The sequence below is a fragment of the Neorhizobium sp. 05N33 genome (genome assembly GCF_056397445.1).
On the sequence record NZ_JBFTNK010000003.1, the window covers coordinates 668,964 to 723,041 of the forward strand.

Here is a 54,078-nt window from a genome sequence, read left to right on the forward strand (position 1 = left end):
TCTGCCGCAGGTCGCCCACGGTACCAAGAGGCAGCGAGGCGGCAGCGGCGATATGCTCGGCCCGGAACTCGTCCGGCTCGCGTACGTCGATCAGGATCGCATCGCCCGCGGCAAGCCACTCGGCGGCCTGCGTTGCGGATACGGTCCTCGTGGTTTCGGTGCTCATCTTATTTTCCCTTGCAGAAATGCCGGTAGAGGACGCCCATCAGTTCGCTGACGGCCGGATGGACTATGAAATAGAAAAGCGTGCGGTGTTCCCGCCGGAAGTCGACGATGCCTTCTTCCTTCAGCTTGGCCAGATGCTGCGACATCGAGGTTGGCGCGATGCCGGTCGCCTCGATCAGCTGAGCGACATTGCGCTCGCCCTCCGCCAGCGCACAGAGCACCAGCAGCCGGTGGGAATTGGCCAGGCCCTTGAGGAAGTTCGCCACCTCCTCGGCCTTCACGGGCATTTCGTCAGTCAGGTCCATGGGTGGCCTTTACAGTTCATGTTTTTCTTATATCATAAAAATATGAATTGTAAAGATTGCAGGAGACCTGAATGACGAAAGACTATCGCCAGATCACCAGGGACATATCCGCTTACGCCGCCGAGATGCGGAAGCTGACGCCCGACGCGATGCAAGGGTTTTACGCTTTGTCGAAGGGGGCCGGCGCTGATGGCGCGCTGGACAGGAAGACGAAGGAACTGATTGCGCTCGCGATCGGTATCACCCAGCGGTGCGATGGCTGTATCGGCTTCCATACCAAGGCGTTACACGGACTCGGTGCTACGCGGCAGGAGATTGCCGAGGTGGCGGCGATGGGCGCCTATATGGGCGGCAGGCCCGCGCTGATGTATGCAGCCGACACGTTGCGCGCCTGGGATCAGTTTTCAGAAGTGGCGTAAAAGGGAAGGCGGCCGGGCCGCCCTCCTGTCTCCCTGCCATTTTACTCCGCGGCCTGCCTTGCCATCGGGTTGTTGGGATGCTGCGTCCAGTTGGCGTAAGTCGGATCGACCACCTTGCCGGTGCGCTTGTCGAGATCGCCGGCGGGCAGGGCTTCCATGGTGATGCAGTTCTCGACGGGACAGACGTTGACGCAGAGATTGCAGCCGACGCATTCCTCTTCCATCACCTCGAAATGGCGCACGCCGTCGACCATGCTGGTGATCGCCTGGTGGGAGGTGTCCTCGCAGGCGATGTGGCAGCGGCCGCACTTGATGCAGGCGTCCTGGTCGATATGCGCCTTGGCGATGTAGTTGAGGTTGAGATACTGCCAGTCGGTGACGTTGGGGACCGCGCGACAGATGATGTCGTCAAGCGACTGGTGGCCCTTCTCGTCCATCCAGTCGGAAAGGCCGGTGATCATTTCCTCGACGATCTTGAAGCCGTAGGTCATCGCCGCGGTGCAGACCTGCACATTGCCGGCCCCGAGCGCCAGAAACTCCGCCGCGTCCCGCCAGGTGGTGATGCCGCCGATGCCGGAGATCGGCAGGCCGTAGGTCTCCGGATCGCGGGCGATTTCGGCGACCATGTTGAGCGCGATCGGCTTGACCGCCGGGCCGCAATAACCGCCATGGCTGCCCTTGCCGCCGACCGACGGGTTGGGCGAGAAGGTGTCGAGATCGACGGAGATGATCGACGAGATCGTGTTGATCAGCGACACCGCGTCCGTGCCGCCGCGCTTGGCGGCGCGGGCAGGGTGGCGGATATCGCTGATATTGGGCGTCAACTTGGTGATGACTGGCATGCGGGTATACTGCTTGCACCAGCGCACTACCATTTCGATATATTCCGGCACCTGGCCGACCGCGGAGCCCATGCCGCGCTCGGACATGCCGTGCGGACAGCCGAAATTGAGCTCGATGCCGTCCACTTCAGTCTCTTCCACCAGCGGCAGGATCGCCTTCCAGGCCTGTTCCTCGCAAGGAACCATGATCGAGGCGACAATCGCCCGGTCCGGCCAGTTCTTCTTCACTTCCTTCATTTCACGAAGGTTGGTGTAGAGGTCGCGGTCGGTGATCAGTTCGATATTGTTCAGGCCGAGCAGGCGGCGATCGGCGCCCCAGATGGCACCATAGCGCGGGCCGTTGACGTTGACGACCGGCGGACCTTCCTCGCCGAGCGTCTTCCACACCACGCCGCCCCAACCTGCCTTGAAGGCGCGCTCGACATTGTAGGCTTTGTCGGTCGGCGGCGCGGACGCCAGCCAGAACGGGTTGGGGGATTTGATGCCGACGAAATTGTTGCGGATATCAGCCATTGTAGTTCTCCCTCAAGCCACTGCGGTTGCCGGCTGCGCTGCGGCAGCCAGGGCTTTTGCGATGCTTTCTGCGGCGTCGCGCCCCTGCGCGACCGCCGAGACGGTCAGGTCCTCGCCGGTGCCGATGCAATCGCCGCCGGCCCAGACGCCCTCGATCGAGGTGCGGCCTTCCGGATCGACGACGATCTTGCCCTTTTCGAACTGCAGCGCGCCGAGGCCCGAGGCGGAGAAGGTCTGGCCGATCGCCTTGAAAATCTGGTCGGCGGCGATGACGCCGGTCTCGCCGGTGCCGATCAGCTTGCCGTCGCGCATCGCGGTATATTCCACCTCGATGCCGGCAACCTTGCCGTCCTTGCCGATGATCGATTTTGGTGCCAGCCAATGGCGGATGATGACGCCGTTGGCGGTCGCAAGATCCTGTTCGTAAGGGGAGGCGTTCATATTGTCCTTGCCGCGGCGATAGCAGATCGTCACCTCTTCGGCGCCGAGCAGCTTCGACTGGATGGCGGCGTCGATGGCGGTCATGCCGCCGCCGAGGACGACGACGCGCCGGCCGATCGGCAGCACGCTCTTGTCCTTTGCCTGGCGAAGCGCGGCGATGAAATCGACCGCGTCCTCGACGCCCGCGAGCGCCTCGCCCTCGATACCGAGGCCGTTGACGCCGGCAAGGCCCATGCCGAGGAAGACTGCGTCATATTTGGCGGAGAGGTCGGACAGCGAGAAATCCCGGCCGAGCGCTTGGCCATTGACAATCTCAATGCCGCCGATCGCAGTGACGTAATCGACTTCGCGGGCGGCGAAATCATCGACAGCCTTATAGGTGGCGATGCCGTATTCGTTGAGACCGCCGGCCTTTTCGCGGGCTTCGAGAATGGTGACGGAATGGCCGTGCATGGCCAGGCGATGTGCGGCGGCGAGCCCTGCCGGACCGGCGCCGACGACCGCGATCGTCTTGCCGGTCGGAGCCTTGCGGCTATAGAACTGTCGGCCCTGTTCCATGGCGATGTCGGTGGAATAACGCTGCAGCTTGCCGATCTCGACCGGCTTGTCCTCGGCCGTGTTGCGCACGCAGGCCTGCTCGCAGAGCGTTTCGGTGGGACAGACGCGGGCGCACATGCCGCCCAGAATATTCTGGTCGAAGATGGTCTTGGCCGAACCGATCGGATTGCCTGTCTGTATCTGCCTGATGAACAGCGGGATATCGATGGAGGTGGGACAGGCCGTCATGCACGGCGCGTCGTAGCAGAAATAACAGCGATCGGATTCGACCAGCGCCTCGTGCCTGTCGAGACGCGGGTGGAGATCGGCGAAATTCGCCTCATAGTCGGCAGCGGCGAGGCGGCCAGCCTCGATTCCGGCCTTCGGACCGTTTCCCAGTCGTTCCATCCTAAGTTCCCTCTTTTATGGATTCATGGACAACTATTGGGCAAAAGGTACCACAGCGTAAAAATTTATCAAACGGTAAATTTTTGAAATGGCGGGCCCATATCAGGGCGCCCGATATATCATGATAAAAAGAGTCCACTCTAATCTTTACTCTGAAAATCAACTTTAATATGGTGCCGGCCATCGAGGAACTGCGGTTCAGCAGAATCGGCGGCGAGGGGCATATGGCCAAGAAGCAGAAGCACAGACACGGCAATTCCGGCGCGGCACCGAAAGGCGCCGAAACGCGGGGGCCGGCTGTCGCCGACGTCCGCAGCTTTCTCTATGTCGGCGGCCGTGATTGTCAGGTGGCGCACCTGCGGGAGATCGCCAGCAACTTCGGCGCGGAACTGATCCACCACGACGGCGGTTTGCGTGAGGCGGTTTCCCGCATCGACACCGTGCTGCCCTCGGTCGACTGCGTCTTCTGCCCCATCGACTGTATCAGCCACGATGCGTGTCTGAGGGTGAAGACCGGCTGCAAGAAATTCGGTGTCGCCTTCGTGCCGCTTCGCAACGGCTCCAAATCCAGTCTGGAGCGGGCGCTCCAGACCATGAAGGAACGCAATGATGAACGAAGAACCTCGTGACGCCAGCCTTTTCATCGGCCTCCACAAGCTCGCCGAACAGAACGGCGACGGGCTGGTGCCGGAACTTTACGCGCTGCTGACGAGGCGAGCCGAAGCGGCTGCGGACATGACCAATGTGGTGGTGCTGCCGAAAGTCGATCGGACGCGCTCAGTGGATATTGTCGAGATCGAGGGCGCAAAGGTCCTGACGTTTAAGCGGTAGGCTCAATTGGCGTTCCACCTCTTTTCTTCTCTCTGTGGAGAAGAGACCGAGAAACCTTAAACCTCCCGCACCCTGAAAAACGCCCCGGCCGCCACGATCAGCCAGCCCAACATCATCCCCGATCCGCCCACTGGCGCGGCCATCGGAAACAGCCGGTCGCCGAGGTAGTGCCGCGAGACGAGGTCGCCCGCAAATATGATCGTGCCGAGACCGAGCACCAGCGCGCCGAGCGTTGCTGTGCGAAAATGCCGGTGGCCGAGATAGAGCCCGAGCAGGACCGGCGCATGCGCCAGACACATGGTCGAGGCGGAGCCGAGGAAAGCCGTGTCGCCGCCGTGGCTTGCGGCTGCCGCCAGCGCCACGCCGGCCGCGCCCATCAGGCCGCTCACAAACAGAATCAACGGCCTGATATTGTCGAGTCTTTGCAACGGCCTATTCCTTGTTCTGCATATGGAAGGCAAGCCGCTCGATCGGAGGCCAGATGATCTCGCGCAGTTTCGGATTTTCGATCGTCTCGTCCATGGCGCGGCGGAAGCAGATCATCCATTCATCGCGTTCGAGAGGCCCGATCGCTGCGCCGAAATGGCGCGAGCGCAGCCGCGGGTGGCCGTGTTTTTCCACATAGACCGGCGGGCCGCCGAGATAGCCGGTCAGATAATCGTAAAGTTTCGCTTCGCTGCCTTCGAGGCTCGGCGGATGAACGGCTCGGCAATGGGCGGCCTCCGGCAGCGTGTCCATCAGTTCGTAGAAGCGCTTCACCAGCGCCCGCACCGTCGCGTCGCCGCCGATCGCGTCATAAAGTGTGATGGTTTCGTCCGCCATGCCCGCTCGGCTCGCTCGCTCTGATCGTCTCAAGCGGTGTTAGCGATCCGTACCGCAGCGGGCAAGCGCCAAGGCGTCGCAGAACAGGGTGTCTCGGGATCCAGCGGGGTGCGCAGCGGCGCGATCTGCCTGAAAATGCAGCCGGTCACTCCGACCCGGTATCCACCTCTTTCGAGTTGGGCTCAGGCAGCGAGCCGGTACCGGGCGTCTTCTCCCTGTCGATCAGGTGTTCCTTGTCATGCGGCCTGGCCGGCGGATGTTTGGCTGTCTTCGCCGGCCTTTCTCTATGTTCGATAATTTCCTGTGCAGTGCGCTCTTCTGCCATTTTTGATCCTCCGACGTTGGGGTTTCAAAAGCCAACGTTAGGGGAGGAGAGGAGTTCCAGGGGAGAGGGCTGTCGACTGCCTGCCGATCGATGCGACGCGATCTGTTTTTGAAGGAGATAAGGCGGAACCGGGAGAGAGCCCGGTTCCGCCTCTGCGCCACCCTTGATCAGCGGCGGGCTTCAAAGGGCAGGCGCAATTCCGCCTGGCAGTCACACCACCTTCATGGCGCCGGGGCCGGGCGTGGCGCCGGGCGGCACCTTGCCGAGGATGATCATCCCGAGCACCTCGTCCTTGGTGACGTCCCCGGTGCGGGCATGGCCGACCACCTTGCCGTTCTTCATCACGAAGACGCGGTCGGCGAGGTCGAAGACATCATGGATGTCGTGGCTGATCAGGAAGATGCCGATGCCTTCCCGCTTCAGCTGCTTGATGAGGTCGCCCACCTGCGCGGTCTCCTGGGGTCCGAGCGCTGCAGTCGGCTCGTCCATGATCAGGATGCGGGCGTCGAACAGGATCGCGCGGGCGATCGCCACCGATTGCCGTTGGCCGCCGGAAAGCGCCTTCACAGGCTCCTTGAACCGCTTGAAATTGGGGTTGAGGCGGCCCATCACCTCGCGGGCGCTGGCCTCCATGGCGACGTCGTCGAGCGTGCCCCATTTTGTCTGCAGCTCGCGGCCGAGATAGAGGTTGGCGGCGGCATCGACATTGTCGGCGACGGCGAGCGTCTGGTAGATCGTCTCGATGCCGTATTTCTTGGCGTCGCGCGGGTTGCGGATGTCAACGGTCTCGCCGTTGATCATGATGTCGCCGTTGTCGCGCTTGTAGGCGCCCGACAGGATCTTGATCAGCGTCGACTTGCCGGCGCCGTTATGGCCGAGCAGGGCCACGACCTCGCCGGGGAAAAGATCGACCGAGGCATTCTCGACTGCATGGATCCCGCCGAAGGAGATGGAAATGTTCTTCATTTCCACGAGCGGAGTGGTTTGTTCCGTCACGATGAAAACTCCTGTTATTTGGCGCGAGAGCGATAGACGGTGTCGAGCCAGACGGCGGTGACGAGCACCATGCCGACGACGATGCGCTGGAACGGCGAGTCGATACCGAGCAGCACCATGCCGGATTGAAGCGACTGCATGACGAGCGCGCCGAGCATGGCGCCGGCGATCGAGCCCATGCCACCGGCAAGCGAGGTGCCGCCGATCACGGCTGCGGCGATCGTGTAGAGCTCGTCGAGTTCCCCTTGCGCATTGGTTGCGGCGTTGAGGCGGGCGGTGGAGATCGCCGCGGCGATGGCGCAGAGCACACCCATCAGTGCGAAGATCTTGACCGTCACCCAGCGGGTCTTGATGCCCGCGAGTTCCGCGGCTTCGGGATTGCCGCCGATCGCGAAGACATAGCGGCCGAAGCGCAGGCGGGTGGCGATGAAGGTCATGACGATGCCGACCGCGATTGCCATCAGAACCGGGATGGCGATCCCTTGGGAGATCAGCAGGCCGCCTTCCGGCCAGGCAATGTTGTTTGCCTCGGCGTAACGGCGGGCGATGGCGATCGGCCAGTAATAATCATTGGCGATCGAGACTGCGCCGAGCACGACGATGCAGCCGAGCCCGACCAGCACGTATTCGGCCCAGATCGGCCGGCGCGGGAAGGAGAAGCGCTTGCGCTGGCGGCGGGCGTTGATGATCGCCGCGATGATGGCGAGACAGGCAATGATGCCGACGATCCAGCTCCAGGTGGCGCCGATCGAGCCTTCCGTGCCGCCGCCCATCAGGCGGAAGTTGACGTCCATCGGCGCAACGGTCTGGCCGCTCGTCACGAACCAGGTGGCGCCACGCCAGATGAGCAGGCCGCCGAGCGTCACGATGAACGAGGGCACGCCGAGAAAGGCGATGATGGAGCCCTGCAGCGTACCGATCAGCGCTCCGATGGCGATGCCGCCGGCCAGGGTGATGATCCAGATCGCCGGGTGGTTGAAGCCGAACAGCTCCGGCAGAAGCCTTGCCTGCAGCACCCCCATGACCATGCCGGTGAAACCGAGGATCGAGCCGACCGAAAGGTCGATGTTGCGGGTGACGATGACAAGCACCATGCCGGTCGCCATGACGGCGACCGAGGCGGTCTGCACCGAGAGGTTCCAGAGATTGCGCGGCGTCAGGAAAAGGCCGCCCGTCAGGATGTGGAACCCGACCCAGATGATCAGCAGCGCGCCAATCATGCCGAGCATGCGTGTGTCGATCTCGGTCGCGCGGAAGAAGCGGGCAACGAAACTGCCTTCCGCCTGTCCTGCCGCTCCCGATGTCTTGGAATTCGTTGTGGACTGTATCGTCTCGGCCATTTTTTGCCGTTCCCCACTTTTGCGAGGCGCTGCGGTTCGAAAAAATCGAGCCGGACCGCGCCTGCGCGACGTTCAGCCGCCGGGTAATCCTTCGTGCGGCCGCGCCATCTTACGCCGAAAACCGACGCCGCGGCAGAAGTGCTGCGGCGTCGGTGAGTTTATCGTCTGCGGACAGCCATGCGTTACTTGCAGGCAGCCACTGCGCCGGCCTTGACGCCCTGGCAGGCTTCAGCCTTGCTGATCCAGCCTGCTTCGATGACGACGTTGAGGTTGTCCTTGGTGATAGCCTGCGGCTTCAGGAAGACCGACTGCATCTTCACCTTCTTCGGACCGCCTTCGAAGGTCTGGACGCCCTTGATCTCGGTCAGCTTCTTGCCACCGGCAAGCGCCAGAGCGATTTCAGCGGCGTTCTTGCCGAGTTCTCGGCTGTCCTTCCAGACGGATACCGTCTGGGTGCCGAGAGCCACGCGGTTCAGAGCCGCCTTGTCGGCGTCCTGGCCGGAAACCGGAACCGAACCTGCCAAGCCCTGGGCGTCGAGCGCCGCGATCGCACCGCCGGCAGTGCCGTCGTTGGATGCGACGACCGCGTCGACCTTGTTGTTGTTCTTGGTCAGGAACTGTTCCATGTTCTTCTGGGCGTTTTCGGGCTTCCAGCCGTCGGTATAGGCTTCGCCGACATTCTTGATCTTGCCGCCGTCGACTGCAGCCTTCAGCACTTCCATCTGGCCGGCGAACAGGAAGTCGGCGTTCGGATCGGAAGAGGAGCCCTTGATGAAGACGTAGTTGCCTTCAGGCTTTGCCTTGAAGACGCCCTGCGCCTGCAGGCGGCCGACTTCCTTGTTGTCGAAGGTGATGTAGAACGCGGCCGGATTTTCGATCAGGCGGTCGTAACCGACGACCGGAATGCCTTCGGCTGCAGCCTTTTCGACGGCAGGGCCGATGGCGCTCGAATCCTGCGCCAGAACGATCAGGGCATTGGCACCCTGGGAGATCAGCGATTCAACGTCGGTAAGCTGCTTTGCGGCAGACGACTGGGCGTCGGCCGAGATGTATTTTGCGCCGGCGGCTTCAAGAGCCTTCTTGATCGCGGCTTCGTCGGTCTTCCAGCGTTCTTCCTGGAAGTTCGACCAAGAAACGCCGACGACGAGATTGGCCGCCATGGTGGCGGAATGCATGGAAACGAGGATGGCCGCGCCGGCCATCAGCTTTACGAATGATCTCATAATGTCCTCCCGAGTGACGGCGGATGGGCGCTAGCCTCCGTGCTCTCCCCCCGCCAGATAATCTGCCGGAGAAAGCGTCCAAGCTTTTTTCTCGACAGTCGAGAAATTAGATGTCAGAGATTCCGTGGGCTGTCAATCGGCACTTGTGGAGGGCGAGGCACTGCCGTATCGACAGATGGAGTGAGGGAGGCGGCAGGCGGAATGCTGGCGAAATCGAGCACGGAACTGGTCCGGCAGCAGAACAGCGCGCTCGTGCTGTCTGCGCTGCGTCGCCACGGCCGGCTCGCGCACACGGAAATCTCGGATGCCACCGGGCTGGCGTCGGCGACGATCTCCTCGATCACCGCCGATCTGGAACGCGCCCGCATCATCGAAAAGAGCGAGCAGCAGGCGACTGTCGGCCGTGGGCGGCCGCGCGTGCTGTTCAGCCAGCGGCGCAATTGCGGCTATCTCATCACCGTCATCATCTCGTCGGACATGATCCAGTATTCGCTGGTCGATTATGCCGGAACGTTGCTCGACCGGTTCAGCGAACCGCGCGGGGAGGGCGGCACGGCGGCCTTTCTCGCGGCCATCTCGGCGGGGCTCGAACGGGCCGTCGAACGCTCCCGCATCGATCGCGGCAGCGTTCTGCTCGTTTCGGTCAGCAGCAAGGGACTGGCGCATCCGAGCGATCCGGTGCTTGTCTGGTCGCCCGTCTTCGGTTCCCAGCCCGTCGATTTTGCTGCGGCGCTCAAAGACGGTTGGCAGGCCAAGGTCATTCTCAACAACGAGACGCTGCTGGTGGCGAGTGCACTGCTCGAACGCCAGGTGAAGACGCAAGGCGGCGGTGAGCCGGTTCTCGCGGCGCTTTCGCTCGGGCACAGCATCGGGCTCGGGATCGCACGCCGCGTCGCCGGCGGGGTTCCGGAAATCTCGGCGCCCAATTTCGGGCACATGCTGCACATGCCGAACGGCGGGCTTTGTCGCTGCGGTGCGCGCGGCTGCGTCGAGGCCTATGCCGGTTTCTACGCCATCCTGCGCGCCGCCTTCGAGGTGCCGGTGGATACGATCCCTGCGAAATTCGTGCCCGTCAGCGAAATCGACAAGATCGCCGTCCGCGCCCGGCAAGGCAATCGCATGGCGCAGCTCGCCTTCCGCAATGCGGGTGCCGCGTTGGGCTACGGTCTCTCGCGGCTGCTCAGCCTGCATGGCCATATGCCGGTCTTCATCACCGGTCCGGGCACCCGCTACCAGGATCTGCTGCAGGCGGGCATAGAGGAGGGACTGGCGCAGACGCATGTGGTGCGGCTCGGCGGCATGCCGGGCCTGACCATCGTGCCGGACGAACCCTCGCTGGTGTTCGAGGGGCATCTCAATCTTGCATTTTCGATCGTCGACCAGGATATCATCGGTTCGCGCCAGAGCATGCAGGCCGCCGGGGAATGACCGATTGCGAGTGACTGGTGGCAAAACGACTGGCCGGGAGTGAAGACCATGATCGATCCGAACCATCCCTTTTACGAGCCGCTTTGGCGCCGGGTATTGATCCCGGCGGTCTGTGCCGCCTGGGCGATTTTCGAACTGGTCGCCGGAGAACCCTTCTGGGCGATCATCGTCGGCGCCATGGGCGCTTACGCCGGCTACAAGCTGTTCATCGAAAAGAGAAAGCCGCCGGTCGAGAAACCCGCCGACGACCCGCAGGACTAAGCTTTTTTCCTAGCGCCAGAAGAGCCCCTTGATCGCGGTGTCGATCAGGAAGTTGGCGGTCTTCATGCGGGTATTGGCATTCTCCCGGAATTCCGGGGCGACGGCATCTGGATGGTTGGCCTTGGCGAAATGCCGCCGTTTCTCGGCAAGCGTCGCCTCGGTATCGGCAGCCGTGATGGCAAGCTCCGCAGCGATCTCCTCGGTCGTCAGCCGCAGCAGATGGGCGGGAATGATCGGCGGCGCCGGCTGCTCTTGCGGTTCATCTTCCGCCCGCATCGATTCGATTTCGATCTCGGCGACATCGGGAAGGAAGGCGAAATAGGCTTCGGTCCCGGTTGCTGTCGCCACTGGACCGTCATCCGTCGGCGCGACGAAACCCATGCCGAGCCCCTTGATGCGGAAGCCCGTGCCTGCCTCTTCGCTGTCGTCTTCGCCGTGCTCCTGCTTCAGCCGCGTCAGCACCGACTGGAAGACCGATTGCCCAAACAGCATGCGCCACCTCTTTTATGGGGCGGGACTAGACCATGCGGAGATGGCGTCGAGCTTGCGGCCATATTGATGTGTGATGGGATGAGCCCCGTCGGGGCTCATCGAGCCGGAAGGGTCGCTCAGCGCACGACGGGTTCGCCGTGATATCTGCGCTTCGAGGGTTTCGATACGCCGAACCCGACTTCCATCATGAGCCGAGGGTGATATTTTGCGACCGTCCCCATGTGGAAGCCGAAGGGATCTTCGACGAACCCGTAGCCCGCCTTGCCGGTCAGGGTGACGGCGCTCTCCTCTCCGTAAAATTCGAGCACTTCTTCCGCCGGATGTCCAACGAGCAGGGTCAACTGATGCTTGAGACGCCGCTTGTTGTGGCTGCCGCGCATATAGACATGCGGTCCCGCATCCTCATCGACATTCGACAGATAGAAAAAGAATTTCAGCATCCGCCAGTCGTCGAGATCGAAATGAAACTTGAACGACGCACGGCTGAGGTCGGCCTCCGAAGCGGATTGAGTGGGAAAGCTCCACCACGTCCGCGTGGTGATCAGCTTGGCTTCACCGCCCAGGTAGTGCCGTGCAATATCCAGAAGAAGAGGGTCCTGCTGCACCGCGACCGCCGCCTCGCAACTGGCGATCCTTTCGAAATGGTGGCCGCTCAGGATCGCTCGACCGAATCGGCGTTCCGCTTCCGCGTGTTCGTCCGCCCGGAATTCGAGTTTCCGCTCGAAGTTGCCGAAGCAAGGGGTTTCGGATGCAAAACGGGCGATCTCCTGCCGAATCGGATCGGGAAGGATGAGGCCGGTGAAGATCCCGTTCCGTCTGAGTTCGTCCGCAACCTTATCGGCTTCGATATCGCCGAACATCGATGTTGCCACCGGCGCAGATTTCGAGACGCGCCGGGCCGTTAGCCAATGGGCTCGCCTGAACGGAATTGTCCGGGCCAAAAGGAACATGGGAAGCCAAGCCGGGTTTTCCCGCAGGTCGGTGAAATAGGTGGGCAGGCGTGCGGCCATTCGCCGGAAAGTACCGCCATGGCGCGCGATGGATTCGAGATCCTGCGGCTTGGTTTTGGACGTCTCAAGCATCTGGTATCCTCATTCAGGCATGGCATTGCCATGCGTTTCGGTAACCCGCAGCCCCGCGCAATGTAGGCATCAATAGTCCATGCCGCAATGCAGCATAGATTGCCGCCTTCCGGATCTTCAACCCTTGAACTGCTTGTGAAATCGGGAACGCCGTCCACGGTTAACAAACCGTTGTGCCGCAGGACGGGCTGAATCGATGATCTTACGGCCTGCCGAGAACGCCTGCCATACCGGACGGCGTCCTCGGCTTGGCGCGTTTGTCACTCCTGGGACTGCGTCTGGCCCTGCTGGCTTTGGCTTTGCGCCACCGTCAGCGAAACCTTGAGGTTTTCGCTGGCCGGACCGAGGCGCATGCCGGAGACAGGTGCGCAGTCGCGGTAGCAGAGGCCGGAGGCGACCCGCACGTAGCTGTCGTTCGGGCAGATCTTGTTCGACGTGTCGAAACCGACCCAGCCGAGGCCCGGCAGATGCACTTCCGCCCACGCATGGGTAGCGGCCTGTTCGGTCTCGCCTTCCATCAGCAGGTAGCCGGAAATGTAGCGCGCCGGGATATCCAGCAGCCGGGCGGCAGCGATGAATATATGAGTGTGGTCCTGGCAGACGCCGGTCCTTGCCTCCAGAGCCTGTTCGGCGGTCGTCTCGGTGCCGGTCGCGCCCGGAACATAGGCAACGGTCTCGTGGATCTTCTCCATCAGCGTGTGCATCCTGGCAAGCTCGCTGTCGCCCTCGAGGCTTTTGGTAAGCTCGTGGATGAGCTTGCCAGGTTTGGTCAGCGCCGTCTCGCGCAGGAACAGCCAGAGCGGACAGAAACCCTGGTGCGGACCGAAGACGCCGGCGCGGTCCTGAGTCTCCACCTCGCCGGACGCGGTGATGCGGATCGTGTGCTCGGTGCCTTCGGTGGAGACCAGTTCGACGCGGTTGCCGAACTGGTCGGCATAACCAGCCTCGATCTTGGCGCCGTCGACTGTGATCGACCAGTTGATGACTTTCTGGCCGGGGCCGTCGGTTGGGGTCAGCCTGAGCCGCTGCAGCGAATAGGGTACCGGCTCGTCGTAGAGATATTCGGTCGTATGGGAAATCTTCAGCCGCATGTGCGGTAAATCCTGTGCCTGTTGGCTTTACTGGTAAAAGCGGTAGCCGTCGGAGATTTCGGCGCTGAGCTGGTTGTTGCGGCTGACGAAATCCTCCAGGAATTCGTGCAGGCCCTGGTCCATGATGTCGGAAATGGAGCCGCGCTTCAGCGTCGAGCGGATCGCCGCCGCGGTCTCATGCGCCTTCAGTCGTTCATCGTAGGTTTGCGCCAGATAATCGAGATTGTTGGTGATCTTCTCGTAGCAGTAAGCCAGCGAGCGCGGCATCTGGACTTTCAGGATCAGGAAATCGGCGATGTTGGCAGATTGATATTCGCCGTCATAGACCCAGCCGTAGGAACGGTGGGCCGAGACCGAGCGCAGTATCGATTCCCATTGGTAGTTGTCGAGCTTCGAGCCGACCTGGCTGATCGCCGGCAGCAGCACGTAATATTTCACGTCGAGGATGCGGCTGGTGTTGTCGGCGCGTTCGATGAAGGTGCCGATGCGCGAGAAATTGTAGAGGTCGTTTCTCAGCATCGAACCGTGGAAGGCGCCGCGGATCAGGCCGCAGCGGTGCTTGATGACATCGATCAGTTCGGGCAGGTCGGTCGCCTTCTGCTTGCGGGCGAGCCGGGCTTTGAGGTCGATCCAGCATTCGTTGGTCGCCTCCCAGGTCTCGCGGGTCAGCGCCGTGCGCACCATGCGGGCATTGTTGCGTCCGAATTCGATGCAGGACATGACGCTCGACGGGTTGGCCTGGTCGCGCAGCAGGTAATCGATGGCGTCGGCCGCCGTCAGTTCGGTGTGCACTTCCGAATAGGCTTCGCGCACGCCCGCACTTTCGAGCACGCCGTGCCAGTCCTCGTCGGAGGAGCCGGCGCGGGTCAGCGACACGCGCAGGCCGGCATCGACGAGGCGGGCGATATTTTCTGCCCGCTCGATGTAACGGAACATCCAGTAAAGGCCGTTTGCAGTTCTTCCGAGCATGTCTCTACGACCTCAATCTTCCAGTACCCAGGTGTCCTTGGTGCCGCCGCCCTGGCTGGAATTGACCACCAGCGACCCCTGTTTCAGGGCCACGCGGGTCAAGCCGCCGGGGATGATCTTCACCTTGTCGGAAACGAGCACATAGGGACGCAGGTCGACGTGGCGGGGAGCAATCCCCTTGTTGACGAAGATCGGCACGGTGGACAGCGCCAGCGTCGGCTGGGCGATGTAGTTATCGGGCCTGGCCGCCAGCTTCTCTGCAAAGTCGGTGCGCTCCTTCTTGCTTGCCGTCGGGCCGACGAGCATGCCGTATCCGCCGGACCCGTGCACCTCCTTGATGACCAGTTCCTCGATGTGCTCCAGCACGTATCTGAGGCTGTCGGGCTCGGAACAGCGCCAGGTCGGCACGTTTTCGAGCAGCGCCTTGCGGCCCGTATAGAATTCGACGATCTCGGGCATGTAGGAATAGATCGCCTTGTCGTCGCAGATGCCGGTGCCGGGGGCGTTGGCGATGGTGATGTTGCCGGCGCGATAGACGTCCATGATGCCGGGAATGCCGAGCGCCGAATCGGCGCGGAAGGTCATCGGATCGAGGAAGTCGTCGTCGACGCGGCGGTAGAGCACGTCGATTGCCTCGTAACCCCTTGTCGTGCGCATCTTGACGCGGCCGTCGATGACGCGCAGGTCGCCGCCCTCGACGAGTTCGACGCCCATCTGGTCGGCAAGGAACGAGTGTTCGTAATAGGCCGAGTTGAAGATGCCGGGCGTCAGTACCGCGACGCGGGGCCGGCCGTTGCAGCCGGGAGGGGCAAGCGAGGCGAGCGACTGGCGCAGCAGCCGCGGATAGTCCTCGACCCGCTGCACCTTGTTCAGCGCAAACAGTTCAGGGAACATCTGCATCATGGTTTCCCGGTTTTCCAGCATGTAGGAAACCCCGGACGGCGTGCGGGCATTGTCCTCCAACACGTAGAACTGGTCCTCGCCGGTACGCACGATATCGGTGCCGACGATGTGGGTGTAGACGCCGCCGGGCGGCTTGAAGCCGATCATTTCGGGGAGGAAGGTGACGTTCCTCTCGATCAGCGCGCGGGGAATGCGGCCGGCCTTGATGATCTCCTGCTTGTGGTAGATGTCGTCGAGGAAGGCGTTGAGCGCCAGAACCCGCTGCTCGATGCCCTGAGCCAGCTTGCGCCATTCACGGGCGGAGATGATGCGGGGAATGATGTCGAAGGGGATGAGCTTTTCGGAACTGTCCGCGTGTCCGTAGACCGCGAATGTGATGCCCGTCCTCCTGAATATGTTTTCCGCATCCTGGGTCTTGCGGATCAGGTGTGCAGCATCCTGACTGGCATACCATTCGTGATAGGTCTTGTATGGCGGTCGCGGAAGGTTTTCCGCAGTCAACATTTCATCAAATGCCAAAGGCGCATTCCCCTTTTTTGGCCATAAGAATACAACGGTGAGGGCAATGCAAGAACTGTGCGCAATTGGCGGGAAAAGAATTCCGCGCATCAGAAAAATACAGTTTCGATGCTCCCCGACCAGTAAATGCGCTGATTCCGGTGCTCGGCAAGCTCCCTACTTTAGAAGGAGGTGAATAAATCTCCTGCCTTGAAAAACATCAGCTGCCTAAGCGCTGATCAAATGCTGTCCAGCTTGCGTCGATTGAGCTCAAGTTTGCGAGTGATCGCGAGGTCGGTTTCCCCCAATTCTGCCGGTTGACAGAGTTTCGGCCATTTCGCATAAGGAAGCCGGACGTGCAAAAGTCACGGCCCGGTCGGTAGTCCGGGTGACGCTTTGCGTTCGTATAAGGGTTCGCTCATGGGGAGCGGGCACATCCTGTACGTCCTTTTCCGATCACGGAAGAGGAGCGTCCTATGTCTAAGCTTAAAGTTATTATTGCCGGTGCCGGTCTCGGCGGGCTTTGCCTTGCGCAAATACTGCGTCGCGCCGATGTCGAGGTGGAAATCTTCGAAAGCGATTCTGGGCCCTGGGATCGCCCTCAGGGCTATCGCCTGCATATCGACCGGGATGGGGTAAACGCCCTCAGGGAAGTCCTGCCTGCAAATCTGTATCGGCTTTTCGAAGCGACCGCGATGCGGCCACTGCCGTACACCACGATTGTCGATACGACCCTCAAGGAATTGCGGCGGATACCGAGCGGCGGGCACGACAGGACGCCGCGGCATTGGCTTGCTGATGGCGGTCCGCAGCATATCAACGTCAATCGCGCCACCTTGCGGCATATCCTTCTGACCGGCCTGCAGGATTTCTGCCGATTCGGCGCCCGAATGCTGCGCTATGAAACGGATGCCGAAGGGGTAACCGCGGTGTTTGCCGACGGCAGCACCGCACGAGGCGACATTCTGGTCGGTGCCGACGGGATCCGCTCCGCGGTGCGCCGGCAGCGACTGCCCGAGGCGCGCATTATGGATACCGGAGTGCGCGCCATCTACGGCCGTATTCCGATCGAAAAGGCTCGCCACCACCTGCCCGAACACGTTCTTGCCGACGTCTTCACCGTCGCCTCCGACGACCGGCGGGTGTTCCTCGGACTGGGACCGGTGATTTTTCCGACCCGTCCGGACGCCGCTTCCGACAGGATCGCGCCGGAGGCAGGGCTTTTCGGCCAGGACGACTATGTCGTCTGCATCGTCGGCGGCCGCCGTGAATATTTCCCCGGCGAGGATGCGATGCTGCGACAGGCCGGCGGCCCGGCGCTTCAGGCCCTTGCGATCAGGATGCTGGAGGAGTGGCCGGCGGCTGCCGGGGCCATTCCGGCTCAGGGAGACCCTTCCTCCTTTTTCTCGATCGAGATGCATACGAGCGTTCCCTGCGATCTCGGAGAGACTTTTCGGGTGACGCTTCTCGGCGACGCCATCCATGCGATGACGCCGACGCTCGGACGTGGGGCCAACGTCGCGATGCGCGATGCGGCGCTGCTCGGACACGCAATTATTGCCGTGGAACGCGGCGAGGTCGGCCTTGCCCTGGCGCTTACTGCCTACGAGCGGGAGATGGCCAGTTACGGTTTCGGCGTGGTGCGAGAGTCGGCCTTCATCGGGCATGGGCTGATGGGGCAGGATCCGCTTGCCGCGTGAGGATCTCCCTTCTCTCAATCGGCGTTCATCGCAATCATCAGTTTTTCTGCTTTGACGATGAAACGAGGTGGGAATAAGCAGGCGGTTTCCATGAAAGCGGCCGCAGCCGAAATTTCCGCCGGACATCCCCATCATGCTCGACCGCCTGGCTCCGGCCCTTTTTGTCCTTCTCTGGTCCACGGGCTGGATCGTCGCGAAATACGCGGCGAAACATGCCGATCCCCTGACGTTTCTGGCCGGACGACACGCGCTCGCCGCCGCGGCGTTTTTCGTGGTCTGCCTGGTCACCAAGGCAAAATGGCCGAAGAGCCGCGCCCAGGTCGGCCATGCGATGTTCTCGGGCGTCTTCCTGCATGGACTTTATCTTGCGGGTGTCTGGTACGCGATCGGGCAGGGCGTGCCGGCCGGTCTTTCGGGTATTATCGCCGGGCTGCAGCCGCTGCTGACCGCGCTCGTCGCGCCGCTCTTCCTCGGAGAGCGCCTCAAGCCCTTGCAGAAGGTCGGCCTGGCGCTTGGTTTTGCCGGCATTCTGATCGCGATCTCGCCGCAGCTTCTCGACCTCTTCGAGCGCGGGCTGGCGGGACTCGCGGTTCCGGTGCTGATCAACCTCGTCGCCATGGCGTCGGTCACCTACGGCACGCTCTACCAGAAGCGGCACCTGCAGGAGGGCGACCTGTTCTCGATCGCCACGCTGCAATTCGTCGGCGCGCTGATCGTCACCATCCCGTTGGCGCTCAGCCTTGAAAGCCTGCGCTTCGATTGGACGCATGAGGCGATCTTCGCAATGGCCTGGTCTGTCCTCGGCCTGTCCATGGGCGCGGTCGGCTTGCTGCTCTATCTTATCCGCCGCGGCCAGGTGTCGCGCGCCGCCTCGCTCATCTATCTGATGCCGCCGGTCGTGGCGATCGAGGCGGCGATCCTGTTCGGCGAGCCCCTGACCCTGCCGATGATTGTCGGTACGGTGATCGTGGTTGCGGGTGTCTATATGGTGAACCGCAAGGCCTGATGGAGTTTTTCATTCGGTCAGGAATCGGGTGTCGACGCGAAACGGGCAGCCTTAGACAGCGGATGTAACCAACAGGAGGTACATCATGCTAACCGACAAAGTTGCCATCGTCACCGGCGCATCAAGCGGCATCGGCCGGGCCGCTGCCCTTCTCTTCGCCCGGGAAGGGGCTGCCGTTGTTGCCAACGCGCGAGGCGAGGCGGAATTGCAAAAACTCATTTCCGAGATCGAGGCGGCCGGCGGCCGTGCGGTTGCCGTGGCAGGCGATGTCGCGGAGGAGGAGACCCACCGGGCATTGCTCGAAGTAGCGCTTGGCCGATTCGGCGGTCTCGACATCGCCTTGAACAACGCCGGCACGGTCGGACCTTACAAGCCGCTCGGCGAGGTGATGCTGGAGGAATGGCAGCATACCCTGGCCATGAACCTCACGAGCGCCTTCCTCGGCGCCCGCTCGCAAATCCCGGCGATGCTCGAACGCGGCGGCGGATCGATCATCTTCACCTCCACCTTCGTCGGCACCAGCGTCGGCATCCCCGGCATGGGGGCCTATGGCGCATCCAAGGCCGGGATCATGGGTCTGGTGAAAGGGATTACCGCCGATTACGGAGCGCGCGGCATTCGCGCCAATGCGCTGCTGCCGGGCGGCACGGACACTCCTATGGCCGGCGACGCGGCGCAAAAGGAATGGGCGGCAGGCCTGCATGCCCTCAAGCGGATCGCCCAGCCCGAGGAAATCGCCCGGGCCGCACTTTTCCTGGCGAGCCCGATGGCGAGCTTCGTGGCAGGGTCTGCGCTTTATGCGGACGGCGGGAACGCTGCGGTCAAATGACAAAAAAAGAGGCCGCGTGAGCGGCCTCTTGGCTTTGTTTTCTTACGCAGGGCGTCCTTACGCCGGGCGGCGTGTACGGCCCTGCTGGCCGGAGCGGTTGTCGTTGCCGAACTTGACCGGACCTGCGTTGCCGCCAGCGGCGGGCCGGGCGGCTTCGACGCGCGGGCCGCGGTTGTTGCGCTGGGCAGCGGGTTCATGGGCGCCGTGTGCAGCATGCGGGTTCGGAGCCCCGTTGCCGCCCTTGCGGTGTTCCTTGCGGGGCTCGGTGCGCGCCGGACGGCCTTCGCCGTTCTTCATCCCATCCTGGGGACCGAACTGCTTTTTGGCCGGGCGGAAATCCGACGTGGTCGAGAGGTCGTTGTCGACGTCCGGGCGCGGAGTGTTCTCGCCGCGACGCTGGCCGCGGAAATCGTCGTTGCGACGATTGTCGCGCTGTGGGCGGTCACCATGGGGACGATCGCCATTGGCGCGGGCCGGACGCTGGGGACGATCACCGCCCTCGGCGCCTTCCGCTGCGAAGAACGGCTTGCGGGCCGGACGTTCGCGGCGCTCGGGACGGCCTTCGCCGTTGCCGCGTGCCTGGCCGTTGCCGTTGCCGCCACGGCCGCGATTGGCAGCGCCGCCACGGTTGTTGTTGCCGGCACCGCCGCGTGGCTGGCGGCCGCCTTCGGGGCGTTCGCCGGATGCGGTGGTGATTTCGATGTTCATCAGGCGCTCGATGTCGCGCAGCAGGCGGGCTTCATCGGGGGCGCAGAAGGCGATCGCAATGCCGTCGCGGCCGGCACGCGCGGTGCGGCCGATGCGGTGAACGTAGGCGTCCGGTACTTCCGGCAGGTCGTAGTTGAAGACGTGGGTGACGCCAGGGATGTCGATGCCGCGGGCAGCAACGTCGGTGGCGACCAGAACACGGATCTCGTTGTCACGGAAGGCCTTGAGGGCGCGTTCGCGCTGGCCCTGGCTCTTGTTGCCGTGGATCGAAGCGACCTTGAAGCCGATATGCTCGAGATGCTTGGAGAGCTTCTCGGCGCCGTGCTTGGTGCGCAGGAAAACCATGGCGCGGCCGGTCGGGTTTTCTTCGAGCGACTTCTTGAGAAGGTCCGTCTTGTCGTTCTTGCCGACCACGAAGTGGACGAACTGTTCGACCTTGTCGGCGGCCTTGCCCGGAGGCGTGACCGAAACCTGGACCGGATCCTTGAGGAAGTCGGAGGCAAGATCGGCGATCGCCTTCGGCATGGTGGCCGAGAAGAGCAGGGTCTGACGCCTGTTCGGCACCATTTTGGAAATCTTGCGCAGATCGTGGATGAAGCCGAGATCGAGCATCTGGTCGGCTTCGTCGAGAACGAGGTAGCGAACTGCGGTCAGGCCGATGGCACGGCGGGCGATCAGGTCGAGCAGGCGGCCCGGGGTCGCGACGAGAATGTCGGTGCCCTTCTCGAGCTGCAGCTGCTGCTTGTTGATCGAGGCGCCGCCGACAACGGCGTTGATCTTCATCGGGGTACCGCGCACGTAGCTCTTCAGGCTGGCCGCAATCTGGTTGACCAGTTCGCGGGTCGGAGCGAGGATGAGCGTACGGGTGGTGCGGTTGTCAGGACGCTTCGGGTCCTTGGCAAGCATTTCGATGATCGGAAGACCGAATGCAGCGGTCTTGCCGGTGCCGGTCTGGGCAAGGCCGATCATGTCGCGGCCTTCGAGAAGCTGGGGGATCGCCTGAGCCTGGATCGGGGTCGGCGTTTCGTAACCGAGCGCAAAAAGAGTGGCTACGGTCTGCTTGGACAGACCAAGCTCGTGGAAATTCGTCAAGTCGAATACCTTTTCGGGGCGCCAAAAGCGTATCGCCGGACTGGCACCATGCCGTCCGGTCTGCCTTTGGCGTCAAGAACCCCGCGTGAAGTGGGAACTTGCAAGTTGGAAATTGCTCTCCAGCGCTTAAACCCTCCGGGATCGAGGGCGATCTATCTTTGCGCCTTGTTCCTTCTTCGCGGTGTCTTTAATGACGCGGGGCCAACTCACGCGGCGGCCGGAAGGTGAAAGCTGAAGCGCATTTGGTGGTTTTCCGGGCAAAAGTCAAGCAGATGTTTCGCACTCGCGAAATGGCGTGGCTTCCCAGCGGTGTCCATAACGGCGCTCGGTGCGTCTGCAGGACAGCAAAAAGCCTGCATCCGCCGGCGGCGGAAACAGGCTCCTCAATGCGATTGCTCTGCCGATCAGCGCGAGCAGACTTCGACGCGATAGGGCTCGCCATAGCGGTTGCGGCGCCATTCGAGTTCGCAGACCGGTGGGTAATCGCGATAATAGGCGCGGCGGTAATAGACAGGCGGCGGGGGCGGGGGAGCGTAGTCGTATTCCGGCTCCACATATTCGGGCTCGGCATAAGCCGGCCGCTGCGATCCTGCGATGATTGCGCCGCCGATGATGCCGCCGGCAAGGCCTGCGGCCACGCCCGGCCAGACATTGCGATGGCGGTCGCGGGCTTCTGCCGCCGGAGCCGTCGCCGTCAGGGCGCCCGCTACGGACAGTGCGGCGAGGCCGAGTGAGATCGTCTTTTTCAGTGCCGACATGTTCTTTTCCTTTCCCTTTTTGTCCTCAAGGGGTGAAGAAATGGTCGCGCCCAAAGGCGGCGGATTGATGAAGACGATTCCTCGATAGTCTGAACGGACGTTCAGCTTCATGCCGCCTGCGGTTGATTTTTATCAAGCCTCAGCAATTGCCAATGTCGATTGTGGCCGGATCGTGGCTATAACATGGAGAAGATTTGGCGGCGGAAATTGGGCCTTCTCCGGGTTGCTTTCGGATTAGCTCGGATCACTTACGCCATGCGGTTGGATGTCTGCGGATGTCGATGCCCGTCACGATCAATCACAGGCTGTATTGGCGCCCATATATAGGCGCTTCCGGTTGACAAATGCCAGAAATGATAAGTCGTACTGTTTCAACAACACGATGTTAACACTCGCTATGGTGTTATCAGTCGATTGGGAGACAAACGAATCGAGCCGGATATCGGCCGGCACGAGGAGCGGGGAAGGTGGACACGGAAAGCGAACTCTTGAAAACGGCGTGCGAGCGGATCAACGATCTTGCCGAACCCGCGTTCATCAAGGACAGCGCCCTTAGCTACGTGGCGGTGAATGCTGCCTATGCACGCCTTTTCGGCATGCATCCGAGCGAATTCGCCGGCAATACCAGCCGTGGCCTTGCAGGCGCGCTGGACGATGCCGACCGCAAGGAAAAGGAATGCCGGGCGATCGTTTTCGGTACCGACGAGACGGCGCTCTGTTTCGACCGCTCCGGCGTCGTCTGCCATGAAATTCATATCGAGCGTTTCCTGACGGAAGACGACCATACCTATCTGTTCGGCACGTTTGCGGCGGTACCGGGCGTTGCCGCCATTTCAGAGCCGAACAACGTTGCCCCGCTTGCCGTTGCATCACGCGCCGTCGTCCCGCCCCCCGGTGCCCCGGCCAGTGGTGCTACGGCCAACGCTGCAAAGCCGATCGCGCCGTTTTCGCCTTTCAACAACGCGCTTCTCGACGATGCCCTCGACATGCTCGAAATGGGTATCGGCATCTATGACAAGCACAACGTTCTGCTCTACTGCAATTCACAGCTCATCAATCATTTTTCATCGATCTCGATCGATATCCAGCCGGGGATCACGCTCAACGATATTCTCGGATTTGCCTATGATCGCCGTCAGCGCGTGTCGCCGGCGAGCTTTGGTTCCGATGTGCCGAACAAGGACGCTTGGATAGCCGAGCGGATGAAACCGTTCGATCTTCCCTATTCCGAAAGCATCGACCAGCTTTCCGACGGACGCTGGCTGCGGAGCATCAACAAGCGTCTCGAAAACGGCCTGCTGATCGCCATCCGTCACGACGTGACCGATTTCAAGGAGCAGGAAATGCTCCTGCGCACCCATGTCTCGGAGACGGACCTGTTCCGCGCCGTCCTCGAAGACCTGCCGGTGCCCGTGTTCGTGCGCAACAGCGACCGCCAGCTCACCTATGCCAATGCCGCCTACGAGGCGATGCTCGGCAAGCCGAGAAGCCATTTCCTCGGCAAGACCGAAACGGAAATGTTCCCTGACGCGGCCGATCGCTTCCGGATTGAAAACGACCAGGTAATGACAGGCGAGGACATCGAGAAATCGGAGGATATTACCTTTCCCGACGGATCGGTTGTCCCGGTCATCACGCATCTGCGCCGGGTGACTACCAATGACGGCGCGCACAACCTCGTCGGTTCGCGCATGGACGTCTCCCGCATCAAGGAGGCGCAGAACAAGGCGGAGAAGATGGGCAAGGATCTGCAGACGATCCTGCACACCATGCCCGTCGGCGTGGCGATCCTCGACGAGCAGTTCCTGTTCGAATACGCCAACCCGGCCTTCTATTCCTTCTGGGATGCCGGTGAGCAGTTCGATCTGCCTGGGCGTTCCTATCGGGATTTCCTCAAGGTCAATTTCGACCACGGCATCTATAGCGGCTCGCCGCAAAGCTTCGAGGAGATCTACCGGGAGCGCATTGCCGCCTTGACCGACGGTCAGGAGCGGCCGCCGATCGAGGTGAAAAGCCGCAGCGGCCTGGTGATCGTCATTTCCGGCACTCAGCTTTCCGGCGGCAAGATCCTGCTGAGCTACATGGACATCACGGCTGTCCGCAAGCGCGAGCAGGAGATCCAGGAGGCCCGTGCGGCGCTCGAAACCCACGGCGCGCTGATGCGCGACGCGACGAGCGCCATGTCGCAAGGGCTGCTCATCCTGCATGACGGCGAGATCATCTTCTCCAATGATGCGCTGCCAGCCATGCTCGACATGCCGGCCGAGATGGTGGGCGCCGGAGGCCTGTGGCGCGATCTCTTCCGCTATTGCGTCGAGCGCGGCGATCTCGGCACGTCCGAGGAAGCGGCGGCGACGCTCCAGGCCTGGGAAGACAATGTCGCAGCCGGCAAGCCGGTGTTTGCCGCCTTCCGCGTCGAGGGCCGCAAGTGGATCCAGGTCGAGGCAAAGCTGACCGGCAGCGACCATTGGCTGGCCGTCTTCACAGACGTCACGGAGATGAAGAGCCGCGAGGAGGAACTGACCCGCCTCCTGCAGCGCGCCGAGGCCGCCGACCGGGCGAAGTCGGAATTCCTCGCCAATATGAGCCACGAGATCCGCACGCCGATGAACGGCGTGCTCGGCATGGCCGAACTGCTGGCCAAGTCCAATCTCGACACCCGCCAGAAGACCTTCATCGACATCATCGTCAAATCGGGCAATGCGCTTCTGACGATCATCAACGACATCCTCGACTTTTCCAAGATCGATGCCGGGCAGATGACGCTGCGCAAGGCGCCGTTCGACCCGGTCGAGGCGATCGAGGACGTGGCGACGCTTTTGTCCTCGTCCGCTGCCGAGAAGGATATCGAACTCATCGTGCGCGGCGACGTCTCGATCCGCGAGACGGTGATGGGCGACGCGGGGCGTTTCCGCCAGATCATCACCAATCTCGTCGGCAACGCGGTAAAATTCACCGAAAAGGGGCATGTCTTCATCGACCTGAGGTCGGAGGCAAAAGGCCCCGGCGAGATGATGCTGTCGATCCGCATCGAGGATACCGGGCTCGGCATTCCCGAAGAGAAACTGAAATCGGTGTTCGAGAAATTCTCGCAGGTCGACACGTCCTCGACGCGCCGCCACGAAGGCACCGGCCTGGGGTTGGCGATTACCGCCGGCCTCACCGAACTGTTCGGCGGCTATATCGACGTGACGAGCGAAGTCGGTCGCGGCTCCGTCTTCACCGTGCATCTGCCGTTCCAGGTGGTCAGCGAGCGCAACGTCCTGACGACCTTGCCGATCAACACCAGCGGCGCACGCATCCTCGTTGTCGACGACAATGCCGTCAACCGCCGCATCCTCACCGAACAGCTCACCATGTGGGGGTTCGACACGGTTGCAGCCGACGGCGGCGCCGAGGGTCTGGCGATCCTCAGCGAGGCCGCCCGTATCGGCGTCACTGTCGATGCTATCGTGCTCGACTACCACATGCCGGAGATGAACGGCCTGGATTTCGCCAAGCAGCTCCGGCGTGATCCGCGCTTCGACGGAACCGGCGTGGTTTTCCTGACCTCGATGGACATGGCCGGCGACGACAGCATGTTCGCGGCTCTCAACATCCAGGCGCATCTGATGAAGCCGGCGCGCGCCAACCTGCTGCGCAGCACGATCATCGATGTCGTCCGCTCGATCCGCACCAAGCGCAGGGCAGTCGAAGCGGAGCAAGCGGCCGGTCGCCCTCAGACGACCGTGCGGCCCCTGGCGCCGGTTGCCGCACCCAAGCTGGTTGCTTCGACGCCCGCGATTGCCGAACAGCCGGTGGTCCCGGTCTCCACCCCGCCCATGCAGGCGGCGCCGACGCTCGACGTGCTGGTCGCCGAGGACAACGAGGTCAACCAGATCGTCTTTACCCAGATCCTGCAGACCACCGGCTGGCTGTTCCAGATCGTCAAGAACGGTGCGGAAGCGGTCGAAGCGTGGAAAAAGCACGATCCGGCGGTCATCATCATGGACGTTTCGATGCCGGTCATGAACGGCCATCAGGCGACCCAGAAAATCCGCGAGCTCGAACAGGAGACCGGCACCCATACGCCGATCATCGGCGTCACGGCGCATGCGCTCGAAAGCGACCGCGAACTCTGCTTCCAGGTCGGCATGGACGATTACCTCTCCAAGCCGATCAGTCCGGAGGCATTGGAAACCAAAGTCCGCAACTGGCTTGGCGGTGCGATCGTGAGCTCGGTGTCGAACTGAGCCGGCGTTTCCGGCTCTCAACGCTCTCACCTCGGCAATGTCGGCGCACATCCCTGCTCCGAAGAACTGGCAATACTGCTGACGCGGCGGCAGAACGTAGCGGGCGGTCAGTATCGCGCTGCCCTGGCGGTTGCGTCGGCGATGCGGGAAGTTGACGGAGCGGGCACCGTGGCCGCAGTGATCCGCATCTGTACGCTGCCTGTCGTCGGGTGAAACGCGATCCAGCGCGCCAGGTCATCGCCGAGGCTGGAATCGACAAGCTTGATGCCTTCCGCCTGAAGGAAGCGCCTGGCGAACGCGGCGTTCAGCAATCCGGGATCGTAGCCGCTGCATTTGCGCGTGCGGCCGCCAAACAGCTTGGCCCGAAGGTTCCGGCGTTCCGCGCCGAGCCTGCACAGGTCATCGACAAGCGCACGCATGGCCAGATCGCCGTAGCGTTCCGGGTGCTGGGTGATCTCCAGTCCGCCGCTCGCAGGCAGGATGAAATGGTTCATCCCCCCGATGTTGGTGGTGGTGTCGTAGATGCAGGCCGAGACGCAGGATCCGAGAACGGTCATCAGCACGGTATCGGGATCGGCCGACACCGCATATTGGCCGCCAATGATATGGATATGGTGGGAGCCCGTGAAGTTCATCTGATGCTCTGATCCCGTGTATGTGAAAATTATTTTCCCGCAAAAGTATGAAAGCGGGACGCGCGCGGGAGGGACCAACAATGAGTGGCGAGAAATACGGTCTTATACGGTTTTCGTAATTTCGGCAGGGTGCGAGCGACAGGTTTTCCGTTCAGGGACCGTTAAGCTCGGCACCGGCATTGTCCGGCAATACCCGAGCCCCTTTTGCCGCTTTCAGGCGCAGCTCGGTGGAAACGGAGACGCTTGTGATGAAGAAGATGATTGTCTCGGCGCTGATTCTGGCCGCTACCTGCACCAGCGTCCTGTTGCCGGCTGGTGAAGCCTCGGCCCAGCAGTGGGACAGACACTACGACCGATACGATCGATATGATCGATACGATCGCCGTGACCCGCCGCGCAGGCATCATAACAACGATGGCGCGCTGATTGCCGGAGGTTTGGCCGCGGGCGTCATCGGCGGCCTGATCGGCGGGGCTCTCGCCAGTGACAGCGGGCCGCGTTACATCGATCCGCCACCGCCGCCGCGGCCGCGCTGCTGGTTCGAGGACCGCCGCGTCCGCAACGCCTATGACGGCGGATGGCACATGGAAAGCCTGCGCGTCTGCCAGTAGGTGGCATGCGATGTGATGGATGGCAGCCGGTCTCAGGGCCGGCTGTTTTATGTTGGGCGGTCTTGGGGCGACCTTGGGTCAGGGCGCCGGTTTGATGCCGCACAACATCTCGCGTTTGCCCGCAAATCCCGGCCGCCGTTCGACGGTAAAACCGGCGGCCTGCAGGTTTCGCCGTACGAAGCCGGCGGCCGCATAGGTGCCGAACGTGCCGCCGGGTAAGGTCTTGTCATAGATCGCCTGCATGATATCCGGCGACCACATGTCCGGATTGCGCGACGGAGCAAAGCCGTCGAGGAACCAGGCGTCGAAATCCGCGCTGGCCGCGGAGACGCTTTCGAGCGCCGGGCCGCAGACGACCGTCAGACGTGTCTGGGCGTCAGAGTCGATCACGACATTCCCGACGGGCTCGTCCGGCCAAGCTTTGACCACTGCCTGCCGTTCCGCCGCGATCTCCGGCCAGCGGGTGAGCGCCCGGTCGATTTCGTCGCGCTGCATCGGATAGAGTTCGAAAGAGGTGAAATGAAGCTTCGCGCCTGCGGGGCGAAAAAGCTTCCATTGCCGCCAGGTCTCGCAGAAATTCAGGCCGGTGCCGAAACCGAGTTCGCCGATCCGGAAAGTCCGGTGCCTTTCCCAGCGCTCCGGCAGGCCCCAGCGCCCCGGCAGGCCATTGCCGGCCAGAAACGTGTGGCCACACTCCAGCCGGCCGTCGGTGCGGCAATAAAAGTGATCGCCAAACTTTTGCGAATAGGGCATATCGCCGTCATGCCAGTCCAGCGTCTGGCTTTCGGTCACACGAATTTCAGGATCACGGTCGCTCATGGGAGATGCGGATAATCCTGCCGGCTTCGGCGGTCAATCTCATGTCCTTCCCGCATCCGCCGATCTCGTCATCCTGGGCGGCGGCATCATGGGCCTCTGGGCGGCGGTCAAGGCCGAGCGACTGGGCATCCGCACCCTGCTTGTCGATGCCGGCTCGTTGGGGCAGGCGGCAAGCGGCGGGCTCTTGGGCGCCCTGATGCCGTATATGCCCGATAAGTGGGACGACAAGAAGCAGTTCCAGTTCGACGCGCTCCTATCGTTGGAAGACGAAATCGCTGAGCTCGAAGCCGAGACGGGCATGGCCTGTGGCTACCGCCGCTCCGGCCGGCTGATTCCGCTGCCGAAGCCGCACTTACGCAAGATCGCGCTCGGGCACTCCGCCGATGCGGAAGCCTGCTGGCGGCGCGGTGACCGTCGTTTCCATTGGCATGTGCTCGACCGCCCGCCGCAAAAAGGCTGGCCGGATGCCTCCTTCGCAGCTGCCGGACTGGTGCATGACACGTTTGCCGCCCGGGTTTCGCCGCGGGGTCTCGTATCGGCTCTCGCGGCCTTCCTGCGTAGGGCCGGCAATGTCCGAATCGTCGAAGGCCTGGAGGCCGAAACGGTAGATCCAGCCGCTAATAGGATTATATTCCGCGGCGGCGAAAGCGTCGCCTTCGGACACTGCATCGTCTCGGCCGGCCACCGATCCTTTTCTCTGCTTCAAGGCGTCTCGCCGCCGCTGAAACATCCGATCGGCCAGCCGGTCAAGGGGCAGGCGGCGCTGCTCAAGGCCAATATCGATCCGTCTCTGCCGGTGATCTTCCTGAACGGCCTCTATCTGGTCGCCCATGAGGGCGGTCACGTGGCGGTCGGCAGCACCAGCGAGGATGTGTTCGAAGACCCGTCGTCGACCGACAGGCAGCTCGACGACCTCGTCTTGCGCGCCCGGTCGCTCGTGCCGGCCCTGGCGCAGGCCCCCGTCGTCGAGCGCTGGGCGGGATTGCGGCCGAAGGCGATCGGCCGCGATCCGATGGTCGGCGCGCATCCCGATCACGCCCGAGTGATCGCGCTCACAGGTGGTTTTAAGGTGAGTTTCGGTATCGCGCATAGGTTGGCGGATGCGGCGCTCAATGCCGTGAATGGCCGGGAAATGCGGCTTCCGGCGTCATTTACGCTCACCAGTCATCTTGCCGTCGCCTCGCGTTAAACGCGAGTTTTCGGTCCTCCGCGTCGTTATTCTGTCATGCAAATCACTTAACCCCCACGGCAGGGATTGTTGAGCAATGCGTAAAACACGGGGTTGCTGAAAAGGACGTTCAGAAGGTGACGCATGCGCTATGCCATTCATTTCACGCCTCCGGCGCATGATCCGCTAACGGTCGCTGCCGCCCAGTGGCTCGGCCGCAACGCCTTTTCAGGCGAAGCGACGGAGCCGCCGGCAATCCGTGGCATCGGCATTCACGACATTGCTTTCAACACCGCGCTGCCACGCCGCTACGGTTTCCACGCGACGCTGAAGGCGCCGTTCCGGTTGGCACCCGACGTCACCGAACCGATGCTGCTGCGCCATCTGATGCGGTTTGCCGGCACCCACAGCCCCTTCGAACTGCCGAAGCTCGAAGTCGTGCGGCTCGGCAATTTCTTCGGCCTGGCGCCGGTCGTTCCTTGCGATACCGTCCGGTTTCTGGCTGCTTCCGTGGTCCAGGAGTTCGACAATTTCCGTACGCCATTGTCGGAAGCCGAGCTGGAGCGCAGCGATTCGGGCGATCTATCGGCACCGCAATTCGCCAACCTGCATCGCTGGGGCCACCCTTATGTGATGGACGAATTCCGTTTCCACATGACCCTGACCGGTCCGCTGTCGCTGGTCGAGATGCCGCGTTTCGACCTGGCGCTGCGCGATTATTTCGAACCCTACCTGAAAAAGCCGGTCGAGATCGCCAATCTGGCGCTGTTCATCGAGGAGGAGCCCGGCGCGCCTTTCCTCGTGCATTCGCTGCATCCGATGGGCCGCGTGGCGGCGCGCAAGACCGCCTGACGTTCAAGTGCCGCCTGGCTTCCGGCGTCACTTTTGTTCAAGAGCGATGGTCGCCGATCTGCTATACTTTTTCCATGGAGAATATCTCGCAGGAACAGGCTACCGACCACATGCCGCTGATGCCGGCAGAGGTGACCCGTTTCTGGCGAGACGATCGCTTCGGCGGCATGGAATGCCTGCGCGCGACGTTCCTCACCCACGAATTCGCGCCGCATGCGCATGACACGTTCAGCATCGGTGCGATCGAGCAGGGCATGCAGGTCTGCACCATCAAGGGCAGCCGGGAGAGCGCCGGGCCGGGCGGGCTCTACCTGATCAATCCGGGCGAGACACATGACGGTGCGCCGCGGGGCGGCGGGTATCGCTACCGGATGATCTATCCGGATGTCGCACTGCTCCGCGAGATCCTCGAAGACGTCACCGGCAAACCCTTCCAGGGCACGCCCGCCTTCGGCATCCAGCTCCTCCACGACCAGGCGCTCGCCGACGCTTTCCACCAGGCGCACCGGACGCTGGAAGAAGGCTCCGGCGCGCTCGAAACCAGCCAGGCGATGTTCCTGGTGCTCGACGCGATGTTCCGCCGTCACGGCAGTTCGATCATCGTACCGGCCGATACGACGGAGCGCACCGCCGTGCGCCAGGCCCGCGACTACCTCACCGAGAATTTTGCTTGCGATGTCGGGCTGGAGGAACTTGCGACCGTCGCGGGTCTCAGCCGCGCTCACCTTATCCGCGCGTTCCGCAAGGAATTCCACATCACGCCGCATTCCTTCCTCACCGACATCCGCATCCGAGCGGCCCGCAAGCGCTTGAGGGAAGGCGGCCAGCCGGCCGAGATCGCGCTCGAATGCGGTTTTGCCGACCAGGCCCATTTCACCCGCCACTTCAAGGCCCGCACCGGGCTGACGCCGGGGCAATACCGGGCTCGCTGATCACTTTCGTTCAAGACGGTAGATGCTGCGCGCTTTAAGCCTCCCCCTCATCCGCCTGCCGGCACCTTCTCCCCGAGGGGAGAAGATATATGCCGCAGCGTCTCGAATCCTCCTCTACCCCTCGGGGAGAGGGTGGCTGAGCGGAGCGGAGGCCGGGTGAGGGGGCGACGTACGCCGATATAGATCAAGGTTATTGGATGAACAGCAATGCAAAACTGCAAGACTTCCTCGGCGGCATGCGGGCGATCTCGCCGCTGATCGCCGCAGTCATCCCGATCGGTCTCGTTTTTGGCGCGGTTGCTGCCACGAAAGGCCTGTCGCCGGCCGAGGCGGGGTTGATGAGCGCGCTGGTATTCGCCGGTGGGTCGCAGTTCGTAGCGATGGATATCTGGACCCATCCGGCCTCCTGGACCGGGGTCGGTTTTGCGGCGCTGTTGGTTAATATCCGCCACGTGCTGATGAGCGCCTCGCTCGGTATCAGAATGGATGGTTTCGGCCAACCGGCGCGCCATCTCTCGATGCTGTTCCTCGCCGACGAGATTTGGGCGATGGCGGAGTTCCGGGCCAAGGTGGCGCGGCTGACGCCCGCCTGGTTCGCCGGCCTCGCCATGCCCTTCTATCTCGCCTGGGTACTCTCGGGGCTGGCTGGTGCCGCCCTCGGTGCCTTTCTCGGCGACCCGGTGGTGCTCGGGCTCGACTTTGCCTTTCCAGCCGTCTTCATCGTGCTGGTCATGGGCTTCTGGAAGGGACCGGAAACCGGCGCCGTGCTGCTCGCGAGCGGCGCGGCCGCCGTCGCCACCCAACATTTCGTGCCGGGCGTCTGGTATATCGCTGCCGGTGCTATCGCCGGCCTTGCCGCCGCCCTGGTGACCGGCAAGTCCCGGGATATCGAGGTGACGCCATGACTGTTGATCTCGCCACGCTCATTGCCATCCTCGCCATGGCGGCTGCGACCGCACTTACCCGGTTGAGCGGCCTCGTGCTCATCCGCCACGTCTCGCTCGAAGGCGGCCGCCGCAAGGCGATCGAATCGATCCCGCCGGCAGTTCTGATGGCTGTCGTCGCGCCGACCGCTTTTGCGACCGGGATTGCCGAAACCTTGGCCTGCGCCGTGACTGCTTTTGCGGCACTTCGCCTGCCGATGCTCGTTTCCGTGGCACTCGGGGTCGCCTCAGTCGCGATCCTTCGGGCGCTCGGCCTCTAAGCGTCATTTCCATCTCGACATGGCCGGAAAGGGTGCGCTACCGTCCGGCCTCATTCGTCGAAGGTGATCCATGCAGGCAAAAGACTATCCGCGCGAACTCGTCGGCTACGGCCGTTCCACCCCCGATCCGAAATGGCCAGGCGGCGCTCACGTCGCCGTGCAGTTCGTGATCAATTACGAGGAGGGTGGCGAGAGCTCGATCATGGACGGCGATCCGGCCTCGGAGAACCTGCTGTCGGAAATCGTCGGTGCCGCGCCCTGGCCGGGCCAGCGCAACCTCAACATGGAATCGATCTACGAATACGGCTCGCGCGCCGGCTTCTGGCGGCTGTTTCGGATGTTTACCGAACTCAAGGTGCAGACCACCGTCTACGGCGTGACGCTCGCCATGGCCCGCAATCTGGAAGCGGTCTCCGCCATGAAGGAAGCCGGCTGGGAGATCGCCAGCCACGGCTACCGCTGGCTGGAATATAAGGATTTCCCGGAGGCAAAGGAGCGCGAGCACCTCCTCGAGGCTGTGCGGCTGCACACCGAACTCGTCGGCGAGCGGCCCTACGGCATGTACCAGGGCAAGCCCTCCGACAACACGCTGAAACTGGTCATGGAAGAGGGCGGTTTTCTCTATTCCTCCGACAGTTACGCAGACGATCTGCCTTACTGGGTCAACGGGCTCGACCAGAAGCCCTTCCTGATCATCCCCTATACGCTGGAAACCAACGACATGCGGTTTGCGACGCCGCAGGGGTTCAACACCGGCGACCAGTTCTTCACCTATCTCAAGGATGCCTTCGACGTGCTTTACCAGGAGGGCAGGGAAGGCGCGCCGAAGATGATGTCGGTCGGCCTCCACTGCCGCCTCGTCGGGCGGCCCGGCCGCGCCGCCGCGTTGAAGCGTTTCATCGAATATGTGCTCAGCCACGACAAGGTCTGGATCCCGCAGCGCATCGAGATTGCCAGGCACTGGCACGAGCATCACAAGCCGGCGGGCACGCTATGACCGCCCGCGGCGATTTCATCCAGATGTTCGGCGGCGTGTTCGAACATTCGCCCTTCATCGCCGAACGCGCCTATGACGCCGGTCTGATGCTGGTGCCGCTGACGTCCAAGAGCGTGCATGACGCGCTGAACTCGATCTTCCGCCGGGCAAGCCGCGAGGAACGCCTCGGCGTGCTGCGCGCCCATCCCGACCTTGCGGGCAAGCTGGCGATCGCCGGCGAACTGACCGAGGACAGCAAAAAAGAACAGGCCGGCGCCGGGCTGGACCGCCTGAGCGCTGCCGAACACGCCCGGTTTACCGAGCTCAATACCGCCTATACGCAAAAATTCGGCTTCCCTTTCATCATCGCGGTCAAGGGCCTCACGAAGGACGATATCCTTGCGGCCTTCGAGAAGCGCATTCACAACTCGGCCGAAGAGGAGTTCGACACCGCCACCACCCAGGTGGAAAAGATCGCGCTCCTGCGTCTGCAATCGCTGCTTCCAGGGCATTGAGGTCCCGGACGCTGCTTTCCTCGATCCTTTCCGTCGCTTATATTGGCGATATCAGGAGTGACGCCATGAGACCGTCGGAAGTGCTGGAGAAGAACCGGGATGTCATCCGGGAGATCGTTGCCCGCCGGCAGGTCTCCAATCCTCGCGTCTATGGCTCAGTGCTGCGCGGCGAAGACCGACCCGACAGCGATCTCGATATCCTGGTCGACCCGTCGCCGACCACGTCCCTATTCACGCTCGGCGGACTTCAGGGAGATCTCGAAGAAGCGTTGGGCGTTCCGGTGGATGTCAAGGTTCCGGGGGATTTTCCGCCCAAGATCCGCGAACGCATCGTCGCGGAAGCGTTGGCGATATGAGTGCAGAGCGTCTCGAAGCCTATCTTGATCGGATGGTCGTCACTGGAAACAAGGCCGTCAGATATGTCTCTGGCCTGGATCGCGAGGCCTTTCGGCTTGATGAAATCAAGCAGGATGCGGTGATCGCCAACATCATGGCGATCGGGGAATGCGCGACCAAGATCATGGAGCGTTTTCCGGATTTCGTCGTCGAGCATCCGGAGATCCCGTGGAGAGACATCCGCGACATGCGCAACCGCATCGCACATCAGTATTTTCACCTGGATATCGGCACGGTCTGGTTGACCGTCGATCGGATGATCCCGGAACTTCTCTCCCAGCTCGACTCCCTGCGCAACTGGCGTGCTCAGGGTGAATGACTGAAGCAGAATGATCGAAGGCGAATGAATTGACCGAATATCTGGAAATCCTGCCCCTTACCAAGCAAGCCTTCGCGCCTTTCGGCGATGTCATCGAGGCCGATCCGGCGACCATGCGGCTGATCAACGGCGGGACGACCGAACGCTATCATGCGCTCGCCGAGCCAGTCGTGATCGGCGAGCCGGAGCGGCTGATCTTCAGTATCTTCCGCAGCAAGCCGCGGCAGTTCCCTTACGCGATCACAATGATGGAGCGGCATCCTTTCGCCAGCCAGAGCTTTTCGCCGATCTCCGGCCAGCCGTTCCTGATCGCTGTTTCGGATGATGAAGGCGGTCGGCCGGGCAAACCGCAGGTTTTCCTCGTGCAGCCACATCAGGGCGTCAATTATTTCCCCAATTCGTGGCATCATCCGCTGATGGCGATCGGCGTCGTCAGCGATTTCCTGGTGGTGGACAGGGATAATACCTCCGCGAACTACGAGGAAGCGTTCTTCGAGACCCCGTATCTCATCGCGGAGCCAAGCCTATGACGGGCCTCACCACCCATGTGCTCGACACCGCCAGCGGTACGCCTGCGGAGGGGCTTTCGATCGATCTCTACCGGCTGAACGGTGAGGCTCGCGAAAAACTGCAGACTGTAGTCACCAATAGCGACGGCCGCGTCGATGGCGGGCCGATCCTGATCCGCGAGACCTTTCTTGCCGGCGAATACGAACTGGTTTTCCATGCCGGCGCCTACCTTCGAGCCTGCGGCGTTGCCTTGACCGAGCCGCCCTTTCTCGACGTGATCCCGATCCGTTTCGGCATTTCCGACACGACGGCGCACTATCACGTGCCGCTGCTGCTTTCGCCCTACGGCTATTCCACCTATCGGGGGAGCTGATGCGCTTTGCCGCGATCGCCGACATCCACGGGAATTGCGCAGCGCTCGAAGCGGTGCTTGCCGATATTCACGGGCAAGGCATCACCGAGATCGTCAATCTCGGCGATTGTCTAAGCGGCCCCCTCGAAGCCGGGCGCACCGCCGACCTGCTGCTCCTTCTCGATACGATGGCGACGCTGACCGTGCGCGGCAATCACGATCGCTACCTGATCGAAAACCCGGCGGATGCGATGCCTTCCTGGGAAGTGCACGCCTTTTCGCAATTGGCGCCGCGCCACCTGCAATGGCTGCGCAAGCTGCCGTTCAGCGCCGTCTATCGGGACGAGGCCTATCTTTGCCACGCGACGCCGCAGTCGGACAACGTTTACTGGCTGGAGCAGGTATCGAGCCAAGGCCATGTTTTCCTGAAGCCGCTGGAGGAGATCGAGGTGCTGGCTGATGGCATCGAGCAGCCGCTGATCCTCTGCGGCCACAGCCATATTCCGCGGGCGGTGCAACTGTCCGATGGCCGGCTGATCGTCAATCCCGGCAGCGTCGGCTGTCCGGCCTATGACGACGACACGCCGCATTTCCACAAGGTGGAAGCGGGCCACGCCATGGCATCCTACGCGATCCTGGAAAAGACCTCCGCCGGCTGGATACCGCAATTCCGCAACGTGACCTACGACCACCTGGCAATGTCGCGCCTCGCCGCCGAAAACGGCCGCGCCGACTGGGCGGTGGCACTGGCGACGGGCCGGGCGGGGTAGCTCAAATTGACTTCGACTGGGACATGTACTATTTGTTGTACAAGTAATTGAGGAGCCATTCATGCGCACCGTCATGTTTTCCCAAGCCCGCCAAGAGCTTGCTAGCCTCCTCGACGAGGTCTCGAACGACCGTGCTCCGATCGAAATCATGCGCCGTGACAAGCCATCGGCCATCCTGATCGATAAGGACGAATACGAGGGGATGCTGGAGACGCTGCATCTGATGTCGACGCCCGCCAATGCGACGCGGCTGATGGAGGCGATCGCCAACGTCAACGACGGCTCCAAGCTGATCGCGCACGACTTGATTGAACCTGAAGACTATATTCCCAACAAGAAGGCCGATTGATGCCTCCAGGGAAAGCCTACCTGCTCGTCTGGGAGCCGGAGGGCTGGCGCGAGTATGTTTCCTGGCAGGAGACCGATCCCAAAATGGTCGGTCGGATCAACGAGTTGATCAGAAACACATTGCGTCACCCCTTCGAGGGCATCGGTAAGCCTGAGCCTTTGCGCAATCAGCTCAAAGGGCAGTGGTCGCGCCGGATTACTCAGGAACACCGCCTCGTTTACCGAGTGGAGAACAGCAGCGATCAGCCACGGCTGATCATCCTCCAATGCCGTTTCCACTACTGACCGCTCTTTCCGAAACCTTTCGGCAATCCTTCCCCACGATACTTTCTCCGATTCGACAGGAGAGATCGTCATGGCTCAAACGCGCGGCAAATCCGGTTCTCGGCGCAGGAGCGCGCCCAAGCGGTCGTCGAGCTCCGGTTCGTCGCTCTGGCCTTGGCTCGGAGTGCTAGCGCTGGTGGCCGGCGGGATTGCGCTTTACGAGAATTCCGCGGCAACGAGGCGTTTTGTTGCTGGCCTGACTTCGGGAAAACCGCTCCAGGTCGCGGCAAAACCTGTGCCGGCGAAATCCGTCGAGGCAAGTTCCGGCCCGTCGCACCGACCGGTCACGCCAAAGCCTGCGGTCGCTCCCGACCAGAGCCACACTGCCGCGATCATCCCGCCGGCGCCAATCGGCAAGCCGATTCTCGAGGAGATCAAGGCTGCCGAGGCGCCGAAGAGCAACGAGAACCTTGCCGGCGCCTATGAGGCGAAATTCTATCTGTGCGGATCGGCCAAGCAGGACGACTGCGTCACTGCGGCCGACCGTTTCGTATTCCACGGCCAGAAGATCCGCCTCGTCGGCATCGAGGTGCCCGACATCAAGAAGCCGCGCTGCGAGGCGGAGCGGATCAAGGCGAGCGATGCGGAGCTGCGGGTGAGGGCTTTCCTCGATTCCGGTCCGTTCGAACTCGTCACCTGGCAGGGAAACGAGGACGAGGTCGAAGGCCACAAGCTGCGCGAAGTCACCCGCAATGGCCGCTCTCTCGCCGATGTCCTCGTCAACGAGGGCCTGGCCAAGCGGCCGGGCGTCGGCAAGGGCGGTTGGTGCTGAGATAGCAGCTCCTACCGTCTTCGCCCCCGGTCGTCAGAACGGCATGTTGGCGAGGATGTTGCGGTCGATATGCTGGATATCCCGCTTGCCGCAAAGCGCCATGGTGATGTCGAGTTCCTTACGGATGATCTCGAGCGTCGTGGTGACGCCCTCCTTGCCCATGGCGCCGAGGCCGTAGAGGAAAGGCCGGCCGATATAGGTGCCGCGGGCGCCGAGCGCCACGGCCTTAAGCACGTCCTGGCCCGACCGAATGCCGCCGTCCACATGCACTTCGATCCGGTCGCCGACCGCCTCGACGATTTTCGGCAGCATGCTGATCGATGAGGGGGCGCCGTCGAGCTGGCGGCCGCCGTGGTTGGAGACGATGATCGCATCCGCGCCGGTGTCGGCGGCGGCGCGTGCGTCCTCTTCGTCGAGGATCCCCTTGATGATCATCTTGCCGCCCCAGAGGTCCTTGATCCAGCGGATATCGTCCCAGGACAGCCGTGGGTCGAACTGTTCCGCGGTCCAGGCACCGAGCGAGGAGAGGTCGGAAACATTGCTTGCATGGCCGACGATATTGCCGAAGCCGCGGCGCTTGGTCTGAAGCATTTCCAGGCACCATCTCGGGCGCGTCACGAGCTGCAGGGCCGCGTTGAGCGTCGGCTTCGGCGGAGCGGCGAGGCCATTGCGCAGGTCCTTGTGGCGCTGGCCGAGGATCTGCAGGTCGGCGGTGACGACGAGCGCCGAACATTTCGCCGCCTTGGCGCGGCCGATCAGCCGTTCGACGAAGCCGCGATCCTTCATCACGTAGAGCTGGAACCAGAAGGGTTTGGTGGTCACCGAGGCGACGTCCTCGATCGAGCAGATGCTCATGGTCGAGAGCGTGAAGGGCACGCCGAATTCTTCCGCCGCCTTGGCGGCCAACATTTCGCCGTCGGCATGCTGCATGCCGGTCATGCCGGTCGGCGCCAGCGCCACGGGCATCGCCGCCTTTTCGCCGATCATCGTGGTTTCGAGCGTGCGGTTGGTCATATCGACCAGAACACGCTGGCGCAGCTTGATTTTGGAATAGTCTTCCTCGTTCGCCCGATAAGTTCCCTCGGTCCAGGCGCCGCTGTCGGCATAATCGAAGAACATCTTTGGCACCCGACGGCGGGCAAGGTTTTTCAGGTCTGCGATGGTCAGCGGTTTGGACATCGATATTCTTCCTCCGGATGCTAGCAGACGAGTAGCATATCTTCGCCGCACTGCCAGAGGAATGTGGAGCGATATCGCGCGCTGTTTCTCCCCAGTTTATCTCCTGGGCGTGGGGTCCTGCGCGATATCGCCTGCCGTCACTCGGGGATAAGCAGCAGGCTGCCGGCTGCACGGCCGCTTTCCAAGAATTCCTGCGCCCTGGCTGCCTCTTCTAGCGGATACTCTCCCGCGACGACCGCGGTGATGCCGTTCTCCATTGCGGCAATCGCCGCGTTCGCCGCCTCGCGATAATTGGCCTGATCGATGATGAAGGCAAGGATGCTGGGATGCGACAGGGCCTTGCCCGGCCTTAGCTGATCGACGCTGACCGGCGGGATCGGGCCGGCGGCTTGGCCTATGGTCACAGCGGTGCCGAACGGCCGGACGCTGTCGATCGTCTTGGCAAGCATGGAACCGCCAATTCCGTCATAGCCGACATCGACGCCGCGCCCGTTCGTCCAGGACTTGACCTCACCTACCAGATCCGCATCGCGCCCGACGATCAAGTGATCGGCGCCGTAGCTGCGGGCCAGTTCCGCCTTTTCCTCCGAGCTTACGGTTCCGATCACCGTCGCACCGAGTTCCTTGGCCCATTTGACCAGGATCGCACCGAGACCGCCCGCGGCCGCGTGAACCAGGACGGTGGTGCCGGTGCCGACCGGATAAGTCTTGTAAAGCAGCATATAGGCCGTCATCGCTTTCAGCAGCGAGGAGGCCGCCGTCGCCGCGTCGATCTGCGGCGGAAGAAGGATGGCCCGCTGTGCCGCCAGCGCCCGGCGCGTCGCATAGGCTCCGGCCGGGACGCCACAATAGGCGATCCGATCGCCGATCTTCAGACCGGCGATCGCGGAGCCGACGGCTTCCACCGTGCCGGCCGCCTCGACACCGATTACGGCGGGATAGGATGGCAGCGCGTAGATCCCCCTGCGGTGATAGATATCGACGAAGTTCATGCCGATCGCGTCGTGCCGCACGATAATTTCGTCCTCCTTGGGCGTTAGTTGAGGCTGTTCCAGAATCTGCAGGTTTTCCAACCCGCCGGGGGAGGTCAGGCTCACCAGGATATTCGCCATCGTCATTCTCCATGTTTGAGGCGGGGTCAGGATGGGCCTTTGCTTATTGTTTGAAAATTCCCTATTCATGGACAATCGATGGGAAAAATTTGACAATGGTCGACTGGGAAAACCTCCGTTACTTTCTGGCGCTCTCGGACAGCGGAACGTTGCTCGGCGCCGCCCGGATACTCGGCGTGGAACACGCGACCGTCAGCCGCCGCGTGGCGCTTCTGGAGGAGCAGTTGCAGGCAAGATTGGTCGATCGCCGCGGCCGGAAGGTCACACTGACTATCGAGGGCGAACGCATTGCCGAACTGGCACGGCGGATGGAGGAACAGGCTCTCGCCACCGATCAGGCGAGGCTCAAACAGGATCGGCTGGCCGGCACGGTGCGCATCAGCGCACCTCCGGCCCTTTCGGACCTGCTGTTGCCGGAGCCAATCGCTAAGCTTCGCCGACGTCACCCCGAGATCGAGATCGTCGTTGCCGGCGAAAAGCGCTACGCTTCCCTCAACCGTCGAGAGGCGGACATTGCGGTGCGTCTGGCCCGTCCCGAACAGGGGGATCTTACAGTCACGCGGATCGGCAGCGTTCGGTTCGATTTCTATGCGTCGCCGTCCTACCTTGCCGAGACGCCACAAGAGGAATGGAGCTTTATCGCTTACGGCGAGGACATGGAGACTTCGCCGCAGCATCGGCGGCTTCTCGATATCGCGAGAGGACGGCGTGTCGGCCTGAGGGCCTCGACGCTGGAATTCCAGCGCGCAATGGCCCGGGCGGGCGGCGGGGTCGCCATCCTGCCCGATTTCTTCGTCAGCGCCGGCGACGGGCTCGCCGTCGCGCTGGTGGAGGACGAACCCGTGACGCGCGACATCTGGCTCGTCGTCCATTCGGATATCCGCGACGTGCCGATTGTCCGCGCTGTCATGGACGCGATCAAGGAGGGCGCTCGGCGGAAGGCGGGCGGCTAGGTCCTGACCTGGCTTACGTCGAGCTCGCTCTTCATTGCCTTGCCCGCCACATAGGTCTCGACCACGGCGCGGTCGTCGCCCATGGTCTGAAGAAGGAAGAGTTCTTCCCCCAGCGTCTTCACCGTTTCCATCCGTAGCCGCATGGCCGGCGTCGAGGCGGCGTTCAGCACCACGAGGTCGGCATCGGTGCCGGGCTCCAGGGTGCCGATACGTTCCGCCATCGACAGCGCCTCGGCATTGCCTCTGGTCATCAGGTAGAAGCTTTCAAGCGGGTTCAGACGCTCGCCGAGGAGTTGCTGGATCTTGTAGGCCTCGTCCAGGGTCCTCAGCATCGAATAGCTCGATCCGCCGCCGATATCGGTGGCGACCGCCACCCTGACCGGTTTTTCCCGCCGCATCAGCGATTTCACCGGGAACAGGCCGGAACCGAGGAAGAGGTTGGAGGTCGGGCAGTGGACGGCGACGGCGCCTGCCTCCGACAACATATCGGCTTCGCGGTCGGAAAGATGGATCGCGTGGCCGAGCAAGGTCTTGGGCCCGAGAAGGCCGTAATGGGCGTAGATGTCGGTATAGTCCCTGGCGTCCGGATAAAGCTCGCCCGTATAGCGGATCTCCTCGTGGTTTTCGGAAAGGTGCGTCTGGATATGCAGGTCGGGAAACTCCTGCGCCAGCGCCTGGGCAGCCTTCATCTGGGCGGGCGTCGACGTGATCGCGAAGCGCGGGGTGATGGCGACGTGGCAGCGGCCCTTGCCGTGCCAGTCGGCAATTACCCCGCGGGTTTCGTCATAACCCATCTGCGGCGTGTCGAGCAGACCCTGCGGGGCGTTGCGGTCCATCATCACCTTGCCGCCGACCATGCACATGCCGCGCTTCAGGGCTTCGGCAAAGAAGGCATCGGCCGAAGTCTTGTGCACGGAGCAGTAGGCGACCGCCGTGGTGGTGCCGTGGCGCAGTAATTCGTCGTAGAAATGTGTGGCGATGCGGGCCGCATGCTCGCTTTCGACGAACCGGCATTCCTCCGGGAAGGTGTAGGTGTTCAGCCATTCGAGCAGATTGGCGGCGTAGGAGGCGATCACCTGCATCTGCGGGAAATGCAGATGCATGTCGATGAAGCCGGGCAGGATCAGATGCGGGCGGTGGTCGATCTCCTCGACGCCCTCCGGCGCAATCGCCTTGACCGTTCCGTAGCTGCCGGCAACCGAAATCGTGTTCCCGTCGATCAGCAGCGCGCCGTCGCTCTCATAGGCGTAACTGTCCGTGTCGGTCAGCGAGTGCGGAGCGCGCTTGAAGGAGAGCAGCCGTCCGCGGATCAGCATCTGGGTCATTGGGATATCGTGCTTTCGTACCAGGCCGTCAGCAGCCGGCGTTCGTCCGGCGAGATGGCGGTGACATTGCCGGGCGGCATGGCGTGACTGCGGCCCGCCTGGATATAGATCTCCCGCGCGTGGGCGGCAATCTCTGCGTCAGTCTCCAGTCTGACGGATTTCGGGGTGAAATTGACGCCTTCATAAACGGGTTCAGCCGCGTGGCACATGGAACAGCGCGCCTGCACGACATCCCTCGCTGCACCGAAATGGGCATTGGCCGCGAATTTCTGGGCGACCGGGGTCATCGAGGTCTCGGTCTCGCCGGTCAGAACCTTCGGCACGGTCGAGAGCCACATGATGACGATGAAGAGCAGAACCGTCACCAGCCAGGTCCAGGTCGGCTTGCCCTTGCGGGCGTGGGTGGTGTTGAACCAGTGCCTGATCGTCACGCCCATCAGGAAGACGAGTGCGGCGATCACCCAGTTGAAATGGGTCGCAAACGCCAGCGGATAGTGGTTGGAGAGCATGAAGAAGATGACGGGCAGCGTCAGGTAGTTGTTGTGCAGCGAACGCTGCTTGGCGATCATGCCGTATTTCGGGTCGGGCGTGCGCGCCGCGATCAGGTCGGCGACGACGATCTTCTGGTTGGGGATGATGATGAAGAAGACGTTGGCGGACATGATCGTCGCGGTGAACGCGCCGAGATGCAGGAAGGCGGCGCGGCCGGAGAATATCTGCGTATACCCCCAGGCCATGGCGATCAGCACCAGGAAGAGCAGCACCATCAGCCCCCAGGTGTTCTTTCCGAGCGGTGACTTGCAGAGCAGGTCGTAGATGATCCAGCCGATCGACAGCGATGCGAGCGACAACAGGATTGCCTGCCAGGGGGCGAGAGCCATCACCGTGCGATCGATCAGGAACAGGTCGGCGCCGCCGTAATAGACGATGCAGAGCATCAGGAAACCGGAGAGCCAGGTGAAATAGCTCTCGTATTTGAACCAGGTCAGGTGTTCGGGCATCTGTGCCGGCGCCACCAGGTATTTCTGGACGTGGTAGAAACCGCCGCCATGCACCTGCCATTCCTCGCCATAGACGCCGGCGGGCATGTTCGGGCGCTTCGTCAGCCCCAGATCGAGCGCGATGAAATAGAACGACGAGCCGATCCAGGCGATCGCCGTGATGACATGGAACCAGCGGGCGGCGAAACTCAGCCATTCCCAGGCGACGGCATATTCATACATTCAGACTTCCCCTTTTTGCCCCCCGACTCGTCACTTTGGGGAAAAAACCTGGCCAAGGGAAGAGGGCGCTGCGGCGAACACTTTTTGTTCCGCCACGGAACCGGGACCGGCAGCTTCGAGTTCCCTTCGCGCGATCCCCGGATTGGCAATAGTAGAATGTTCTTAATTGTGCATCGCGATAAGTAAGGGTTAATTGGTCAGATCGACTCACGTATTGTGACAGTTGCAAGTCAGCCGGCGAAAGCTTGGTAATGCGTGCGGTTCGAGCCGGTGATGGGGGCATTCATCAACGGAGACTAAGCTCATGCGTGGTATTCTGACAGGTGTGATGATTGCGTACGCGTCCTGCATCCAGATCGGTTCGGCCAGTGCCCACGAGGCGCACAGTTCGACCGGCGTGACCTGGAAATATGACGGTTTCTGCTGCAACGGCGACAACCATACAGGCGACTGCCAGATGATCGCGACCAAGAACGTCAAGATCATCGATGGCGGCTACGAGATCATTCTGGGTCCGGGCGATCATCGGCTGATCACGCGCCCGCATGATTTCAAACTGCCGCAGAGCCAGGCGAGGAGAAGCCAGGACGAGGAATACCATCTCTGTCTCTATCCGACCGAAGATACGCTGCGCTGCTTCTACGCGCCGGATATGAGCTACTAGAGGCCGCCAGCGGCCAGAAGTAACATGTCCAGCCGGTTTTCCGTCCAGCAAAGCGGCGGATAGAAAACCGACTGAAGGGTCCTGACCCTAGTCCCTGAATGTCGGCATGGTTTTCCGCATGAAGTCGCGGAAGGCACGGATTTTCTTGGAATTCCTGCGAGCCTCCGGATAGACCAGCCAATAGTCGCTCTTGTCATAGCCGAGGATGTCGAATGGCTGGACCAGCCGCCCGAGCGCGATGTCGTCCGCATAAAATTCCGGCTGCAGAATTCCGACCCCCTGGCTGGCGATCGCGGCGGCGGCTTCGAAGGCCTGCGCGCCCATTCTGCTCACCGGCCGGCCGCTGAGGTCGACATCCGGCACCCCGGCTGCGGCAAACCAGAACGGCCACCATGGATCGCCGGGATCGATGATCCTGAGCTTCAGGATGTCTTCAGGCGTCTTTACGCCGCCGATCGTGGCGGCCAGATCCGGGCTCAGCATCGGCGTGAAATGATTTCGCATCAGAAAATGCCGGCGCAAGCCCGGCCATTCGCCCTTGCCGCTGCGGATCGCGATGTCCGCCTGGGAGCGCGAAAAATCGATCATCTCCTGCGATGTCTCCAGCCTGACGGCAATGCCGGGATTTTCGAGCTGGAAGGTGCCGAGATGGCGCGCCAGCCAGCGCGAGGCGAAGGTCGCCGTCGAATGGATGATCAGCGTGCCCTCCGATGCGTCGTGCAGAGTCGAAAGCGCATCGCCCATGATCGCGAAGGCTTCCGCGATCCTCGGCGCCAGCCGCTCGCCTGCCTCCGTCAACGAAACCTGCCGGGGCCGGCGCAGGAAGAGCTGTTCACCGATGGTGTCCTCGAGCAGCTTGATCTGGTAGCTCACGGCCGTCTGGGTCAGGCCGAGCTCCTCTCCGGCCCGGGTGAAGCTCATCAGCCGCGCGGCGGCCTCGAACACCCGAAGCGCATTCAGCGGAAACTGTTTCGACATCTTCATGGATAAGATCTCTTGATCCGTGCAGACGGTAATTCGATTGGATAACCGACGCTTTGGCGCGCAATCTACCCTCCGAAAGATCAAATGAAAACGGGGTATCCCGTTGGAGGCAAGAGATGGTTTCGATCCTCAACCGGCCGTTCGAGCAGTTTTTCCCGAAGCTCGGCATCGCCGCCGCCATTCGCCGCCGCCTGGCTGTTCGCCGCAACAGTCTCGACCTCGAGGAAATGCCGCAATCCTGGCAACGCGATCTCGGCCTGCTCGACGGCCGCGATAAGCGCGACCCCCGGGACGAAGGCGCCTTCCGTGCAGCGAGGCTTCTCTATTCGCATCGGAGCTTTTGATTGCGCAGTTGGCGGGAGGGCTGGTCTGCTTGACGGGCTGCCCCTATTGAGCGGCCGCCTCGCTGCGATTCGTGCCTATGGCCGCAAGGTCATCGGCGAGCGCCGCCTGGATCCAGGTCGCAAAGGCCGTGACCTTCGCCGCACTTCGCCGCGCCGGCGCGTAACACAGCCAATAGGTCTTGCCCTCGCCGACGCAGATATCGAAGGGCTGCAGGAGGCGGCCGGATGCCAGATCTTCCTGAAAGAGGAAGGGGCTCAGCATCGCCACGCCATGGCCGGATATCGCAGCCCTTGCCTCCAGATCGAGCGCGCCAAGGGCGTTGAGGCTGGTGTGCCGGATCTGATGCGGGTCGATGTGGGCCGCCTCGAACCATTCGTGCCACCCGTCACGGGTGTCGGTAATCCAGGGTAGTTTCAAAAGATCGGAAGGCTGCCGTATGCCACCCACGCTTTCCGCCAGTCGCGGAGACAGCATGGGCGCATAGTTGAGCCGAAAGAGAGGATGGCTGATCAACCCGTCGGATGGCCGGGCGCTGATACAGATCGTGATATCGGCCGAGCTATGGCGGTGGTCGTTGTTATCCAGCTGGCGCAGCAGGCGGACCTCGATTTGCGGGTGCAGGGCCTTGAAAATGTGGAGATGCGGCGACAGCCATTGCGCGGCAAACGATGGCGGCGAATGGATTTCCAGCGTTTCCTCGATGCCGTTCCGCGTCGATTGCACCGCCTCGGTCAGCAGCGTGAAAGCCTCCGCCACCTTCGGAAGCAGCTTTTCACCCGCTTCGGTGAGTTTCAGTGCCCGTGGGCGGCGCAGGAAAACGGTGTCGCCGAGAAAATCCTCCAAGAGCTTGATCTGATAGGTCACCGCCGTCTGGGTCATGCCGAGTTCTTCCGCGGCGCGGGTGAAATTTTCCAGGCGCGCGACGGCCTCGAAGACCCGAAGTGCATTCAGCGGAAACCGGCGTGATAATTTCATCGATAAGTTCTCTTGATCGCGACCGACTGTATTTGAATTGGAATTTCCCGGCAATCGGCTCCATTCATGGTCGCAACCAATCAAGCCATTCTTGTCGATGTGGAGCAACCATGCCGTCCGCAAACGCCCATGCCTTGCCTTTGAAATCCTCCCGCCCGCTGTCCGCCTGGCGGCAGCTTCGCTGCTTTTTCCGCAGGCTCCTGCAGCCCTCGGGCCTGAGCATCCCGGAGCTGCCGGATGATCTGCGCGGCGATGTCGCGCTCCCGGAAGCCGGGCCGCAAAGCCGCGAGGCGGCATTCTGGGACGGAAAACGGCGCTCAGGCGGTCGGGATCTGCCGCTTTGAGGTCTGTGCCTGCCGGGCGGCATAGATTTCCAGCAGTTCGGCCGCGACAAGTGCTGCGATCACGGCCGGGCGCTTGTCCCTGACCACCGTGCCGCCGATCGGCAGCACGAGGCGGGAGAGCAAGCCATCACCGCCGCCCTCGCGCTTCAGCCAGTTGGCGAAGGTGGCACGTTTGGTTCGCGAGCCGATCATGCCGACATAGGCAAGATCGGCGCGTGCCAACGCGCGCTGGGCGATCAGGAAATCCAGCGCATGGTCGTGGGTGAGGATGATCGCCGCGCCGCCAGCCGGGATCTTGTCCACAAACGCTTCCGGCATGGCGGTCAGGTGTTTTTCCGTTTCGGCCGGCAGATCCTCCAGCGCCTCGGCACGGGTTTCGACGACGGTCACCGCGAAGGGCAGGGGAACCAGCGCCCTTGCAAGCGCCTGGCCCACATGGCCCGATCCGAACAGCGTCACTGCCGGCCGGTCGTCCTCCTCGTCGCGCAGGCGCCTTTCCAGCATCTCGGCGAGTTCAGGTGTCAGCGGCCGGAACGCAAGCCGGGTATGGCCGCCGCAGCACTGGCCGATCTCCGGTCCGAGCGGAATGTCCATCACCGCCTCGCCGCCGCCAGCCAGCATCGCCCGGGCATTGTCGATCGCCATATATTCGAACTGCCCCCCGCCGATCGTCCCCCAGATCGCCTTATCGGCGACAAGCATGAAGGTGCCGGCTTCGCGGGGCGTGGAGCCCTTGGCCTCGCGGATTTCGACGAGGACAGATTTTGGATGGGTGGTGATGAAGCCAGCAAGGGTAAGGTCGCGCATTAGGCACCCCCCTCTGTCCTGCCGGACATCTCCCCCACAAGGGGGGAGATCGGCAGGACGTGCTGTCCCGCCCCAGTCTCAGCCTTGTCCGCGACGTAAGCCCGTCCCTTTGAGAGGGAGTGGGAGTTGGCCACATCCAATCTCCCCCCTTGTGGGGGAGATGCCCGGCAGGGCAGAGGGGGGTATGCCGCGGCCGCAGCCATCACATCGCCTTCAGCCGCTCGACCGCCATCAGCACCCGTTCCGGCGTCGCCGGCGCGTCGAGTCTCGGGCAGGCGGAATAATCTGCCACACTCGCTACCGCCATCGACAGGGCTTCGAGCACCGAGATCGCCAGCATGAAGGGCGGCTCGCCGACGGCCTTGGAGCGGCCGATGGTCGGTTCGGCATTTTCCGCCCATTCGGCGAGTTGCACGTTAAAAATCTTCGGCCGGTCGGAGGCAAGCGGGATCTTGTAGGTGGAGGGCGCGTGGGTGCGCAGCCGGCCTTTGTCGTCCCACCAGAGTTCCTCGGTGGTCAGCCAGCCCATGCCCTGCACGAAAGCGCCTTCCACCTGGCCGATGTCGATCGCGGGGTTCAGCGACTTGCCGACGTCGTGGAGGATGTCGGTGCGCTCGACCATGTATTCGCCGGTCAGGGTATCGATCGAGACTTCCGACACCGCGGCGCCATAGGCGAAGTAGTAGAACGGCCGGCCGCGGCCCGCCTTGCGGTCCCAGTGGATGCGCGGCGTCTTGTAGAAACCGGCGGCCGACAATTGCACGCGGTCGTAATAGGCGGCCCGGATGAACGTGTCGAAGGGTATGATCTCGCCGCCGATCCGCAGCCGGTTCGGCAGGAACTCGACCTTGTCGCGGCCGACCTTCCATTGGCGCATGGCGAAATCGATCAACCGTTCCTTGATCTGGCGGGCGGCATCATAAGCGGCCATGCCGTTGAGGTCGGTGCCGGACGAGGCGGCGGTCGCCGAGGTGTTCGGCACCTTGCCGGTCGTCGTCGCGGTGATCTTCACCCGGTCGATATCGACCTGGAACGTATCGGCCACCACCTGCGCCACCTTGGTATAGAGGCCCTGGCCCATTTCGGTGCCGCCGTGGTTCAGGTGGATCGAACCGTCATTGTAGATATGCACTAGCGCGCCCGCCTGGTTGTAGGCGGTCATGGTGAACGAGATGCCGAACTTCACCGGTGTCAGGGCGATGCCCTTGCGGATCACCGGGCTGTGCGAGTTGAACTCCAGGATCGCCTGCCGGCGGGCCTGATAGTCCGACGAGGTTTCCAGTTCGTCGACAATCCTCGCGATGATGTTGTCCTCGACGTCCTGATGATAGGGCGTCATCGTCCGGTTCGAACCGCGCTGGCCGTAAAAGTTCAGCTTGCGGATCTCGAGCGGGTCCTTGCCGACCGCATAGGCGATCTCCTCGATGATCCGTTCGCCGCCGAGCATGCCCTGCGGCCCGCCGAAACCGCGGAAGGCGGTGTTGGAGACCGTATGGGTCTTCAGCGGCTGTGAGGTCAGGCGCACATGCGGGTAGAAATAGCTGGAATCCGCATGGAAGAGGGCGCGGTCGGTGACCGGGCCGGAGAGGTCGGCGGAAAAACCGCAGCGCGCCGCATAGATCGCATCGACCGCGTGGATGCGGCCTTCCTCATCGAAGGCGACGTCGTAGTCGACGCGGAAATCGTGCCGCTTGCCGGTGATCGACATATCCTCGTCGCGGTCGGGCCGGAACTTCACCGCCCGCTTCAGCTTCTTGGCGGCGATTGCCGCGAGCGCCGCGAACTGGTTGCCCTGCGTTTCCTTGCCGCCGAAACCGCCGCCCATGCGCCGGGTCTGGACGGTCACCGCGTTGTTGGCGACGCCGAGCACGTGCGCCACCATGTGCTGCACCTCGCTCGGATGCTGGGTGGAGGACCAGACGATCACCTCGTCGTCCTCGCCAGGGATGGCGAGTGCGATGTGGCTCTCCAGGTAAAAGTGCTCCTGACCGCCGATATACATGTGGTTCTGGACCCGCAGGGGTGCTTTATCGATCTCGGTTTCCGGCTCGCCGCGCTTCAGCGTCATCGGGTCGATGACATAAGGCGCGTCGTTTTCGCGGGCGCTGTCGATATCGGTCCAGTGCGGCAGGTCGCGATATTCGATCTTTGCGAGCTTTGCGGCACGGCGGGCCTGGTCGCGGGTCTCGGCGATAACCGCGAAGATGATCTGGCCGTGGAACTGCACGTTGGTGGTCGCAAGCAGCGGTTCGTCGTGCTGGCCGGTCGAGGCTACGTCGTTGAAGCCCGGAATGTCCTCCGCGGTGATCACCCAGACGACGCCGGGTGCGCTCTTGACCGCTGAAAGATCGACCGAGACGATTTCCGCATGCGCCCGGTCGGCAAGCCCGAGGCCGCCGTGCAGGGTACCCGAGGGTTCGGGAATATCGTCGATATATTCGGCGGTTCCGGTGACGTGCTTATGTGCCGAATCATGTTTCAGCGACACATGCATGCGGCCGTTGATGATCGGTTTGGTGTTAAACGTGGTCTTGTCCATCAGAGGAGGCCTCCGACCGTTGCGGCATACCGATCTCCCCCCTTGAGGGGGAGATGCCCGGCAGGGCAGAGGGGGGTGGCCCGGAATGCTACGGGTGCGGTTTGACGCGCCGAGAGGTCGCTACCCCCCTCTGTCACCTTCGGTGACATCTCCCCCTCAAGGGGGGAGATCATAGGGAGTGTGCCGAGCCGTCTCGTTTCCGCATGCATGTCGGGCGTCAGGCCAGAGAAGGTGTTCATTGCTCTACCCACCATCACACCTCCTCCAGCTCGAACCTGCGGAGTTCCGCAGGCGCTCCGGCGGTTTCCAGGAAGAAGCGGGTGAGCAGGTTGCGAGCGGTGAGGCTGCGGTATTCCGCGCTCGCCCGCCAGTCGGTGAGGGGCTGGTAGTCCTGCTCGAACGCGTCGCGCACGGCCGAGATGGCACCCCAGCTCCAGACCTCGCCGAGGAGTGCGTCCTCGACGTGTTTCGCCCGTTTCGGGGTCGCGGCCATGCCGCCGAAGGCGATGCGGATGGTCTCGACCTTGCCGTCGGCATCAAGCACGAGATGGAAGGCGCCGCAGAGCGCCGAGATGTCCTCATCGCGGCGCTTGGAAATCTTGTAGACGGCGAAATGGCTGCCCTCGGCCGGGCGGGGGACGAAAACCTTCTCGACGAATTCGGTCGGCAGCCGGTCCTGCTTGCCGTAGCTCAGGAAATAATCCTCGAGCGCGATCGTGCGGCGGCCGGAATGGGAGCGCAGCGTCAACTCGGCACCGAGCGCGATCAGAGGCGGCGGAGTGTCGCCGATCGGCGAGCCGTTGGCGATATTGCCGCCGATCGTACCCATGTTGCGCACCTGTTGGCCGCCGATCCGGTCGATCAGCCGGCCAAGCGAGGGGATTTCGTCAGACAGTACGTCGAAAGCCTGGGTGTAACTGACGCCGGCGCCGATAGTGATGCCGGTCTCGTCCGCGCTTATCGACTGCAGTTCGGTCAGGTGGTTGATGAAGATAACCGGGTCGAGGAGCCGCATCTGCTTGGTGACCCACAGGCCGACATCGGTCGCCCCGGCGACGATCGTCGCCTCGGGTTCGTCGGCGAGGATATCGGCAAAGGCGGCGACGGAGGCCGGCACGATCGAGCGGGCGCCATCCTTGGTGATGGTGATCGTGTCGTTGCCCGAATGGATGCCCCAGAGTTTCGCCATGATCTGGATACGGTCGCGCTCCAGCGGATCGAAGAGCGAACTCGGCCGATTGACGGAGATGTGTTCGGCCGCCTTGACGATCGGCTCATAGCCGGTGCAGCGACAGAGATTGCCCTGCAGCGCGCTTTCGATATCGGCGCGTGTCGGCGTGCCGTTGGAGAGCCACAGGCCGTAAAGGGACATGATGAAGCCGGGAGTGCAGAAGCCGCATTGCGAGCCGTGGAAATCGACCATCGCCTGCTGCACCGGATGCAGCGCGCCGTCACGGCCGGCCAGGTGCTCGACGGTCACCACATGCGTGCCGTGCAGGGAGCCTAGGAACCGGATGCAGGCATTGACGCTTTCGTAGCGCAGGCCGTGTTCCGTCAACCGCCCGATCAGCACCGTGCAGGCGCCGCAGTCGCCTTCCGCACAGCCTTCCTTGGTACCTGTCAGCCGCCGCCTCAGGCGAAGATAATCGAGAAGGGTTTCCGTCGGACCAAAATCTCCAAGGGTTATCTCTTCTCCATTCACGATGAAGCGGATGGCTTCGCTCATGTCTCTCCTTCGTCCGCCGTTGCCGGCTCTTGTATTCCGTTACCGGTCGGTCCGGTTACTGCTTTGTTCAGTTATTGGGCGGTCCAGCCGCCGTCTATCGAGATATGCGTGCCGGTAATGCTCTTCGCCGCATCGCTCGCGAGATAGATCGCGGCCTGCGCGACCTCGTCGATCGCCACGAATTCCTTGGTCGCCTGCAGCCTCAGCATCACTTCGCTCTTCACCTCGGCTTCCGAAATACCGCGCTCGCGGGCGGTATCGGGGATCTGCCTTTCGACCAGCGGCGTCAGCACATAGCCCGGGCATATCGCATTCACGGTAATACCGAATTCCGCAAGTTCCAAGGCCGCTGTTTTGGTTAGTCCTAAAATACCATGTTTGGCAGCCACATAGGCGGATTTGAACGGCGAGGCGACCAGCGCGTGGGCCGACGCCACGTTGATGATGCGACCCTTGCCGGTCGCCTTCATCAAGGGAATGCTATGGCGCATCGCGTGGAAGGCCGAGGTCAGCAGGATGGCGATCAGCTGATCCCACTTTTCCGGCGGGAATTCCTCGATCTTCGCGACGTGCTGAATGCCGGCATTGTTGACGAGGACGTCGACCGTGCCGAAGGACTTGACCGCGGTGGCGATCAGGTCCTCGATCTCGGCGGGCCTGGTCATGTCGGCGCCGTGATAAAGCACCGTGCCGGGCCCAAGCGCATCGAGTTCGCGGCGGGTAGCCTCGATCGCGTCAGCCGGTCCGAAACCGTTGATCACCACATTGGCGCCCTCGGCCGCAAATGCCTTTGCAACACCGAGCCCGATGCCGCTCGTGGAGCCGGTGACGACGACGGTTCTGCTCATGCCCAAATCTCCCTGCGATCCAGCCTTCCGGGCGGCGTTCTGTTGCGCCGCGACGATCCGGGCAGGTTATGCCCAAATTCCGTGCGATGGCAATCGGGATCGCCGATCCTGGTCGTCGGGGGGATGCTGGCCGTTGCCGACCATGGATGGCGGTGGCGCAGCAGGCTGAACACCGCCGGAGTAGCGCGCCGGACAAGGCACATTGGTGATGACACCAAAACTTCGAACTGCTATGAGTTCCGGAAGGCGTAGCGAAAGACCTGGGAGGGTCACATGGGACTGTTTGATGGTCTTGGGAGCGTGATCAGCGATGCCCTGGGCGGCAAGCCGGTCAATATACTGGCGGTCGCCGAAAACATCTTTCAAAATGCCGGCGGCTTCAACGGGATCATTGCCCAGCTCAACCAGGCGGGGCTTGGCGAGCAGGTGTCTTCGTGGATCGGTACCGGCTCCAATATTCCGGTTTCCGCCGACCAGATCAGGTCGGCGCTTTCTTTCGAGCAGGTGCGCGGCCTGGCAAATGCCTTCGGCATCAATGTCGATCAACTGCCCCAGCTTCTTGCAGATCACTTGCCGACGGCAGTCGACAAGGCGAGCCCGAACGGGGTTCTCCCGTCCTGACGGGGGCTCCGTAAACTTTCTCCTTAAATCAGAAATGTAGGAAAGATCATGTCTGGGAAATTGATTCTTGCTGCTGCCGGTACGATCCTTGCTGCCCTGACATTCTCATCGCCCGCCAGTGCGCTGACGATGAAGGAGTGCAGCACGAAATATCAGGCCGCAAAGGCTGACGGCTCCGCCGCCACGATGAAGTGGAACGACTACCGCGCCAAGTTCTGCGGCGCTGAAGCCGCCGTCGCGGACAAGGCCGACGAGGACGAAGTCGCAAAAACCGCCGAGAAGGAGCCGGAAAAGCCGACCATGGTTGCTCCGAAGGGCACCAAGTTCCCCAAGGCGGTAGACAAGAAATACGCAACCGAGACGCCTGCCAAGGGACGTCTGCACACCTGCGTCGACGCCTACCATGCCAACAAGGATGCCGGCACGCTCAACGATCTGAAATGGATCCAGAAGGGCGGCGGTTACTGGAGCCTGTGCAACACGGCACTCAAGGCTGCAGGCTGATTGGATGCCGACGGACAGGGAAAGGCGCGTCGCGCCCTTCCTTTTCCGTTTGACAGGCTTTTGCCGTTTCTGTTCAAACCAGTTCCAAAGCATTGCATGAACTGGGAGGGACGGCATTGGGTGGTTATGTTCTGGCGATCGATCAGGGGACGACATCGACGCGGGCGATCGTGTTCGACGGCGACATGCGGATTGCCGGCATCGGCCAGA

Annotated in this window: 61 protein-coding genes (2 of these 61 running past the window's edge); 32 read left to right on the forward strand and 29 right to left on the reverse strand. The window is 62.4% G+C overall.

All coding sequences use genetic code 11. The features are described from left to right. Window positions 1-166, reverse strand: the start of a protein-coding gene (locus tag AC1DLT_RS12045; protein WP_477486858.1) for a rhodanese-like domain-containing protein. Its footprint begins 377 nt before the window's first position; 166 of the gene's 543 nt are visible here — the first part of the coding sequence; its start codon is at window positions 164-166; its stop codon lies off the left edge, out of view. 1 nt (window position 167) lies between these two features. Continuing rightward, window positions 168-470, reverse strand: a complete 303-nt coding sequence (locus AC1DLT_RS12050) for an ArsR/SmtB family transcription factor (RefSeq protein WP_247034867.1) — start codon at window positions 468-470, stop codon at window positions 168-170. 71 nt (window positions 471-541) lie between these two features. Between AC1DLT_RS12050 and AC1DLT_RS12055 the strand changes: the two genes are divergently transcribed. After that, entirely contained in the window at window positions 542-889 is a 348-nt protein-coding gene (locus tag AC1DLT_RS12055; protein ID WP_477486859.1) for a carboxymuconolactone decarboxylase family protein, read from the forward strand. A gap of 41 nt (window positions 890-930) precedes the next feature. Here AC1DLT_RS12055 and preA read toward each other — a convergent pair whose 3' ends face one another. Then, complete coding sequence (preA, locus tag AC1DLT_RS12060; protein ID WP_038544512.1) at window positions 931-2,244, reverse strand: NAD-dependent dihydropyrimidine dehydrogenase subunit PreA; 1,314 nt, start codon at window positions 2,242-2,244, stop codon at window positions 931-933. Window positions 2,245-2,256: 12 nt separating this feature from the next. Next, window positions 2,257-3,630 (reverse strand): NAD(P)-dependent oxidoreductase, encoded by a 1,374-nt coding sequence (locus AC1DLT_RS12065; RefSeq protein WP_477486860.1) that lies wholly within the window; start codon window positions 3,628-3,630, stop codon window positions 2,257-2,259. Window positions 3,631-3,854: 224 nt separating this feature from the next. On the opposite strand from AC1DLT_RS12065, the gene AC1DLT_RS12070 reads away from it, so the two are divergent. Together AC1DLT_RS12070 and AC1DLT_RS12075 are read left to right on the forward strand one after the other, a co-directional pair. After that, complete coding sequence (locus AC1DLT_RS12070) at window positions 3,855-4,259, forward strand: DUF2325 domain-containing protein (RefSeq protein WP_477486861.1); 405 nt, start codon at window positions 3,855-3,857, stop codon at window positions 4,257-4,259. Further along, window positions 4,240-4,461 (forward strand): hypothetical protein, encoded by a 222-nt coding sequence (locus tag AC1DLT_RS12075; protein ID WP_038588815.1) that lies wholly within the window; start codon window positions 4,240-4,242, stop codon window positions 4,459-4,461. The genes AC1DLT_RS12070 and AC1DLT_RS12075 overlap by 20 nt, the downstream gene beginning before the upstream one ends. 56 nt (window positions 4,462-4,517) lie before the next feature. Here the strand turns inward: AC1DLT_RS12075 and AC1DLT_RS12080 are convergent, their stop codons facing one another. The 6 genes from AC1DLT_RS12080 to xylF form a co-directional block, all read right to left on the reverse strand. Beyond that, window positions 4,518-4,838 (reverse strand): DUF423 domain-containing protein, encoded by a 321-nt coding sequence (locus AC1DLT_RS12080; RefSeq protein WP_477486923.1) that lies wholly within the window; start codon window positions 4,836-4,838, stop codon window positions 4,518-4,520. A 55-nt stretch (window positions 4,839-4,893) separates the two neighbouring features. Further along, window positions 4,894-5,283 carry a group II truncated hemoglobin gene (locus AC1DLT_RS12085; RefSeq protein WP_477486862.1) on the reverse strand — a complete coding sequence of 130 codons (390 nt, stop codon included), beginning with the start codon at window positions 5,281-5,283 and terminating at the stop codon, window positions 4,894-4,896. Window positions 5,284-5,428: 145 nt separating this feature from the next. Beyond that, a complete protein-coding gene (locus tag AC1DLT_RS12090; protein ID WP_477486863.1) occupies window positions 5,429-5,608 on the reverse strand; it encodes a hypothetical protein in 180 nt (59 codons plus the stop codon). A 210-nt stretch (window positions 5,609-5,818) separates the two neighbouring features. Next, entirely contained in the window at window positions 5,819-6,604 is a 786-nt protein-coding gene (locus tag AC1DLT_RS12095; RefSeq protein WP_038544501.1) for an ATP-binding cassette domain-containing protein, read from the reverse strand. Between the two features lie 14 nt (window positions 6,605-6,618). Further along, window positions 6,619-7,944 (reverse strand): sugar ABC transporter permease, encoded by a 1,326-nt coding sequence (locus AC1DLT_RS12100; RefSeq protein WP_477486864.1) that lies wholly within the window; start codon window positions 7,942-7,944, stop codon window positions 6,619-6,621. 182 nt (window positions 7,945-8,126) lie between these two features. Beyond that, window positions 8,127-9,167 (reverse strand): D-xylose ABC transporter substrate-binding protein, encoded by a 1,041-nt coding sequence (gene xylF / locus AC1DLT_RS12105; protein ID WP_038544498.1) that lies wholly within the window; start codon window positions 9,165-9,167, stop codon window positions 8,127-8,129. A 201-nt stretch (window positions 9,168-9,368) separates the two neighbouring features. Here xylF and AC1DLT_RS12110 point away from each other — a divergent pair, with 201 nt between their 5' ends. Together AC1DLT_RS12110 and AC1DLT_RS12115 are read left to right on the forward strand one after the other, a co-directional pair. Continuing rightward, window positions 9,369-10,595: an ROK family transcriptional regulator gene (locus AC1DLT_RS12110; RefSeq protein WP_038544495.1), complete on the forward strand. Its 1,227-nt coding sequence runs from the start codon at window positions 9,369-9,371 to the stop codon at window positions 10,593-10,595. 48 nt (window positions 10,596-10,643) lie between these two features. After that, window positions 10,644-10,856, forward strand: coding sequence for a hypothetical protein (locus AC1DLT_RS12115; protein ID WP_046600953.1), 213 nt, complete (start codon window positions 10,644-10,646; stop codon window positions 10,854-10,856). Window positions 10,857-10,865: 9 nt separating this feature from the next. On the opposite strand, the gene AC1DLT_RS12120 is transcribed toward AC1DLT_RS12115, so the two are convergent. The 5 genes from AC1DLT_RS12120 to AC1DLT_RS12140 all read right to left on the reverse strand — a co-directional run bounded on the left by AC1DLT_RS12120 (window position 10,866) and on the right by AC1DLT_RS12140 (window position 15,912). Next, window positions 10,866-11,348 (reverse strand): hypothetical protein, encoded by a 483-nt coding sequence (locus AC1DLT_RS12120; protein ID WP_477486865.1) that lies wholly within the window; start codon window positions 11,346-11,348, stop codon window positions 10,866-10,868. A 116-nt stretch (window positions 11,349-11,464) separates the two neighbouring features. Beyond that, window positions 11,465-12,430: a hypothetical protein gene (locus AC1DLT_RS12125; RefSeq protein WP_477486866.1), complete on the reverse strand. Its 966-nt coding sequence runs from the start codon at window positions 12,428-12,430 to the stop codon at window positions 11,465-11,467. 260 nt (window positions 12,431-12,690) lie between these two features. Continuing rightward, window positions 12,691-13,521, reverse strand: coding sequence for a transglutaminase family protein (locus AC1DLT_RS12130; RefSeq protein WP_477486867.1), 831 nt, complete (start codon window positions 13,519-13,521; stop codon window positions 12,691-12,693). Between the two features lie 27 nt (window positions 13,522-13,548). Next, a complete protein-coding gene (locus AC1DLT_RS12135; protein WP_038544485.1) occupies window positions 13,549-14,490 on the reverse strand; it encodes an alpha-E domain-containing protein in 942 nt (313 codons plus the stop codon). A gap of 12 nt (window positions 14,491-14,502) precedes the next feature. Beyond that, window positions 14,503-15,912 carry a circularly permuted type 2 ATP-grasp protein gene (locus AC1DLT_RS12140; protein ID WP_038544483.1) on the reverse strand — a complete coding sequence of 470 codons (1,410 nt, stop codon included), beginning with the start codon at window positions 15,910-15,912 and terminating at the stop codon, window positions 14,503-14,505. Window positions 15,913-16,367: 455 nt separating this feature from the next. On the opposite strand from AC1DLT_RS12140, the gene AC1DLT_RS12145 reads away from it, so the two are divergent. From AC1DLT_RS12145 to AC1DLT_RS12155, 3 genes are all read left to right on the forward strand, one after another. After that, window positions 16,368-17,591: an FAD-dependent oxidoreductase gene (locus tag AC1DLT_RS12145; RefSeq protein ID WP_477486868.1), complete on the forward strand. Its 1,224-nt coding sequence runs from the start codon at window positions 16,368-16,370 to the stop codon at window positions 17,589-17,591. A 130-nt stretch (window positions 17,592-17,721) separates the two neighbouring features. Next, on the forward strand, window positions 17,722-18,597 hold the full coding sequence (locus AC1DLT_RS12150; protein ID WP_477486924.1) for a DMT family transporter: 876 nt from the start codon (window positions 17,722-17,724) through the stop codon (window positions 18,595-18,597). An 85-nt stretch (window positions 18,598-18,682) separates the two neighbouring features. Next, entirely contained in the window at window positions 18,683-19,426 is a 744-nt protein-coding gene (locus AC1DLT_RS12155; RefSeq protein WP_477486869.1) for an SDR family oxidoreductase, read from the forward strand. 57 nt (window positions 19,427-19,483) lie between these two features. On the opposite strand, the gene AC1DLT_RS12160 is transcribed toward AC1DLT_RS12155, so the two are convergent. Both AC1DLT_RS12160 and AC1DLT_RS12165 read right to left on the reverse strand, forming a co-directional pair. Beyond that, complete coding sequence (locus tag AC1DLT_RS12160; protein WP_477485095.1) at window positions 19,484-21,226, reverse strand: DEAD/DEAH box helicase; 1,743 nt, start codon at window positions 21,224-21,226, stop codon at window positions 19,484-19,486. 404 nt (window positions 21,227-21,630) lie between these two features. Beyond that, window positions 21,631-21,984: a hypothetical protein gene (locus tag AC1DLT_RS12165; protein ID WP_038593768.1), complete on the reverse strand. Its 354-nt coding sequence runs from the start codon at window positions 21,982-21,984 to the stop codon at window positions 21,631-21,633. A gap of 467 nt (window positions 21,985-22,451) precedes the next feature. On the opposite strand from AC1DLT_RS12165, the gene AC1DLT_RS12170 reads away from it, so the two are divergent. Then, window positions 22,452-26,216 carry a response regulator gene (locus AC1DLT_RS12170; protein ID WP_477486870.1) on the forward strand — a complete coding sequence of 1,255 codons (3,765 nt, stop codon included), beginning with the start codon at window positions 22,452-22,454 and terminating at the stop codon, window positions 26,214-26,216. Window positions 26,217-26,323: 107 nt separating this feature from the next. Here the strand turns inward: AC1DLT_RS12170 and AC1DLT_RS12175 are convergent, their stop codons facing one another. Beyond that, window positions 26,324-26,851, reverse strand: coding sequence for a chemotaxis protein CheD (locus AC1DLT_RS12175; protein ID WP_477486871.1), 528 nt, complete (start codon window positions 26,849-26,851; stop codon window positions 26,324-26,326). 248 nt (window positions 26,852-27,099) lie between these two features. On the opposite strand from AC1DLT_RS12175, the gene AC1DLT_RS12180 reads away from it, so the two are divergent. After that, entirely contained in the window at window positions 27,100-27,462 is a 363-nt protein-coding gene (locus AC1DLT_RS12180) for a hypothetical protein (RefSeq protein ID WP_038544470.1), read from the forward strand. Between the two features lie 78 nt (window positions 27,463-27,540). Here AC1DLT_RS12180 and mnmC2 read toward each other — a convergent pair whose 3' ends face one another. Further along, window positions 27,541-28,281, reverse strand: a complete 741-nt coding sequence (gene mnmC2, locus AC1DLT_RS12185) for a tRNA (5-methylaminomethyl-2-thiouridine)(34)-methyltransferase MnmC2 (RefSeq protein WP_477486872.1) — start codon at window positions 28,279-28,281, stop codon at window positions 27,541-27,543. Here mnmC2 and AC1DLT_RS12190 point away from each other — a divergent pair. The 15 genes from AC1DLT_RS12190 (at window position 28,280) to AC1DLT_RS12260 (ending at window position 37,719) form a co-directional block, all read left to right on the forward strand. After that, window positions 28,280-29,470, forward strand: coding sequence for an NAD(P)/FAD-dependent oxidoreductase (locus tag AC1DLT_RS12190; protein ID WP_477486873.1), 1,191 nt, complete (start codon window positions 28,280-28,282; stop codon window positions 29,468-29,470). The two genes, mnmC2 and AC1DLT_RS12190, sit on opposite strands and share 2 nt — an antisense overlap. Before the next feature lie 123 nt (window positions 29,471-29,593). After that, on the forward strand, window positions 29,594-30,301 hold the full coding sequence (locus AC1DLT_RS12195; RefSeq protein ID WP_477486874.1) for a DUF1045 domain-containing protein: 708 nt from the start codon (window positions 29,594-29,596) through the stop codon (window positions 30,299-30,301). 74 nt (window positions 30,302-30,375) lie between these two features. Next, entirely contained in the window at window positions 30,376-31,233 is an 858-nt protein-coding gene (locus tag AC1DLT_RS12200) for an AraC family transcriptional regulator (RefSeq protein WP_247037217.1), read from the forward strand. 197 nt (window positions 31,234-31,430) lie between these two features. Next, window positions 31,431-32,138: an AzlC family ABC transporter permease gene (locus AC1DLT_RS12205; protein WP_477486875.1), complete on the forward strand. Its 708-nt coding sequence runs from the start codon at window positions 31,431-31,433 to the stop codon at window positions 32,136-32,138. Next, complete coding sequence (locus tag AC1DLT_RS12210; RefSeq protein WP_247037219.1) at window positions 32,135-32,437, forward strand: AzlD family protein; 303 nt, start codon at window positions 32,135-32,137, stop codon at window positions 32,435-32,437. The genes AC1DLT_RS12205 and AC1DLT_RS12210 overlap by 4 nt, the downstream gene beginning before the upstream one ends. Before the next feature lie 70 nt (window positions 32,438-32,507). Further along, window positions 32,508-33,434, forward strand: coding sequence for an allantoinase PuuE (gene puuE, locus AC1DLT_RS12215; RefSeq protein WP_477486876.1), 927 nt, complete (start codon window positions 32,508-32,510; stop codon window positions 33,432-33,434). Continuing rightward, window positions 33,431-33,928, forward strand: coding sequence for a 2-oxo-4-hydroxy-4-carboxy-5-ureidoimidazoline decarboxylase (uraD, locus tag AC1DLT_RS12220; RefSeq protein ID WP_477486877.1), 498 nt, complete (start codon window positions 33,431-33,433; stop codon window positions 33,926-33,928). Before puuE ends, uraD begins: the two co-directional genes overlap by 4 nt. Window positions 33,929-33,993: 65 nt before the next feature. Next, a complete protein-coding gene (locus AC1DLT_RS12225; protein WP_038544454.1) occupies window positions 33,994-34,284 on the forward strand; it encodes a nucleotidyltransferase family protein in 291 nt (96 codons plus the stop codon). Beyond that, the gene (locus AC1DLT_RS12230) at window positions 34,281-34,643 is read left to right on the forward strand and encodes a HepT-like ribonuclease domain-containing protein (RefSeq protein ID WP_038544453.1); all 363 of its coding nucleotides are present in this window, start codon (window positions 34,281-34,283) and stop codon (window positions 34,641-34,643) included. Before AC1DLT_RS12225 ends, AC1DLT_RS12230 begins: the two co-directional genes overlap by 4 nt. Before the next feature lie 29 nt (window positions 34,644-34,672). Next, a complete protein-coding gene (locus tag AC1DLT_RS12235; protein WP_477486878.1) occupies window positions 34,673-35,173 on the forward strand; it encodes an ureidoglycolate lyase in 501 nt (166 codons plus the stop codon). Continuing rightward, window positions 35,170-35,526: a hydroxyisourate hydrolase gene (uraH, locus tag AC1DLT_RS12240; RefSeq protein ID WP_477486879.1), complete on the forward strand. Its 357-nt coding sequence runs from the start codon at window positions 35,170-35,172 to the stop codon at window positions 35,524-35,526. Before AC1DLT_RS12235 ends, uraH begins: the two co-directional genes overlap by 4 nt. Then, window positions 35,526-36,275, forward strand: a complete 750-nt coding sequence (locus AC1DLT_RS12245) for a metallophosphoesterase family protein (protein ID WP_477486880.1) — start codon at window positions 35,526-35,528, stop codon at window positions 36,273-36,275. The genes uraH and AC1DLT_RS12245 overlap by 1 nt, the downstream gene beginning before the upstream one ends. Window positions 36,276-36,336: 61 nt before the next feature. Then, on the forward strand, window positions 36,337-36,624 hold the full coding sequence (locus tag AC1DLT_RS12250) for a type II toxin-antitoxin system Phd/YefM family antitoxin (protein WP_038544445.1): 288 nt from the start codon (window positions 36,337-36,339) through the stop codon (window positions 36,622-36,624). Beyond that, complete coding sequence (locus AC1DLT_RS12255; RefSeq protein ID WP_477486881.1) at window positions 36,624-36,908, forward strand: Txe/YoeB family addiction module toxin; 285 nt, start codon at window positions 36,624-36,626, stop codon at window positions 36,906-36,908. Before AC1DLT_RS12250 ends, AC1DLT_RS12255 begins: the two co-directional genes overlap by 1 nt. 70 nt (window positions 36,909-36,978) lie before the next feature. Continuing rightward, window positions 36,979-37,719: a hypothetical protein gene (locus tag AC1DLT_RS12260; RefSeq protein ID WP_477486882.1), complete on the forward strand. Its 741-nt coding sequence runs from the start codon at window positions 36,979-36,981 to the stop codon at window positions 37,717-37,719. A gap of 33 nt (window positions 37,720-37,752) precedes the next feature. On the opposite strand, the gene AC1DLT_RS12265 is transcribed toward AC1DLT_RS12260, so the two are convergent. Continuing rightward, window positions 37,753-38,898 carry an alpha-hydroxy acid oxidase gene (locus AC1DLT_RS12265; RefSeq protein ID WP_477486883.1) on the reverse strand — a complete coding sequence of 382 codons (1,146 nt, stop codon included), beginning with the start codon at window positions 38,896-38,898 and terminating at the stop codon, window positions 37,753-37,755. A 137-nt stretch (window positions 38,899-39,035) separates the two neighbouring features. Next, window positions 39,036-40,010 carry a quinone oxidoreductase family protein gene (locus tag AC1DLT_RS12270; protein ID WP_477486884.1) on the reverse strand — a complete coding sequence of 325 codons (975 nt, stop codon included), beginning with the start codon at window positions 40,008-40,010 and terminating at the stop codon, window positions 39,036-39,038. Window positions 40,011-40,105: 95 nt separating this feature from the next. Between AC1DLT_RS12270 and AC1DLT_RS12275 the strand changes: the two genes are divergently transcribed. Continuing rightward, the gene (locus AC1DLT_RS12275) at window positions 40,106-40,963 is read left to right on the forward strand and encodes a LysR family transcriptional regulator (protein ID WP_477486885.1); all 858 of its coding nucleotides are present in this window, start codon (window positions 40,106-40,108) and stop codon (window positions 40,961-40,963) included. On the opposite strand, the gene guaD is transcribed toward AC1DLT_RS12275, so the two are convergent. Both guaD and puuD read right to left on the reverse strand, forming a co-directional pair. Beyond that, the gene (gene guaD / locus AC1DLT_RS12280) at window positions 40,960-42,288 is read right to left on the reverse strand and encodes a guanine deaminase (protein ID WP_477486886.1); all 1,329 of its coding nucleotides are present in this window, start codon (window positions 42,286-42,288) and stop codon (window positions 40,960-40,962) included. The two genes, AC1DLT_RS12275 and guaD, sit on opposite strands and share 4 nt — an antisense overlap. After that, window positions 42,285-43,511, reverse strand: coding sequence for a urate hydroxylase PuuD (puuD, locus tag AC1DLT_RS12285; RefSeq protein WP_477486887.1), 1,227 nt, complete (start codon window positions 43,509-43,511; stop codon window positions 42,285-42,287). Before puuD ends, guaD begins: the two co-directional genes overlap by 4 nt. 304 nt (window positions 43,512-43,815) lie before the next feature. On the opposite strand from puuD, the gene AC1DLT_RS12290 reads away from it, so the two are divergent. Then, window positions 43,816-44,175 (forward strand): hypothetical protein, encoded by a 360-nt coding sequence (locus tag AC1DLT_RS12290; protein WP_038544430.1) that lies wholly within the window; start codon window positions 43,816-43,818, stop codon window positions 44,173-44,175. A gap of 87 nt (window positions 44,176-44,262) precedes the next feature. On the opposite strand, the gene AC1DLT_RS12295 is transcribed toward AC1DLT_RS12290, so the two are convergent. Continuing rightward, window positions 44,263-45,159: a LysR substrate-binding domain-containing protein gene (locus tag AC1DLT_RS12295; protein ID WP_038544428.1), complete on the reverse strand. Its 897-nt coding sequence runs from the start codon at window positions 45,157-45,159 to the stop codon at window positions 44,263-44,265. Window positions 45,160-45,275: 116 nt separating this feature from the next. Here AC1DLT_RS12295 and AC1DLT_RS12300 point away from each other — a divergent pair, with 116 nt between their 5' ends. Continuing rightward, window positions 45,276-45,503 (forward strand): hypothetical protein, encoded by a 228-nt coding sequence (locus tag AC1DLT_RS12300; protein WP_477486888.1) that lies wholly within the window; start codon window positions 45,276-45,278, stop codon window positions 45,501-45,503. Window positions 45,504-45,546: 43 nt separating this feature from the next. Here AC1DLT_RS12300 and AC1DLT_RS12305 read toward each other — a convergent pair whose 3' ends face one another. Continuing rightward, a complete protein-coding gene (locus AC1DLT_RS12305) occupies window positions 45,547-46,479 on the reverse strand; it encodes a LysR substrate-binding domain-containing protein (RefSeq protein WP_477486889.1) in 933 nt (310 codons plus the stop codon). 110 nt (window positions 46,480-46,589) lie between these two features. Here AC1DLT_RS12305 and AC1DLT_RS12310 point away from each other — a divergent pair, with 110 nt between their 5' ends. After that, entirely contained in the window at window positions 46,590-46,823 is a 234-nt protein-coding gene (locus AC1DLT_RS12310) for a hypothetical protein (RefSeq protein ID WP_477486890.1), read from the forward strand. Here AC1DLT_RS12310 and xdhC read toward each other — a convergent pair. From xdhC to AC1DLT_RS12330, 4 genes are all read right to left on the reverse strand, one after another. Next, window positions 46,797-47,630 carry a xanthine dehydrogenase accessory protein XdhC gene (xdhC, locus tag AC1DLT_RS12315; protein WP_477486891.1) on the reverse strand — a complete coding sequence of 278 codons (834 nt, stop codon included), beginning with the start codon at window positions 47,628-47,630 and terminating at the stop codon, window positions 46,797-46,799. The two genes, AC1DLT_RS12310 and xdhC, sit on opposite strands and share 27 nt — an antisense overlap. Before the next feature lie 202 nt (window positions 47,631-47,832). Continuing rightward, window positions 47,833-50,169 carry a xanthine dehydrogenase molybdopterin binding subunit gene (gene xdhB / locus AC1DLT_RS12320; RefSeq protein ID WP_477486892.1) on the reverse strand — a complete coding sequence of 779 codons (2,337 nt, stop codon included), beginning with the start codon at window positions 50,167-50,169 and terminating at the stop codon, window positions 47,833-47,835. 253 nt (window positions 50,170-50,422) lie between these two features. Further along, the gene (xdhA, locus tag AC1DLT_RS12325; RefSeq protein ID WP_477486893.1) at window positions 50,423-51,895 is read right to left on the reverse strand and encodes a xanthine dehydrogenase small subunit; all 1,473 of its coding nucleotides are present in this window, start codon (window positions 51,893-51,895) and stop codon (window positions 50,423-50,425) included. A gap of 71 nt (window positions 51,896-51,966) precedes the next feature. Next, window positions 51,967-52,743 carry a 3-hydroxybutyrate dehydrogenase gene (locus AC1DLT_RS12330; RefSeq protein ID WP_477486894.1) on the reverse strand — a complete coding sequence of 259 codons (777 nt, stop codon included), beginning with the start codon at window positions 52,741-52,743 and terminating at the stop codon, window positions 51,967-51,969. A gap of 273 nt (window positions 52,744-53,016) precedes the next feature. Between AC1DLT_RS12330 and AC1DLT_RS12335 the strand changes: the two genes are divergently transcribed. The 3 genes from AC1DLT_RS12335 to glpK all read left to right on the forward strand — a co-directional run. Further along, window positions 53,017-53,364 carry a YidB family protein gene (locus AC1DLT_RS12335; RefSeq protein WP_477486895.1) on the forward strand — a complete coding sequence of 116 codons (348 nt, stop codon included), beginning with the start codon at window positions 53,017-53,019 and terminating at the stop codon, window positions 53,362-53,364. Window positions 53,365-53,412: 48 nt separating this feature from the next. Then, a complete protein-coding gene (locus AC1DLT_RS12340) occupies window positions 53,413-53,868 on the forward strand; it encodes a hypothetical protein (RefSeq protein ID WP_038544406.1) in 456 nt (151 codons plus the stop codon). Window positions 53,869-53,984: 116 nt separating this feature from the next. After that, on the forward strand, window positions 53,985-54,078 hold the 5' end (the start) of the coding sequence (glpK, locus tag AC1DLT_RS12345; protein WP_247137157.1) for a glycerol kinase GlpK. Its footprint extends 1,400 nt past the window's final position; 94 of the gene's 1,494 nt are visible here — the first part of the coding sequence; the start codon lies at window positions 53,985-53,987; the stop codon falls past the right edge of the window.

Bases quoted from the DNA above. Each gene is read 5' to 3' on its own strand.
- AC1DLT_RS12050 (WP_247034867.1), bottom strand. From the start codon at position 470: ATGGACCTGACTGACGAAATGCCCGTGAAGGCCGAGGAGGTGGCGAAC.
- AC1DLT_RS12055 (WP_477486859.1), top strand. From the start codon at position 542: ATGACGAAAGACTATCGCCAGATCACCAGGGACATATCCGCTTACGCC.
- preA (WP_038544512.1), bottom strand. From the start codon at position 2,244: ATGGCTGATATCCGCAACAATTTCGTCGGCATCAAATCCCCCAACCCG.
- AC1DLT_RS12065 (WP_477486860.1), bottom strand. From the start codon at position 3,630: ATGGAACGACTGGGAAACGGTCCGAAGGCCGGAATCGAGGCTGGCCGC.
- AC1DLT_RS12070 (WP_477486861.1), top strand. From the start codon at position 3,855: ATGGCCAAGAAGCAGAAGCACAGACACGGCAATTCCGGCGCGGCACCG.
- AC1DLT_RS12075 (WP_038588815.1), top strand. From the start codon at position 4,240: ATGAACGAAGAACCTCGTGACGCCAGCCTTTTCATCGGCCTCCACAAG.
- AC1DLT_RS12080 (WP_477486923.1), bottom strand. From the start codon at position 4,838: ATGGGCGCGGCCGGCGTGGCGCTGGCGGCAGCCGCAAGCCACGGCGGC.
- AC1DLT_RS12085 (WP_477486862.1), bottom strand. From the start codon at position 5,283: ATGGCGGACGAAACCATCACACTTTATGACGCGATCGGCGGCGACGCG.
- AC1DLT_RS12090 (WP_477486863.1), bottom strand. From the start codon at position 5,608: ATGGCAGAAGAGCGCACTGCACAGGAAATTATCGAACATAGAGAAAGG.
- AC1DLT_RS12100 (WP_477486864.1), bottom strand. From the start codon at position 7,944: ATGGCCGAGACGATACAGTCCACAACGAATTCCAAGACATCGGGAGCG.
- xylF (WP_038544498.1), bottom strand. From the start codon at position 9,167: ATGAGATCATTCGTAAAGCTGATGGCCGGCGCGGCCATCCTCGTTTCC.
- AC1DLT_RS12110 (WP_038544495.1), top strand. From the start codon at position 9,369: ATGCTGGCGAAATCGAGCACGGAACTGGTCCGGCAGCAGAACAGCGCG.
- AC1DLT_RS12115 (WP_046600953.1), top strand. From the start codon at position 10,644: ATGATCGATCCGAACCATCCCTTTTACGAGCCGCTTTGGCGCCGGGTA.
- AC1DLT_RS12120 (WP_477486865.1), bottom strand. From the start codon at position 11,348: ATGCTGTTTGGGCAATCGGTCTTCCAGTCGGTGCTGACGCGGCTGAAG.
- AC1DLT_RS12125 (WP_477486866.1), bottom strand. From the start codon at position 12,430: ATGCTTGAGACGTCCAAAACCAAGCCGCAGGATCTCGAATCCATCGCG.
- AC1DLT_RS12130 (WP_477486867.1), bottom strand. From the start codon at position 13,521: ATGCGGCTGAAGATTTCCCATACGACCGAATATCTCTACGACGAGCCG.
- AC1DLT_RS12135 (WP_038544485.1), bottom strand. From the start codon at position 14,490: ATGCTCGGAAGAACTGCAAACGGCCTTTACTGGATGTTCCGTTACATC.
- AC1DLT_RS12145 (WP_477486868.1), top strand. From the start codon at position 16,368: ATGTCTAAGCTTAAAGTTATTATTGCCGGTGCCGGTCTCGGCGGGCTT.
- AC1DLT_RS12155 (WP_477486869.1), top strand. From the start codon at position 18,683: ATGCTAACCGACAAAGTTGCCATCGTCACCGGCGCATCAAGCGGCATC.
- AC1DLT_RS12165 (WP_038593768.1), bottom strand. From the start codon at position 21,984: ATGTCGGCACTGAAAAAGACGATCTCACTCGGCCTCGCCGCACTGTCC.
- AC1DLT_RS12175 (WP_477486871.1), bottom strand. From the start codon at position 26,851: ATGAACTTCACGGGCTCCCACCATATCCATATCATTGGCGGCCAATAT.
- AC1DLT_RS12180 (WP_038544470.1), top strand. From the start codon at position 27,100: ATGAAGAAGATGATTGTCTCGGCGCTGATTCTGGCCGCTACCTGCACC.
- AC1DLT_RS12190 (WP_477486873.1), top strand. From the start codon at position 28,280: ATGGGAGATGCGGATAATCCTGCCGGCTTCGGCGGTCAATCTCATGTC.
- mnmC2 (WP_477486872.1), bottom strand. From the start codon at position 28,281: ATGAGCGACCGTGATCCTGAAATTCGTGTGACCGAAAGCCAGACGCTG.
- AC1DLT_RS12195 (WP_477486874.1), top strand. From the start codon at position 29,594: ATGCGCTATGCCATTCATTTCACGCCTCCGGCGCATGATCCGCTAACG.
- AC1DLT_RS12200 (WP_247037217.1), top strand. From the start codon at position 30,376: ATGGAGAATATCTCGCAGGAACAGGCTACCGACCACATGCCGCTGATG.
- AC1DLT_RS12205 (WP_477486875.1), top strand. From the start codon at position 31,431: ATGAACAGCAATGCAAAACTGCAAGACTTCCTCGGCGGCATGCGGGCG.
- AC1DLT_RS12210 (WP_247037219.1), top strand. From the start codon at position 32,135: ATGACTGTTGATCTCGCCACGCTCATTGCCATCCTCGCCATGGCGGCT.
- puuE (WP_477486876.1), top strand. From the start codon at position 32,508: ATGCAGGCAAAAGACTATCCGCGCGAACTCGTCGGCTACGGCCGTTCC.
- uraD (WP_477486877.1), top strand. From the start codon at position 33,431: ATGACCGCCCGCGGCGATTTCATCCAGATGTTCGGCGGCGTGTTCGAA.
- AC1DLT_RS12225 (WP_038544454.1), top strand. From the start codon at position 33,994: ATGAGACCGTCGGAAGTGCTGGAGAAGAACCGGGATGTCATCCGGGAG.
- AC1DLT_RS12230 (WP_038544453.1), top strand. From the start codon at position 34,281: ATGAGTGCAGAGCGTCTCGAAGCCTATCTTGATCGGATGGTCGTCACT.
- uraH (WP_477486879.1), top strand. From the start codon at position 35,170: ATGACGGGCCTCACCACCCATGTGCTCGACACCGCCAGCGGTACGCCT.
- AC1DLT_RS12245 (WP_477486880.1), top strand. From the start codon at position 35,526: ATGCGCTTTGCCGCGATCGCCGACATCCACGGGAATTGCGCAGCGCTC.
- AC1DLT_RS12250 (WP_038544445.1), top strand. From the start codon at position 36,337: ATGCGCACCGTCATGTTTTCCCAAGCCCGCCAAGAGCTTGCTAGCCTC.
- AC1DLT_RS12255 (WP_477486881.1), top strand. From the start codon at position 36,624: ATGCCTCCAGGGAAAGCCTACCTGCTCGTCTGGGAGCCGGAGGGCTGG.
- AC1DLT_RS12260 (WP_477486882.1), top strand. From the start codon at position 36,979: ATGGCTCAAACGCGCGGCAAATCCGGTTCTCGGCGCAGGAGCGCGCCC.
- AC1DLT_RS12265 (WP_477486883.1), bottom strand. From the start codon at position 38,898: ATGTCCAAACCGCTGACCATCGCAGACCTGAAAAACCTTGCCCGCCGT.
- AC1DLT_RS12270 (WP_477486884.1), bottom strand. From the start codon at position 40,010: ATGGCGAATATCCTGGTGAGCCTGACCTCCCCCGGCGGGTTGGAAAAC.
- AC1DLT_RS12275 (WP_477486885.1), top strand. From the start codon at position 40,106: ATGGTCGACTGGGAAAACCTCCGTTACTTTCTGGCGCTCTCGGACAGC.
- guaD (WP_477486886.1), bottom strand. From the start codon at position 42,288: ATGACCCAGATGCTGATCCGCGGACGGCTGCTCTCCTTCAAGCGCGCT.
- puuD (WP_477486887.1), bottom strand. From the start codon at position 43,511: ATGTATGAATATGCCGTCGCCTGGGAATGGCTGAGTTTCGCCGCCCGC.
- AC1DLT_RS12290 (WP_038544430.1), top strand. From the start codon at position 43,816: ATGCGTGGTATTCTGACAGGTGTGATGATTGCGTACGCGTCCTGCATC.
- AC1DLT_RS12295 (WP_038544428.1), bottom strand. From the start codon at position 45,159: ATGAAGATGTCGAAACAGTTTCCGCTGAATGCGCTTCGGGTGTTCGAG.
- AC1DLT_RS12300 (WP_477486888.1), top strand. From the start codon at position 45,276: ATGGTTTCGATCCTCAACCGGCCGTTCGAGCAGTTTTTCCCGAAGCTC.
- AC1DLT_RS12305 (WP_477486889.1), bottom strand. From the start codon at position 46,479: ATGAAATTATCACGCCGGTTTCCGCTGAATGCACTTCGGGTCTTCGAG.
- AC1DLT_RS12310 (WP_477486890.1), top strand. From the start codon at position 46,590: ATGCCGTCCGCAAACGCCCATGCCTTGCCTTTGAAATCCTCCCGCCCG.
- xdhC (WP_477486891.1), bottom strand. From the start codon at position 47,630: ATGCGCGACCTTACCCTTGCTGGCTTCATCACCACCCATCCAAAATCT.
- xdhB (WP_477486892.1), bottom strand. From the start codon at position 50,169: ATGGACAAGACCACGTTTAACACCAAACCGATCATCAACGGCCGCATG.
- xdhA (WP_477486893.1), bottom strand. From the start codon at position 51,895: ATGAGCGAAGCCATCCGCTTCATCGTGAATGGAGAAGAGATAACCCTT.
- AC1DLT_RS12330 (WP_477486894.1), bottom strand. From the start codon at position 52,743: ATGAGCAGAACCGTCGTCGTCACCGGCTCCACGAGCGGCATCGGGCTC.
- AC1DLT_RS12335 (WP_477486895.1), top strand. From the start codon at position 53,017: ATGGGACTGTTTGATGGTCTTGGGAGCGTGATCAGCGATGCCCTGGGC.
- AC1DLT_RS12340 (WP_038544406.1), top strand. From the start codon at position 53,413: ATGTCTGGGAAATTGATTCTTGCTGCTGCCGGTACGATCCTTGCTGCC.